The 56,299-nt window shown below is 59.0% G+C and carries 56 protein-coding genes and 2 pseudogenes (1 of these 58 cut by a window edge); 27 read left to right on the forward strand and 31 right to left on the reverse strand.

Annotated elements, in window-relative coordinates; genetic code table 11:
• Positions 1-374: DUF2784 domain-containing protein (locus HK44_RS00210; RefSeq protein WP_019689619.1), on the reverse strand; the 374-nt coding region annotated here is incomplete at its 3' end.
• A gap of 216 nt (positions 375-590) precedes the next feature.
• Between HK44_RS00210 and HK44_RS00215 the strand changes: the two genes are divergently transcribed.
• Positions 591-1,661 (forward strand): hypothetical protein, encoded by a 1,071-nt coding sequence (locus HK44_RS00215; protein ID WP_019689620.1) that lies wholly within the window; start codon positions 591-593, stop codon positions 1,659-1,661.
• 58 nt (positions 1,662-1,719) lie between these two features.
• On the opposite strand, the gene HK44_RS00220 is transcribed toward HK44_RS00215, so the two are convergent.
• The 6 genes from HK44_RS00220 to HK44_RS00245 all read right to left on the reverse strand — a co-directional run bounded on the left by HK44_RS00220 (position 1,720) and on the right by HK44_RS00245 (position 6,359).
• Positions 1,720-2,283: a PqiC family protein gene (locus HK44_RS00220; protein ID WP_019689621.1), complete on the reverse strand. Its 564-nt coding sequence runs from the start codon at positions 2,281-2,283 to the stop codon at positions 1,720-1,722.
• Between the two features lie 15 nt (positions 2,284-2,298).
• Positions 2,299-3,954, reverse strand: coding sequence for an intermembrane transport protein PqiB (locus HK44_RS00225; RefSeq protein ID WP_019689622.1), 1,656 nt, complete (start codon positions 3,952-3,954; stop codon positions 2,299-2,301).
• Entirely contained in the window at positions 3,935-4,579 is a 645-nt protein-coding gene (locus tag HK44_RS00230) for a paraquat-inducible protein A (RefSeq protein WP_024264643.1), read from the reverse strand. Before HK44_RS00230 ends, HK44_RS00225 begins: the two co-directional genes overlap by 20 nt.
• On the reverse strand, positions 4,576-5,172 hold the full coding sequence (locus HK44_RS00235) for a paraquat-inducible protein A (RefSeq protein WP_019689624.1): 597 nt from the start codon (positions 5,170-5,172) through the stop codon (positions 4,576-4,578). Before HK44_RS00235 ends, HK44_RS00230 begins: the two co-directional genes overlap by 4 nt.
• Before the next feature lie 203 nt (positions 5,173-5,375).
• On the reverse strand, positions 5,376-5,816 hold the full coding sequence (locus HK44_RS00240; protein ID WP_019689625.1) for a CBS domain-containing protein: 441 nt from the start codon (positions 5,814-5,816) through the stop codon (positions 5,376-5,378).
• 213 nt (positions 5,817-6,029) lie between these two features.
• Positions 6,030-6,359, reverse strand: coding sequence for a hypothetical protein (locus tag HK44_RS00245; protein WP_019689626.1), 330 nt, complete (start codon positions 6,357-6,359; stop codon positions 6,030-6,032).
• Positions 6,360-6,962: 603 nt separating this feature from the next.
• Here HK44_RS00245 and HK44_RS00250 point away from each other — a divergent pair.
• Positions 6,963-9,326: a DNA polymerase II gene (locus HK44_RS00250; RefSeq protein WP_031319259.1), complete on the forward strand. Its 2,364-nt coding sequence runs from the start codon at positions 6,963-6,965 to the stop codon at positions 9,324-9,326.
• A gap of 3 nt (positions 9,327-9,329) precedes the next feature.
• Here the strand turns inward: HK44_RS00250 and HK44_RS00255 are convergent, their stop codons facing one another.
• Positions 9,330-10,151: an aldo/keto reductase gene (locus tag HK44_RS00255; protein WP_019689628.1), complete on the reverse strand. Its 822-nt coding sequence runs from the start codon at positions 10,149-10,151 to the stop codon at positions 9,330-9,332.
• 205 nt (positions 10,152-10,356) lie between these two features.
• Here HK44_RS00255 and HK44_RS00260 point away from each other — a divergent pair, with 205 nt between their 5' ends.
• Entirely contained in the window at positions 10,357-10,572 is a 216-nt protein-coding gene (locus HK44_RS00260; protein ID WP_019689629.1) for a TOBE domain-containing protein, read from the forward strand.
• Between the two features lie 189 nt (positions 10,573-10,761).
• Here HK44_RS00260 and HK44_RS00265 read toward each other — a convergent pair whose 3' ends face one another.
• The 4 genes from HK44_RS00265 to HK44_RS00280 form a co-directional block, all read right to left on the reverse strand.
• On the reverse strand, positions 10,762-11,661 hold the full coding sequence (locus tag HK44_RS00265) for an ABC transporter permease subunit (RefSeq protein WP_019689630.1): 900 nt from the start codon (positions 11,659-11,661) through the stop codon (positions 10,762-10,764).
• Positions 11,658-12,539 carry an ABC transporter permease subunit gene (locus tag HK44_RS00270; protein ID WP_162174759.1) on the reverse strand — a complete coding sequence of 294 codons (882 nt, stop codon included), beginning with the start codon at positions 12,537-12,539 and terminating at the stop codon, positions 11,658-11,660. Before HK44_RS00270 ends, HK44_RS00265 begins: the two co-directional genes overlap by 4 nt.
• A gap of 29 nt (positions 12,540-12,568) precedes the next feature.
• The gene (gene potA / locus HK44_RS00275) at positions 12,569-13,711 is read right to left on the reverse strand and encodes a polyamine ABC transporter ATP-binding protein (RefSeq protein ID WP_019689632.1); all 1,143 of its coding nucleotides are present in this window, start codon (positions 13,709-13,711) and stop codon (positions 12,569-12,571) included.
• Between the two features lie 337 nt (positions 13,712-14,048).
• A complete protein-coding gene (locus HK44_RS00280; RefSeq protein ID WP_019689633.1) occupies positions 14,049-14,810 on the reverse strand; it encodes a gamma-glutamyl-gamma-aminobutyrate hydrolase family protein in 762 nt (253 codons plus the stop codon).
• Between the two features lie 281 nt (positions 14,811-15,091).
• Here HK44_RS00280 and HK44_RS00285 point away from each other — a divergent pair, with 281 nt between their 5' ends.
• The 5 genes from HK44_RS00285 to HK44_RS00305 all read left to right on the forward strand — a co-directional run bounded on the left by HK44_RS00285 (position 15,092) and on the right by HK44_RS00305 (position 20,874).
• On the forward strand, positions 15,092-16,468 hold the full coding sequence (locus tag HK44_RS00285) for a glutamine synthetase family protein (protein WP_019689634.1): 1,377 nt from the start codon (positions 15,092-15,094) through the stop codon (positions 16,466-16,468).
• Between the two features lie 206 nt (positions 16,469-16,674).
• Positions 16,675-18,165 (forward strand): aldehyde dehydrogenase, encoded by a 1,491-nt coding sequence (locus HK44_RS00290; RefSeq protein ID WP_019689635.1) that lies wholly within the window; start codon positions 16,675-16,677, stop codon positions 18,163-18,165.
• 55 nt (positions 18,166-18,220) lie between these two features.
• Positions 18,221-19,501, forward strand: a complete 1,281-nt coding sequence (locus HK44_RS00295) for an NAD(P)/FAD-dependent oxidoreductase (RefSeq protein WP_019689636.1) — start codon at positions 18,221-18,223, stop codon at positions 19,499-19,501.
• 299 nt (positions 19,502-19,800) lie between these two features.
• Positions 19,801-20,349 carry a cupin domain-containing protein gene (locus HK44_RS00300; protein WP_019689637.1) on the forward strand — a complete coding sequence of 183 codons (549 nt, stop codon included), beginning with the start codon at positions 19,801-19,803 and terminating at the stop codon, positions 20,347-20,349.
• Between the two features lie 78 nt (positions 20,350-20,427).
• Entirely contained in the window at positions 20,428-20,874 is a 447-nt protein-coding gene (locus HK44_RS00305; RefSeq protein ID WP_024264645.1) for an NUDIX hydrolase, read from the forward strand.
• 95 nt (positions 20,875-20,969) lie between these two features.
• Here the strand turns inward: HK44_RS00305 and HK44_RS00310 are convergent, their stop codons facing one another.
• A complete protein-coding gene (locus tag HK44_RS00310; RefSeq protein ID WP_019689639.1) occupies positions 20,970-21,878 on the reverse strand; it encodes an alpha/beta fold hydrolase in 909 nt (302 codons plus the stop codon).
• 385 nt (positions 21,879-22,263) lie between these two features.
• Positions 22,264-22,554, reverse strand: a complete 291-nt coding sequence (locus HK44_RS00315) for a hypothetical protein (RefSeq protein WP_019689640.1) — start codon at positions 22,552-22,554, stop codon at positions 22,264-22,266.
• A gap of 597 nt (positions 22,555-23,151) precedes the next feature.
• Here HK44_RS00315 and HK44_RS00320 point away from each other — a divergent pair.
• Positions 23,152-23,574 carry an HD domain-containing protein gene (locus HK44_RS00320; RefSeq protein WP_019689641.1) on the forward strand — a complete coding sequence of 141 codons (423 nt, stop codon included), beginning with the start codon at positions 23,152-23,154 and terminating at the stop codon, positions 23,572-23,574.
• A 34-nt stretch (positions 23,575-23,608) separates the two neighbouring features.
• Here the strand turns inward: HK44_RS00320 and HK44_RS00325 are convergent, their stop codons facing one another.
• The 3 genes from HK44_RS00325 to HK44_RS00335 all read right to left on the reverse strand — a co-directional run bounded on the left by HK44_RS00325 (position 23,609) and on the right by HK44_RS00335 (position 26,369).
• Complete coding sequence (locus HK44_RS00325) at positions 23,609-24,001, reverse strand: VOC family protein (RefSeq protein WP_019689642.1); 393 nt, start codon at positions 23,999-24,001, stop codon at positions 23,609-23,611.
• Between the two features lie 94 nt (positions 24,002-24,095).
• Positions 24,096-25,802, reverse strand: coding sequence for an amidase (locus HK44_RS00330; protein ID WP_019689643.1), 1,707 nt, complete (start codon positions 25,800-25,802; stop codon positions 24,096-24,098).
• Positions 25,803-26,024: 222 nt separating this feature from the next.
• On the reverse strand, positions 26,025-26,369 hold the full coding sequence (locus HK44_RS00335) for a hypothetical protein (protein ID WP_019689644.1): 345 nt from the start codon (positions 26,367-26,369) through the stop codon (positions 26,025-26,027).
• Positions 26,370-26,466: 97 nt separating this feature from the next.
• Between HK44_RS00335 and HK44_RS00340 the strand changes: the two genes are divergently transcribed.
• Both HK44_RS00340 and HK44_RS00345 read left to right on the forward strand, forming a co-directional pair.
• The gene (locus HK44_RS00340) at positions 26,467-26,994 is read left to right on the forward strand and encodes a DUF3087 domain-containing protein (RefSeq protein WP_019689645.1); all 528 of its coding nucleotides are present in this window, start codon (positions 26,467-26,469) and stop codon (positions 26,992-26,994) included.
• Positions 26,995-26,999: 5 nt separating this feature from the next.
• Positions 27,000-27,680, forward strand: coding sequence for a GNAT family N-acetyltransferase (locus HK44_RS00345; RefSeq protein WP_024264646.1), 681 nt, complete (start codon positions 27,000-27,002; stop codon positions 27,678-27,680).
• A 14-nt stretch (positions 27,681-27,694) separates the two neighbouring features.
• Here HK44_RS00345 and HK44_RS00350 read toward each other — a convergent pair whose 3' ends face one another.
• From HK44_RS00350 to HK44_RS00360, 3 genes are all read right to left on the reverse strand, one after another.
• Positions 27,695-28,009: a type II toxin-antitoxin system YafQ family toxin gene (locus HK44_RS00350; protein ID WP_024264647.1), complete on the reverse strand. Its 315-nt coding sequence runs from the start codon at positions 28,007-28,009 to the stop codon at positions 27,695-27,697.
• Positions 27,975-28,265, reverse strand: coding sequence for a type II toxin-antitoxin system RelB/DinJ family antitoxin (locus tag HK44_RS00355; protein ID WP_019689648.1), 291 nt, complete (start codon positions 28,263-28,265; stop codon positions 27,975-27,977). Before HK44_RS00355 ends, HK44_RS00350 begins: the two co-directional genes overlap by 35 nt.
• 249 nt (positions 28,266-28,514) lie before the next feature.
• The gene (locus tag HK44_RS00360; protein WP_019689649.1) at positions 28,515-29,402 is read right to left on the reverse strand and encodes a LysR substrate-binding domain-containing protein; all 888 of its coding nucleotides are present in this window, start codon (positions 29,400-29,402) and stop codon (positions 28,515-28,517) included.
• 154 nt (positions 29,403-29,556) lie between these two features.
• On the opposite strand from HK44_RS00360, the gene HK44_RS00365 reads away from it, so the two are divergent.
• Positions 29,557-30,861: an NAD(P)/FAD-dependent oxidoreductase gene (locus HK44_RS00365; protein WP_019689650.1), complete on the forward strand. Its 1,305-nt coding sequence runs from the start codon at positions 29,557-29,559 to the stop codon at positions 30,859-30,861.
• 97 nt (positions 30,862-30,958) lie between these two features.
• Positions 30,959-31,996, forward strand: a pseudogene (locus HK44_RS00370) (polyamine ABC transporter substrate-binding protein).
• Positions 31,997-32,012: 16 nt separating this feature from the next.
• Here HK44_RS00370 and HK44_RS00375 read toward each other — a convergent pair.
• A complete protein-coding gene (locus HK44_RS00375; RefSeq protein WP_019689651.1) occupies positions 32,013-32,966 on the reverse strand; it encodes a class I SAM-dependent methyltransferase in 954 nt (317 codons plus the stop codon).
• Between the two features lie 196 nt (positions 32,967-33,162).
• On the opposite strand from HK44_RS00375, the pseudogene HK44_RS00380 reads away from it, so the two are divergent.
• The 4 genes and pseudogenes from HK44_RS00380 to HK44_RS00395 all read left to right on the forward strand — a co-directional run bounded on the left by HK44_RS00380 (position 33,163) and on the right by HK44_RS00395 (position 36,584).
• A pseudogene (locus tag HK44_RS00380) lies at positions 33,163-33,722 on the forward strand (cytochrome b).
• Positions 33,723-33,747: 25 nt separating this feature from the next.
• Positions 33,748-34,320, forward strand: a complete 573-nt coding sequence (locus HK44_RS00385) for a YceI family protein (protein WP_019689652.1) — start codon at positions 33,748-33,750, stop codon at positions 34,318-34,320.
• A gap of 122 nt (positions 34,321-34,442) precedes the next feature.
• Positions 34,443-36,056 (forward strand): sensor domain-containing diguanylate cyclase, encoded by a 1,614-nt coding sequence (locus HK44_RS00390; RefSeq protein ID WP_024264648.1) that lies wholly within the window; start codon positions 34,443-34,445, stop codon positions 36,054-36,056.
• Between the two features lie 147 nt (positions 36,057-36,203).
• A complete protein-coding gene (locus HK44_RS00395; RefSeq protein ID WP_019689654.1) occupies positions 36,204-36,584 on the forward strand; it encodes a RidA family protein in 381 nt (126 codons plus the stop codon).
• A gap of 9 nt (positions 36,585-36,593) precedes the next feature.
• Here the strand turns inward: HK44_RS00395 and HK44_RS00400 are convergent, their stop codons facing one another.
• The gene (locus tag HK44_RS00400) at positions 36,594-37,307 is read right to left on the reverse strand and encodes a murein L,D-transpeptidase catalytic domain family protein (RefSeq protein WP_019689655.1); all 714 of its coding nucleotides are present in this window, start codon (positions 37,305-37,307) and stop codon (positions 36,594-36,596) included.
• 144 nt (positions 37,308-37,451) lie between these two features.
• Here HK44_RS00400 and HK44_RS00405 point away from each other — a divergent pair, with 144 nt between their 5' ends.
• Together HK44_RS00405 and thpR are read left to right on the forward strand one after the other, a co-directional pair.
• The gene (locus HK44_RS00405; protein WP_024264649.1) at positions 37,452-39,023 is read left to right on the forward strand and encodes a L,D-transpeptidase family protein; all 1,572 of its coding nucleotides are present in this window, start codon (positions 37,452-37,454) and stop codon (positions 39,021-39,023) included.
• Between the two features lie 34 nt (positions 39,024-39,057).
• The gene (gene thpR, locus HK44_RS00410; protein ID WP_019689657.1) at positions 39,058-39,603 is read left to right on the forward strand and encodes an RNA 2',3'-cyclic phosphodiesterase; all 546 of its coding nucleotides are present in this window, start codon (positions 39,058-39,060) and stop codon (positions 39,601-39,603) included.
• A 467-nt stretch (positions 39,604-40,070) separates the two neighbouring features.
• Here thpR and HK44_RS00415 read toward each other — a convergent pair whose 3' ends face one another.
• The 3 genes from HK44_RS00415 to HK44_RS00425 all read right to left on the reverse strand — a co-directional run bounded on the left by HK44_RS00415 (position 40,071) and on the right by HK44_RS00425 (position 43,905).
• Positions 40,071-40,925 carry a glycosyl transferase gene (locus tag HK44_RS00415; protein WP_019689658.1) on the reverse strand — a complete coding sequence of 285 codons (855 nt, stop codon included), beginning with the start codon at positions 40,923-40,925 and terminating at the stop codon, positions 40,071-40,073.
• Between the two features lie 233 nt (positions 40,926-41,158).
• Positions 41,159-42,508: a glucarate dehydratase gene (gudD, locus tag HK44_RS00420; protein WP_019689659.1), complete on the reverse strand. Its 1,350-nt coding sequence runs from the start codon at positions 42,506-42,508 to the stop codon at positions 41,159-41,161.
• Positions 42,509-42,546: 38 nt separating this feature from the next.
• Positions 42,547-43,905 (reverse strand): MFS transporter, encoded by a 1,359-nt coding sequence (locus HK44_RS00425; protein ID WP_019689660.1) that lies wholly within the window; start codon positions 43,903-43,905, stop codon positions 42,547-42,549.
• A gap of 367 nt (positions 43,906-44,272) precedes the next feature.
• Here HK44_RS00425 and HK44_RS00430 point away from each other — a divergent pair, with 367 nt between their 5' ends.
• A complete protein-coding gene (locus HK44_RS00430) occupies positions 44,273-44,983 on the forward strand; it encodes a FadR/GntR family transcriptional regulator (RefSeq protein WP_019689661.1) in 711 nt (236 codons plus the stop codon).
• A gap of 17 nt (positions 44,984-45,000) precedes the next feature.
• On the opposite strand, the gene HK44_RS00435 is transcribed toward HK44_RS00430, so the two are convergent.
• A complete protein-coding gene (locus tag HK44_RS00435; RefSeq protein WP_024264650.1) occupies positions 45,001-45,990 on the reverse strand; it encodes a LysR family transcriptional regulator in 990 nt (329 codons plus the stop codon).
• Between the two features lie 105 nt (positions 45,991-46,095).
• Here HK44_RS00435 and HK44_RS00440 point away from each other — a divergent pair, with 105 nt between their 5' ends.
• Together HK44_RS00440 and HK44_RS00445 are read left to right on the forward strand one after the other, a co-directional pair.
• The gene (locus HK44_RS00440; RefSeq protein WP_019689663.1) at positions 46,096-47,265 is read left to right on the forward strand and encodes a M20 aminoacylase family protein; all 1,170 of its coding nucleotides are present in this window, start codon (positions 46,096-46,098) and stop codon (positions 47,263-47,265) included.
• 96 nt (positions 47,266-47,361) lie between these two features.
• A complete protein-coding gene (locus HK44_RS00445) occupies positions 47,362-48,150 on the forward strand; it encodes an ABC transporter substrate-binding protein (RefSeq protein WP_019689664.1) in 789 nt (262 codons plus the stop codon).
• A gap of 110 nt (positions 48,151-48,260) precedes the next feature.
• On the opposite strand, the gene HK44_RS00450 is transcribed toward HK44_RS00445, so the two are convergent.
• Positions 48,261-48,539: a DUF3303 domain-containing protein gene (locus HK44_RS00450; protein ID WP_019689665.1), complete on the reverse strand. Its 279-nt coding sequence runs from the start codon at positions 48,537-48,539 to the stop codon at positions 48,261-48,263.
• Between the two features lie 261 nt (positions 48,540-48,800).
• Here HK44_RS00450 and HK44_RS00455 point away from each other — a divergent pair, with 261 nt between their 5' ends.
• Positions 48,801-49,142, forward strand: a complete 342-nt coding sequence (locus tag HK44_RS00455; RefSeq protein ID WP_019689666.1) for a DUF190 domain-containing protein — start codon at positions 48,801-48,803, stop codon at positions 49,140-49,142.
• 148 nt (positions 49,143-49,290) lie between these two features.
• Positions 49,291-50,202 (forward strand): pyridoxal-phosphate dependent enzyme, encoded by a 912-nt coding sequence (locus HK44_RS00460; RefSeq protein WP_019689667.1) that lies wholly within the window; start codon positions 49,291-49,293, stop codon positions 50,200-50,202.
• A 10-nt stretch (positions 50,203-50,212) separates the two neighbouring features.
• On the opposite strand, the gene HK44_RS00465 is transcribed toward HK44_RS00460, so the two are convergent.
• Positions 50,213-50,773, reverse strand: coding sequence for a histidine phosphatase family protein (locus tag HK44_RS00465; protein WP_019689668.1), 561 nt, complete (start codon positions 50,771-50,773; stop codon positions 50,213-50,215).
• 96 nt (positions 50,774-50,869) lie between these two features.
• The gene (ppnN, locus tag HK44_RS00470) at positions 50,870-52,243 is read right to left on the reverse strand and encodes a nucleotide 5'-monophosphate nucleosidase PpnN (RefSeq protein ID WP_019689669.1); all 1,374 of its coding nucleotides are present in this window, start codon (positions 52,241-52,243) and stop codon (positions 50,870-50,872) included.
• Positions 52,244-52,688: 445 nt separating this feature from the next.
• Here ppnN and HK44_RS00475 point away from each other — a divergent pair, with 445 nt between their 5' ends.
• The 3 genes from HK44_RS00475 (at position 52,689) to HK44_RS00485 (ending at position 54,427) form a co-directional block, all read left to right on the forward strand.
• A complete protein-coding gene (locus tag HK44_RS00475; protein ID WP_019689670.1) occupies positions 52,689-53,282 on the forward strand; it encodes a cytochrome b/b6 domain-containing protein in 594 nt (197 codons plus the stop codon).
• A gap of 30 nt (positions 53,283-53,312) precedes the next feature.
• Positions 53,313-54,059: a molybdopterin-dependent oxidoreductase gene (locus tag HK44_RS00480; RefSeq protein ID WP_019689671.1), complete on the forward strand. Its 747-nt coding sequence runs from the start codon at positions 53,313-53,315 to the stop codon at positions 54,057-54,059.
• A 68-nt stretch (positions 54,060-54,127) separates the two neighbouring features.
• Positions 54,128-54,427 carry a hypothetical protein gene (locus HK44_RS00485; RefSeq protein WP_019689672.1) on the forward strand — a complete coding sequence of 100 codons (300 nt, stop codon included), beginning with the start codon at positions 54,128-54,130 and terminating at the stop codon, positions 54,425-54,427.
• Positions 54,428-54,484: 57 nt separating this feature from the next.
• On the opposite strand, the gene HK44_RS00490 is transcribed toward HK44_RS00485, so the two are convergent.
• The gene (locus tag HK44_RS00490) at positions 54,485-55,618 is read right to left on the reverse strand and encodes a P1 family peptidase (RefSeq protein WP_019689673.1); all 1,134 of its coding nucleotides are present in this window, start codon (positions 55,616-55,618) and stop codon (positions 54,485-54,487) included.
• Between the two features lie 518 nt (positions 55,619-56,136).
• Positions 56,137-56,299: the end of a hypothetical protein gene (locus HK44_RS00495; RefSeq protein WP_019689674.1), read on the reverse strand. Its footprint extends 167 nt past the window's final position; only the last 163 of its 330 coding nucleotides appear in the window; the start codon falls outside the window, past its right edge; it ends in the stop codon at positions 56,137-56,139.

Here is a 56,299-nt window from a genome sequence, read left to right on the forward strand (position 1 = left end):
TAGGTTGCCCGCGACAGCTTCCGCTGCCTGGCCAGATGCACATAGACAATCACGTTGATGAGAAGCACCAGGCAGCCCAGCCCTAGCTGTATCGCCGGAGTCAGGCCGACCGGGTATATCAACGGCCACACATAGTGCTCGATGAAACTGTCACCGTAACCGCCCTGCCCGGCAGATTGGCGCCAGAGGTTTTCCCAGTGGGTCAGGGGGCAGGTCAACTGGAAGACTTCGACGACCACACCCCACACAACGGCAGGCAGGTGCAACCAGATCAAGTGCCGCCATTTGAGCGTCAACAAGCCGCCGAAAAGCACGAACAGAATGAACAATAGATGAAACAGTGCCAGTCCGTCGGCGGCTATTCGGTAAAGCATGGCGACTCCGTCCTCCGAGTGTTTTCCACAGCCGCGAATATGCGGTTTTGTTGAAGTAGGGCTGCTCGCCTTCACCAAAACCACACGTTCACGCGGTGATTTTTTGTCCTGTCTCTCGCCACCTATACTCAAAATACCATGGTTGGAAATGCTGCTCGTTCCGTTCGGACAGCGTAAAGGTTAGTGCTGCCGTGTCATTTCTAGGGGACTGCGATCTTGAATCTGCGTTTCCTGCTTGTTGTCTTGCTAGTAGTGTTGGCAGGTTGTGCCACGGTACATCGCGCCTCCGAGCCGACTGCGCCGGTTGTGATCCCGGAAGCAACCTGGCAGCAGATTGATCAAGACATAGACGCCGCTTCATTGTCCTCCAAAGAGATAGTCAAACGTTACACGCGCAGCGCCATGGAGCGCTGGAGAGAGATGGTCTACCAGCGCACCGAAACAGATTTCATCCCGTGGTTTACCAGCTATTGGACCCAGCAATGGCTGTCTGCGAAGGTGGGTTGGTACAAGATGAGCAGCGGGGGAGAGGTCGATCCTGTGGTAAACCGATTAACGGTCTACCTACAGGAGCAATACCATGAACGCGTGCTGGACCCTATCGCCAAGGTCACCGATCCCAACGTGATCATGGCCGACGCAATTACCCTCTATTTACAGACTCTGGACGCGCATCTTGTGGAGATCCAGCAGCACTACAGTGCACCTCAAGATCAATTCGACCGTCGACTCAACGATATTCCGGCAATCGCGCTGGCACCTCCCCCCGCACGCAACGCTTCGCTCTATCAAATTGCTCACGCCGAACCGGTTACCAATCTACCTTCCTATCAGGCCTTGATCCAACGAGTCCGCAGCGCTAACAGCGGTGCGGGTGCCGGGTTATCAGACGCCGGTATATCGTCGGTGGCCAAGCGAGCCGGTGAAAAGCTTGAGGGCGAGATCGCCACCCGTAGTGTCGCCGGCGCTGTTGCCGCGGCAGTGGGCCGAGTGGCGGGGGCCGTAATTTCTGTGGTGACAGAGAGTATTGGTGCCGTCTCGAACGAGAATGATCGAGCGGAGACCGAAGTACAGCTACGCAAAAGCCTGGGCGACGCGTTCGACAAAGCGTGGCTTGGGTTGATAGAGAACGAGGCCAATGGGGTAATGGCGGGGGTCTACTACATTTCGGGGCAGATAGAAGGCAGTCTCTCCAAAAACTTGCCGGTCGCGCCTGAACCTGCGCCGTTAGTGTCTCCTCTGCAAGGCGATCAGATTCCCATGCAAGGCGGTCAGGCTATTCAGTAAGAAAGAGGTGACTACAGCAGCCTGTTAGACGCTCGCCACGGGCATGAACACCTGTCCGCTACTCAGCAGGAGGACATCCGTTAAAGGGTGCGCTGGCCATTTTGCTGATGAGGCTGGCCAGTCGTTTGACGTTTTTCTGATGGGCCGCCACTAGATCATCAATGGTTGGGCCTGCCGACGTTTGCAACGTTGTGCGGCAGGTCAGCGGTGCGTTGCTTGCATCGGATCCTGCAGTTTTCAGGCGCCATTTCACATCGACGAGCGCGTATTGGCCGGGAATAGAATCAAAGCGCTGCACATCCACCCGCAGCGATACATTGCGCTGAGCCACCATGCCGGACAACTGATCGACCAAGGCACTTTTGAACTCATCGGACAGGCTGGCCCCCCACCATTCGGTTTCCAGAATTGCCAGGCCACTGTTGCCTTGGCGAATGACGATTTGCGGTCGGTCGACCTGGGGTGGCACGGTGACCCGCTCAATCTGGATATCGGTACTGCCACGCGAGCCTGTGGCCGGCTGGGCCGGCGGGGTCAGGGTGTGGTAATGAATCGGATCACTGCGGCATGCAGCGAGCAAAACGACCAGACTGAGCAACGAAACTTTCAGTGATAAAGACATCGGTTTGCTCCTGGCTCAGTTGCTCGAAGACGGTTGCAGGTCTTGTGCCTGGGCACCTTTAGGGCGCCCGCGTACCAGGGATTCCGGATGGCGGGTCAGGTAGTCTGACAATTCACGCAGCGAGCGTGATGCGCGCCCGAGTTCATCCAGGGTTTCACTCAATTGCTCACGCTGTGGCGAGCCTTCGGCGAGGGTCGAGCCGGCCGATTGCAGGGTTTTGCTCATGTCCTGCAAGGTGTTCTGTACACCAGGCAGTGTCTTGCTGTTGACCTGTTTGAGGCTTTTACGCAGTTCTGTCAGGTTGTCATCGAGGTTGTTGGCGATGTGCTCGATTGGCAGCTTGTTGATCTTGTCGACCATCGCCTGGAGCTGCTCTTGCAGCTGTTCGAGACTGGCGGGAACGGTAGGTATCCTGACCGGCCGGGCGTTGGGATCGAAGACAACTTTTTCGGCTTTGGGGAAGAAGTCCAGCGCAATGTACAACTGCCCGGTCAATAAGCTGCCACTGCGGGCCTGAGCGCGCAGGCCGTTTTCGACAAACGTGCCCATAAGCCGGATGCCGGCCTGTTCGTCGTCGGGGTTGTGGCTCAAGACCTTGAGCATCTTGGTATGGGCCTGCCCCAAGCGTTGAGGGTAGATCACGATGCCCACGTTGATGGGGAAACTGCGGGTCTTCTCGTCAAAGTCCAGATTGATCGCGACCACCTTGCCGATTTCCAGTCCCTGGAATTCCACAGGGGCATCCACCTTAAGCCCACGCAATTCCTGATTGAAACGCAACGAAAGGAATTGCGCCTTGCCGTTGGGCGGGGCAAGGGCGGTCTGCTGATCGTCGAACAGCTCGAAGTTCTTGTCTTCGGCCGCCGGTTGGTCGTTGGGGCTGTAGTCTGGAGTGCGAAAGGTGATTCCGCCCACCAGCATGGCTGACAGTGACTCGGTTTTGAACGCAAAGCCATTCGCGCCCACATCGATGGCGATACCACTGACGTTCCAGAAACGAGTGTTTTCGGTGACATGGACATCGTTCGGCGCCTTGACGAAGACCTGGATATCCACACCCTTGCCCTCCGCATCCAGGGTATAGGCGACCACTTGGCCCACCGGAATTTTGCGGAAATAAACAGGAGAGCCAATTTCCAGTGAGCCGAGATCCTGGGTGTGCAACATGAAATGCTTGCCCGGTTCACCAAAGGTGAGGGGCGGCGGGGCCTCAAGGCCGGTGAAGGTTTTGGCGCGTGCATCGGCGCGGCCGGCGTCGGCGCCGACAAAGGCACCCGAGAGCAAGGTGTCGATTCCAGACACGCCGCCTGCGCCAATACGTGGCCGCACGACCCAGAACTTAGAATCTTCGCGGGTGAAGGATTCAGCCTGCTTGACGAGTTTCACCGTGGCGTTGACGCTCTTCTGATCATCGCTCAATTCGACGTCTGAGACATGGCCGATCACCACGTTGCGGTATTTGACCTCGGTCTTGTTGGCGATGAGACCTTCGCCGGTCTTGAAGTTGAGAATGATGGTTGGCCCTTGTTGCAGTATGTTATGCACCACCAGGGACACCCCGACCAGCACCGCGACGATCGGCACGATCCATACCAGCGAAATACTCCAGCGACGAGTCTTGATGTTGGCGTGGCCGGGGACTGGCTGTTTCTCAGTGGCTTGCGACTCCATCCATGACCTCCTCCGATTTTCGTTTTTCCCAAATCAGGCGCGGGTCGAAACTCATCGCCGAGAGCATGGTGAACACCACCACCAGACCAAAGAACAGTATCCCCAGGCGGGGCTCGATATCGCCCAGCGCCTGGAATTTCACCAGCGCCGCCACCAATGCGACGACAATCACATCGAGCATCGACCAGTAGCCGATCAACTCGACGAAACGATAGAGTTTTGAACGCTCTTTGCGAGCCCAGAGGCTACCGCGTTGTACCGTGATCAGCAGCAGCGAGAGGGCCACGAACTTGATGCCCGGCACCGCGATACTGGCGATGAAAATGATCAGCGCAATGTCCCAGGCACCATGCTCCCAGAACTCCATCACGCCGCCGATGATGGTGCTTTCAGAGTCACTGCCAAACATGCTGGTGTTCATGACCGGCAACAGATTGGCCGGGATATAAAATACCATTGAGGCCAATAGGTAGGCCCAGGTCCGGGTCAATGAGTTGGCTTTGCGGGCATGCAAGGGTGCGCCACAGCGCTCGCACTCGTGTGGGTGGTCGGTCAAGTCGCAGGCATTGCCGCAGCTGTGGCACAGGCAAAGGTTGAGATCGCGGGCTTCAGGTGCCGTGTTCATAGGGTGTCCCACAGGTCGCGAACATCGCGGCCGGCAATCCGGATCAGCAGCAAGCTCAGCACCGAGAGGGCAAACAGGCCGACGCCGGGCAGCACATCAAGCAGGCCTGCAAGTTTGAACACCGAGACCATTGCCCCCAGCAGGCAAACCTCAAGCATGCTCCAGGGCCTTAGCGTTTCCAGCCAGCGCATGCACAGCCTGAATGCCGGTGAGCGCCTGGCCATGAGGGCGAAACTCAACACCCAGACCAGCAACAGCAGTTGAATGATGGGCGCGATGATCATGGCGATGGCTGCAACCATGGCCATGAAGGTGATCGGTCCCTGGCTGAGCGCCAGCACCGAGTCCCATAAGGTGGCGCTATTTTTCAGGCCTTTTAGGCTGATGCTCATCACCGGATAGAAGTTGGCGAAAATCCACAGGACGGCAGCCGTCAGGCTCAAGGCCAGGCGTTGCTCCACTGACAATCCGTTGTAGCGCTGAAGTACCCCGCCACAACGCGTGCACAGGGCGGTTTGATGTTTGGCGAGCGCAACTTTTTCATACACGCAATCGCAATGTTCACAGATGATCAAATGATCAGTCCTGGTCATGGTTCGCGCTCAGGGGAAGTCGGAAGCTACAGGCCGTTAAATGAATATAGAAGTCCCTCGCGATAGAGCAAATCCAAAGTGCGAGGCTTGAGACAAAACGGGAGGGCAAGCGGTGGTAGCTTGCGGCCTTCATCACCAACAACTGCGAGTTCTTGAGGATCGAGAGCGCGCAGTCAGTGGTCCGGGGTGATGGGCGAGGGGAGTTATTCGCCGCGAATGTACTGTTCCAGCTGCTGGATCAGTTCGGCCTGCTCGGCAATGGCTTCCTTGACGAGGTCGCCGATGGACAACAAGCCCAACAGTTGGCCATTTTCCACCACCGGCAAATGACGCAGGTGCTTGTCGGTCATGATATTCATGCAGGTTTGCACGGATTGATGGGAGTCCACCGTGATCACTGGCGAGTTCATGATGTCGCTGACGGGCGTACCGACCGAGGAGCGACCTTTGAGCACCAGTTTGCGCGCATAGTCGCGTTCACTGATCACGCCAACGATTCGACCGTTTTCGAGTACCGGCAATGCACCGACGTTTTTTGCGGCCATGACCATCAGGGCTTCGAGCACCATCTGATGCGAGTTGATGGTATGAACCTGCTGGTTCTGTTCGGCCTTTAACTTGAGCAGCTGCGCGACGGTCTTCATGAGGGCCTCTCCGGTGTTGTATTTATCAGGCGTCGCCAAGCGCGTTGACGCTTATACAGAATCATAGACGCAGGCCAACAGAGCAAGAGGGCAAAGCGGCGTTCAGGGGTTCTAAAAGCGTCATCGAAGGGTGTTTACTTTATCCGCAGTGTCGTTTCGCTCCTGGCAGTCGCTGATAACCCGGGCGGGCTATCAGCTTCCTGGCAGACTCGCTTAGCAGTAGCGGTCGATCACGTACACGTCAGACTGACCCTGCGCACTCTTCCACGCCTGATTCAGCGTCTCAAGAACGCGCCCGACATAGTCTTTGTCGGCGGCGGCTTTCTTGCCAACATAACCCTGGCCGCGACGGTACATCTTCAGGCGGGCACGCAAGTCACGTTTGTTCTTTTCGAACTCATCTTCATGGGCGTGGGGCGACAGGCAGTCGATATGCACCTGGCCAGACTCGGCAATCCACAGGATATGGCTGTCATGGCTGTCTTTTTGTGCTGCGAACATCCGAGCCAGTTCATCAATAGTCGGTTGATTGTTCAGATTCATTTGTAAGCCCCTTGACCAGTGTTTGATCTGTCTAGTTGGTTCGCTAATTCACTTCTCTGCATCGGTAAGTTGATATCTGGTACCGAAACCAGGGCGACAGTGGGTGTCTGCCGAATATCGGCAGGGCCTTGAGCAGGATGCATGTAGTCTTGCCGAGAAACTGCTACGCACGTGCGGCACAGCGGGGAGAAACAGCGATTACCTGGATGTTGCTACCGACATTATTCAGCTCGGGCACAAGCATCTTGAGGATTGATCGCCAGCGTTTCTCGTCCTTGTACTGGACGCTCATGCTGGGTCAGCTTCATCAATCTGCCTTGTGGGCAGTACACATCCGGTAGCAGCTCGGCGGTCAGTCGAGCTTTTTCACAACACTTTTGCCAATGCTCCCGATCGGGGAGACGTCCGCATCATGCAAGGGGAAAAACAACTCGTCAACGGTTTTGTAGTGAATATTTTAAATCACTACATAAAACGCGTTGGCGCCTGCAGGGTCGGCCTAGAGCCTTGTCCTACAATCACTTGCGGGACAAACGCAAAGGCAGCCTTGAGCATCGATGACGCGTAGAATCACCCAGTGAAATAGTCTTCGAGGTTGCAGTGGTGGATTTACAGCAGGGCTTCGTCTTGACCCGGCATTGGCGCGATACCCCGGCCGGCACGCAAGTCGAGTTCTGGTTGGCGACCGATCAAGGCCCAAGGCTTGTCCGGCTGCCGGTTCAGCCGTCGGTGGCGTTCATTCCCGAGCAACAGCGCGAGCAGGCCGAGTTGCTGTTGCGTGGCGAACAGGGTGTCGAGCTTCGCCCGCTGGGGTTGCAGGATTTTCAGCATCGGCCGGTGTTCGGGCTGTATTGCCAGCAGCACCGCCAGTTGATGCACCTCGACACGCTGTTGCGCAGGGCCGGTGTCGATGTCTTCGAGGCGGACATTCGTCCGCCGGAACGCTACCTGATGGAGCGTTTCATCACCGCACCCGTGTCGTTCACGGGAACGGCGGACGACTCCGGCACACTGCTCGACGCTCATCTCAAGCCTGCGCCGGACTATCGCCCGCGCCTGAAGCTGGTTTCGCTGGATATCGAAACCACCGAGCAGGGCGAGCTGTATTCGATTGCACTGCAAGGCTGTGGGCAGCGCCAGGTCTACATGCTCGGGGCACCAAATGGCGATGACGCGTTGGTGGACTTTGCGCTTGAGTACTGCGACTCCCGAACCCTGTTGCTGAAAAAACTCAACGAGTGGTTTGCGCTCCATGACCCCGACGCAATCATCGGCTGGAACCTTGTGCAATTCGACCTGCGCGTGCTGCACGAGCATGCCCGACGCCTGGCTGTGCCGTTGCGTTTGGGGCGTGGCGGCGAGGAGATGCAGTGGCGCGAACACGGCTCGGGCAACAATCACTTCTTTGCCGCCGCGGCTGGCCGGCTAATCATTGACGGCATCGAGTCGCTGCGCTCGGCGACCTGGAGCTTCCCTTCGTTCAGCCTGGAAAACGTCGCGCAGACGCTGCTGGGTGAAGGCAAGTCGATCGACAATCCGTACCAGCGCATGGACGAAATCAACCGCATGTTTGCCGAGGACAAGCCCGCACTGGCGCGCTATAACCTCAAAGACTGCGAACTGGTCACGCGGATCTTCCACAAGACCGAACTGCTGACCTTTTTGCTCGAGCGCGCCAGCGTCACCGGTTTACCGGCTGATCGCAGCGGCGGTTCGGTTGCGGCCTTCACTCACCTCTACATGCCGTTGATGCACCGTCAGGGCTTTGTCGCACCGAACCTTGGCGAACGTCCGCCGCAGGCCAGTCCCGGCGGGTTTGTCATGGATTCGCAGCCGGGGTTGTATGAGTCGGTGCTGGTGCTCGACTACAAGAGCCTGTACCCGTCGATCATCCGGACCTTTTTGATTGACCCGGTGGGGCTGGTGGAGGGCTTGCGCCACCCCGACGACAGCGAGTCGGTGCCGGGTTTTCGTGGTGCGCGTTTCTCGCGAACGCGGCACTGCCTGCCAGCGATTGTCGCCCGTGTATCGGAAGGCCGGGAAGTCGCCAAGCGCGAGCACAATGCGCCGCTTTCCCAGGCCCTGAAAATCATAATGAATGCGTTCTATGGCGTGCTCGGGTCCAGTGGCTGCCGGTTTTTCGATACGCGCCTGGCGTCATCGATCACCTTGCGCGGGCACGAGATCATGCTCAAGACTCGCCAGTTGATCGAGGCGCAAGGGCACGCGGTGATCTATGGCGACACCGACTCGACCTTCGTCTGGCTGCGGCGTGCGCATGGTCAGGAAGAAGCGGCGCAGATTGGCCGATCTCTGGTCGAACACGTCAACCAGTGGTGGCGCGATCACTTGCTGAAGGAGTTCGGGTTGCACAGCGTGCTCGAACTGCAATTCGAAACGCACTTTCGACGATTTCTGATGCCGACCATTCGAGGCGCAGAAGAGGGCAGCAAGAAGCGCTATGCCGGGCTGGTGACACGCGCCGACGGCACTGACGAAATGGTCTACAAAGGCCTGGAAGCCGTGCGCACCGACTGGTCGCCTCTGGCCCGGCAATTTCAGCAGGAGCTCTACCTGCGAATCTTTCACCGTCGGCCTTATCAGGATTACGTTCGCGAGTTTGTCCGTGCGACGTTGGCCGGTGAGCACGATGACCTGCTGATCTACCGCAAGCGCCTGCGCCGGCCATTGGACGACTATCAGCGCAACGTACCGCCTCATGTGCGGGCCGCCCGCCTGGCCGACGAATACAATGATCGGCAGGGCCGGCCACTGCAGTATCAACGCGGCGGCTGGATCAGTTACGTAATCACGGTGGCGGGACCTGAACCGCTGGAAACCCGCAGTGCGCCGATTGACTACGACCATTACGTCAGTCGCCAGTTGCAACCGGTGGCCGACGCGATTCTGCCATTTGTTGACGACGATTTCGGCACACTGATTGGCGGGCAATTGGGCTTGTTCTAAGCCTCAGACCATCGCCAGCCGATGCTTGCGGCTGGGGGCACGAAATGCTCGATCAAGCGCCTGAAGATCTTCCGCATCGAGCTTCAATTCGCCGGCGGCAGCGTTCAACTGCACGTGTTCGGGATGTACGGCTTTGGGGATGGCAATCACGCCGTCCTGACGCAGAATCCAGGCCAGTGACACTTGGGCCGCAGTGACGTTAAGGCGTGCGGCGATCTGCTTCAGTGTCGGTTCGAACAAGAGGCTCCCGGCCTGGGCAATCGGACAATAAGCCATCAACGGCATGCGCTGTTGCTGGCACCAGGGCAGCAGGTCGAATTCGATACCGCGCTCCTCAAGGTTGTAGAGCACCTGATTGGTGGCGCAGGCGTCCGAGCCCAATTCGTGCAAGTCCGCCACATCGAAATTGGACACGCCCCAACGGCCAATCTTGCCGTCGTCGCGCAGGCGTTCGAAAGCATCGACGGTCTCTGCGAGCGGAAACTGGCCGCGCCAGTGCAGCAGATACAGATCGATGTAGTCGGTTCCCAAACGGCGCAAGCTGCGTTCGCAGGCCAGGGGAATACCGCGTTGGCTGGCGTTGTGCGGGTAGACCTTGCTGACCAGAAACACCCGATCGCGAACACCGGCAATGGCTTCGCCAACCACTTCCTCTGCACCACCTTCGGCATACATTTCTGCGGTGTCGATCAGGGTCATTCCCAGATCGATGCCGGTGCGCAATGCGGCGATTTCACGGGTTCGTTGTCGTGGGTCTTCACCCATGCGCCAGGTGCCCTGACCAATGACAGGGACAGGCACGCCAGCCAGTTCGAGCGTTCGCATCACAACCTCCAGACGAGACTTGTTGAATAGAAATTGGGCCGCAGCGAAGCCAGGAGGTTCTATCGCACACTCGACGCCATCCATTGCATATATTTAAAAGGAATAAATATCTAGTTATTTATTCCTTTGTTCCGTATTCAATCAGGTGCATTTTAAGGCCATGCACAGCCGTGCTCATGTAGCCATTTCGACAGGAAGCCTAGTCATGACCATCAAAGCAATCAACGTCCGCAATCAGTTCAAAGGCATCGTCAAGGAAATCCTGGAAGGGCCGGTGGTCTCTGAAGTCGATGTGCAAACCGCCTCTGGTGTTGTCACTTCGGTGATTACCACGCGCTCGATTCGCGATCTCGAGTTGGTGGTGGGGAGCGAGGTCATCGCGTTCGTCAAATCCACCGAGGTATCGATCGCCAAGCTCTGACGATAGTGGGATAACTGCGAAAAGCAAAAAGGGCGCCCGAGGGCGCCCAAAATCACCTTAACCGAGGAGCCAGGTGAGGCCGTTCGTGTAACTGCGGCGGTGGTAAGGCGCTGCATGAACGGTATTGCGTGGCACACCCAAAGGCGCACCGTTATCTGTTCAGTGCTGTCGCGATGAAACGCGACGGTGTTAAGTCGTCGCACCGATCTGTTGGGTAACTGGTCGTTGTGAAGCCGGTTGCTTCCAGGATTCGCTCGCGGTCTGATCCATGGCTTCCTGGATCGCGCGCTTGCGAGTGGCTTCGGCCTTGCGACTGAAGTACCAGACCATGAAGGTCACGATCGATACCGCCAGCAGAATCAGGCTGGCCACGGCGTTGATCTCCGGTTTCACACCCAGACGCACGGCCGAGAACACTTCCATCGGCAAGGTCGTGGAGCCCGGTCCGGAGACGAAGCTCGCCAGCACCAGATCGTCCAGCGACAGGGCGAACGACATCATGCCGCCGGCGGCCAGCGAGGGCGCGATCATCGGAATGGTGATCAGGAAGAACACCTTCAAGGGCCGTGCACCGAGGTCCATGGCCGCCTCTTCGATGGACAGGTCCAGCTCACGCAAGCGCGCCGATACCACCACCGCCACATAGGCGGCGCAGAACGTGGTGTGGGCGATCCAGATGGTGACGATGCCACGTTCCTGCGGCCAGCCAATCATCTGCGCCATCGCCACGAACAGCAGCAACAGCGACAGACCGGTGATCACTTCCGGCATCACCAACGGCGCGGTGACCAGGCCGCCGAACAGCGTGCGGCCCTTGAAGCGGGTCACGCGGGTCAGCACGAAAGCGGCCAGCGTGCCCAGCGCTACGGCGGCAATCGCGGTGTAGCAGGCGATTTCCAGCGAGCGCACCACCGAGCCCATCAGTTGGGTGTTGTCCAGCAGGCCGACGTACCACTTCACCGACCAGCCGCCCCAGACCGTCACCAGTTTCGAGGCGTTGAACGAGTAGATCACCAGAATCAGCATCGGCATGTAGATGAACAACAGGCCGAGCACCAGCATCATTCTTGAAAATCCGAAACGGTTCATGCCCGTCCCTCCATCTCTTTGGCTTGGCTGCGGTTGAACAGGATGATCGGCACAATCAGGATCGCCAGCATCACCACCGCCAACGCGGACGCCACCGGCCAGTCACGGTTGTTGAAGAACTCCTGCCACAGCACGCGACCGATCATCAGGGTTTCCGGGCCACCGAGCAGTTCCGGAATCACGAACTCACCCACCACCGGAATGAACACCAGCATGCAGCCTGCGATGATGCCGTTCCTGGCCAGCGGGACAGTGATTTTCCAGAAGTTGTTGAAGTTGCTTGAACCCAGGTCCGATGCGGCCTCCAGCAGACTTCCGTCATGCTTGACGAGGTTGGCGTACAGCGGCAGCACCATGAACGGCAGGTACGCATACACCACGCCGATGTAGACCGCAGTGTTGGTGTTGAGGATTTCGATCGGCTCTGAAATCAGCCCGGTCCAGAGCAGGAATGCATTGAGCAAACCGTTGTTGCTGAGGATGCCCATCCACGCATACACGCGGATCAGGATCGCCGTCCAGGTCGGCATCATGATCAGCAGCAGCAAGACGTTCTGCGCTTCCTTGCTGGCCTTGGAAATCGCGTAGGCCATCGGGAAACCGATCACCAGGCACATCGCCGTGCTGAGGGCGGCCATTTTCAGGGAGCCCAGATAAGCCGAGATGTACAGCTCATCGTCGCCCAGCATGGCGTAGTTGCCGAGGTTCAACAGCAGCTGGAATTTCTGTTCAGCGAAGCTGTAGATCTCGGAGTAGGGTGGGATGGCCAGGGCTGCTTCGGAAAAACTGATCTTCATCACCAGGAAAAACGGCAGCATGAAGAACAGGCACAGCCACAGGAATGGAATACCGATCACGACTTTACGGCCGCTCGGCAAAAACCGCTGAAACTGCTGAGTGAGAGTGTTCATGCGCGCAGTACCACGCCGCTGTCGTCTTCCCACCAGACGTAGACCTGATCGTCCCACGTCGGGCGTGTGCCACGGCGTTCGGCGTTGGCCATGAACGACTGCACGATCTTGCCGCCAGGCAGCTCCACGTAAAACACCGAGTGCCCGCCGAGGTAAGCGATGTCATGCACCTTCCCCTGGGACCAGTTGTAACGGGTCTCGGGTTTGACGGTGCTGACCAGCATTTTTTCCGGGCGGATGGCGTAGGTGATCGACTTGTCCTGCACCGACGTGCTCACGCCGTGACCGACATAGATCTTCTGTTCCAGGTCCGGGCTGTGAATGATCGCGTGACCTTCCAGGTCTTCTACAACGGTGCCGTCGAAAGCGTTCACGTTGCCGATGAATTCGCAGACCATGCGGCTGACCGGCGCTTCATAGATGTCGACCGGGCTACCGATCTGGGCGATCCAGCCCAGGTGCATGATCGCGATGCGTTGGGCCATGGTCATGGCCTCTTCCTGGTCGTGGGTCACCATCACGCAGGTCACGCCGACGCGCTCGATGATTTCCACCAGTTCGAGTTGCATCTGCGAGCGCAGCTTTTTATCCAGTGCGCCCATCGGCTCATCGAGCAACAGCAGTTTTGGCCGTTTGGCCAGCGAGCGGGCCAGCGCCACACGCTGGCGCTGACCGCCGGAGAGCTGGTGCGGCTTGCGCTTGGCGTACTGGGTCATGTGCACCAGCCTGAGCATTTCTTCGACGCGGGCTTCGATTTCACTGGCGGGCAGACGGTCCTGCTTCAGGCCGAAGGCAATGTTCTGTGCCACGGTCATGTGCGGAAACAGCGCGTAGGACTGGAACATCATGTTGATCGGCCGCTCGTACGGCGGCATATCGGTGATGTCCACGCCATCGAGGTAGATCCGCCCTTCGGTCGGTCGCTCAAAGCCTGCCAGCATGCGCAGGAGTGTCGATTTGCCGGAACCCGAACCGCCCAGCATGGCGAAGATTTCGCCTTGGTGGATGTCCAGGGACACATCGTCTACGGCAATGGTTTCGTCAAATTTCTTGGTTACGCGGTCGACTCTCACCAGAACCTTTTTCGGTTGCTGATTACCTTCTAGAGCCTTCCTGTAAATGCTGGAGGCGTTTGCCATGTGAAACTCCCAACAGGTGTCAGTCGTCGGGCCAATACGGCCTGACTTAATAGTTGATTGCGAACCCGTACCGGATACGGTCCCACCTGTAGGAGCTGAGCTTGCTCGCGATGAGGCCCTGACAGTCGACATCAATGCTGACTGTCAGGCTGCCATCGCGAGCAAGCTCGGCTCCTACAGGGTTACCCGTACCGGCCTGGGCTAATTCGGCGCCGCCGTCCTGGCTGCCTGGTCGTACTTGTTGTTATTGCGGTGTGTCGTTTTCGTGAGTCACGGGTGCGCAAGGGCGCGCCCGCCCGACTCACGTGGGCAGTAAATGGATTAATCGAGTGTCAAGTCAGCGGGTATTACGCAGCGCGGCCCGTTGTCGGCACGCCTCGCCAAACGCCTGGAAAATACTCAAGTAGGGAGGGTTGGCCAGGACCTGCCATTCCGGGTGCCATTGCACGCCGAGGGCGAAGGCCTTGCTGTGCTCAACGGAGATCGCTTCGATCAAGCCGTCGGGAGCGATGGCTTCGGCGCGCAGGCCGGGGGCCAGTCGGTCGATGCCTTGGCTGTGAATCGAATTGACCTGGAACACCTGCGGCAATTCCAGCGCTTGGAACACACCGCCCGGTTGCACGTTGACCGCATGAGCCGGTGCGTACTGCACCGCCAGGTCCGGATGATCCGCTTCCCGGTGATCAAGCATGCCGGGCAATTCGTGGACCTTCTGATGCAAGCTGCCACCGAACGCCACGTTCATTTCCTGAAAGCCGCGACAAATACCGAGTACCGGAACACCGGCGGCAATCGCTGCACGCAATAAGGGAAGGGTGGTGCTGTCCCGGGCAGGATCGTGATCCGTGCCGGGTGCGCTGGCGGGGCCTTGATAGTGGAAGGGCTCCACATTCGACGGCGAACCGGTCAGCAACAAACCATCGAGATGCGCGAGCAGCTCATCAATCTCGGTTAGTTCGCCTAAGGAAGGAATGACCACCGGCAGCCCCAGAGCCGCGACGCTGACAGCACGCAAGTACTTGTCGCCGCTGACGTGGTAGGGGTGCAGGCCAATCTGTTTGACGCACGCAGTAACGCCGATCAATGGCTTGAGTGCCATTTTTATCACCTCGAAGTTTCACACTTGAACGAGCTTTTCCGGAGCTTAGCCTCGTTGATTTTAATTAACAACTCTCATGTAAAAAATTCTAAACGAAAAAGCGGCCGGGAATCCGGGCTGGCGTGGGTTTGAGGCAGTAAATGGGGCGATGAGTGGCTGAAGCGGCCAATAAATTCAACGTGAAAGGCGCTTTGTTCGCTATTGACTTCACTTTGCCTTTCGGATTGACTGGGCTCGTGAAAGGGCGGTGAACATAATAATTAACAGCTAATAGGTGCATCATGTCGGTCCCTCTGCGTGCCGTTCAACTCAACGAAGCAAACGCATTCCTTAAGAAATATCCTGAGGTTTTGTACGTCGACCTTCTGATTGCGGATATGAACGGTGTGGTGCGCGGCAAGCGCATCGAGCGCACCAGTCTTCATAAGGTTTACGAAAAAGGCATTAACCTGCCGGCGTCCCTGTTCGCTCTGGACATCAACGGTTCCACGGTGGAAAGCACCGGCCTGGGTCTGGACATCGGCGACTCCGACCGAATCTGCTACCCGATTCCCGGCACCCTGAGCATCGAGCCTTGGCAGAAGCGCCCCACCGCGCAACTGTTGATGACCATGCACGAACTCGAAGGCGAGCCGTTCTTTGCCGACCCGCGTGAAGTGCTGGCCAATGTGGTGCGCAAGTTCGACGACATGGGCCTGACCATCTGCGCCGCGTTCGAACTCGAGTTTTATCTGATCGACCAGGACAACGTGAACGGTCGTCCGCAATCGCCACGTTCGCCGGTCTCCGGTAAGCGTCCGATGTCGACCCAGGTGTACCTGATCGACGACCTCGACGAATACGTCGACTGCCTGCAAGACATCCTCGAAGGCGCGAAAGAGCAGGGCATCCCAGCCGACGCCATCGTCAAGGAAAGCGCCCCGGCGCAGTTCGAAGTGAACCTGCACCACGTCTCCGACCCGATCAAGGCCTGCGACTACGCGGTGCTGCTCAAGCGTCTGGTGAAGAACATCGCCTACGACCATGAAATGGACACCACCTTCATGGCCAAGCCGTATCCGGGCCAGGCGGGCAACGGTCTGCACGTGCACATTTCGATTCTCGACAAGGAAGGCAACAACATCTTTGCCAGCGAGGATCCCGAGCAGAACGCCGCACTGCGTCACGCGATCGGCGGTGTGCTCGAGACCCTGCCGGCGCAGATGGCCTTCCTCTGCCCGAACGTCAACTCGTACCGTCGTTTCGGCGCACAGTTCTACGTGCCGAACTCGCCAAGCTGGGGCATCGACAACCGCACCGTTGCAGTCCGCGTGCCGACCGGTTCTGCAGACGCCGTGCGTATCGAGCACCGCGTCGCTGGCGCCGATGCCAACCCGTACCTGCTGATGGCCTCGGTGCTGGCCGGTATTCACCACGGCCTGACCAACGAAATCGAACCCGGCCCACCGGTCGAAGGCAACAGCTACGAGCAAAACGAACAGAGCCTGCCGAACAACCTGCGCGATGCACTGCGCGAACTGGACGACAGCGAAGTCATGGCCAGGTACATCGACCCGCTGTACATCGACGTGTTCGTGGCGTGCAAGGAAAGCGAGCTGGCCGAGTTCGAGAACTCCATCTCGGACCTTGAGTACAACTGGTATCTGCACACGGTCTGACGGCCAAACACCCGTCGGCTAAGGATGAGGGGGTGTACACAAAACATGTGTGCACCGCGAATCCCCTGTAGGAGCTGAGCTTGCTCGCGATAGCGGTGGATCAGTCGCCATCAATATTGAATGTGATGGCCTCATCGCGAGCAAGCTTTGCTCCTACAAGGCAATCGGTCCGACGATCACCTATTCCTCTGCGTTGAGTCACTTCAATGGCAATTACTCGCAGCGACTGGGAGCAACGCTTCCAGTCCTTGACAATCGAAGGTCGGGCATTCATTGACGGCCACTACTGCTCGGCACTCAGCCGCGACACGTTTGAATGCGTGAGCCCGGTGGACGGCCGCTTTCTGGCGAATGTCGCCAGTACCGACGAAGCCGACGCGAATGTGGCGGTGCAGGTTGCGCGCCGGGCGTTCGAGTCCGGCGTCTGGGCCAAGCTGGCTCCGGCAGAGCGCAAGCGCATCCTGATTCGTTTCGCCGATCTGATTCTGGCGAACCAGGAAGAACTGGCGCTGCTCGAAACCCTCGACATGGGCAAGCCGATCGGCGACGCCATGAGCATCGACATTCCTGCGACCGCCAACGCGATCCGCTGGAGCGCCGAGGCGATCGACAAGATCTACGACGAAGTCGCGGCGACGCCGCACGACCAGTTGGGCTTGGTCACCCGTGAGCCGTCGGGCGTGGTCGCGGCCATCGTGCCGTGGAACTTCCCGTTGATCATGGCCAGCTGGAAGTTCGCACCGGCCCTGGCGGCGGGTAACTCGTTCATCCTCAAGCCTTCGGAAAAGTCACCACTGACGGCGATTCGCATCGCCCAACTGGCACTCGACGCCGGCATCCCGAAAGGCGTGTTCAACGTGCTGCCGGGGTTCGGCCACACCGTCGGCAAGGCGCTGGCGCTGCACATGGACGTCGACGTTCTGGCCTTCACCGGCTCGACGGCAATTGCCAAGCAACTGCTGATCTACGCCGGGCAAAGCAACATGAAACGCGTCTGGCTGGAAGCCGGTGGCAAAAGCCCGAACGTAGTATTTGCCGACGCCCCGGATTTGCGCGCGGCAGCTCAAGCTGCGGCCAGTGCGATCGCCTTCAACCAGGGCGAAGTCTGCACCGCCGGTTCGCGGTTGCTGGTGGAGCGCTCGATTCGCGAGCAGTTCATTCCGCTGCTGGTGGAAGCGCTGCAAGCCTGGAAACCGGGGCATGCCCTGGACCCGGCGACCACCGTCGGCGCAGTCGTCGACCAACGCCAACTGGACAACGTGCTGCGCTACATCAGCATCGGCAAAGAGCAGGGCGCCCAACTGATTGCGGGCGGCAATCGCACCCTTGAAGACACCGGCGGCCTGTACGTGGAACCGGCGATTTTCGACGGTGTGACCAATGCCATGACCATCGCCCGGGAAGAAATCTTCGGCCCGGTGCTGTCGCTGATCACCTTCGACACGGCTGAAGAAGCATTGGCGATTGCCAACGACAGCATCTTCGGTCTGGCGGCCGGGGTCTGGACCAGCAACCTGAGCAAGGCCCACACCTTCGCTCGCGGTTTGCGCGCCGGCAGCGTCTGGGTCAACCAGTACGACGGCGGCGACATGACCGCGCCGTTCGGCGGGTTCAAGCAGTCGGGTAACGGTCGGGACAAATCGCTGCATGCGTTCGATAAATACACCGAACTCAAAGCGACCTGGATCAAGCTCTAACACTTCTACAGCGGCGGTCGCAGGCATGTGCGTGCGACCGTTCGGGAACTCAATCATGCAAAAACATGTAAACAGCTACTACGCCGCAACCCGCAACGAGACCATCGATTTTCCGGTGCTCGAAGGACTGGTCGAGTGCGATGTCTGCGTCATTGGCGCGGGCTACACCGGTTTGTCGTCCGCCCTGTTCCTCAGTGAGGCGGGCTACAGCGTCACCGTGCTCGAAGCCGCCAAGGTCGGCTACGGCGCCAGCGGTCGCAACGGCGGTCAACTGGTCAATTCCTACAGCCGCGACGTCGATGTCATCGAAGAGCGTTACGGCGACAAGACTGCCGAAGTACTGGGCAGCATGATCTTTGAGGGCGCGGACATCATCCGTTCGCGCATCAAGCAGTACGACATCAAGTGCGACTACAAGCCCGGCGGTATTTTCGCGGCGCTGAACAAGAAGCAGCTCAAAGGCCTCGCCGAGCAGAAACGCAGCTGGGAGCGCTACGGCAACAAGAACCTGAGAATGCTCGACGCGGCCGAGATCAAGCGCGAAGTCGGTTGCGACAACTACGTCGGCGGCCTGCTGGACATGCAGGGCGGCCACATCCACCCGCTGAACCTGGCGCTCGGTGAAGCCTCGGCGATCATCGGCCTGGGCGGCAAGATCTACGAGCAATCGGCAGCGGTGGAAATCACCTACGGCGAACCGATCACCGTGCGCACCGCCAAAGGCGTGGTGCGGGCCAAATACCTGCTGATCGCCGGTAACGCCTATCTGCCTCAGGACCTCGACAACCGCGTCACTCGCAAGAGCATGCCCTGCGGTTCGCAGATCGTCGTCACCGAGCCCTTGTCGGCCAAAGTCGCGAAAAGCCTGATCACCCACAACTACTGCGTCGAAGACTGCAACTACCTGCTCGACTACTACCGCCTGACCGCTGACAACCGCTTGCTGTACGGCGGCGGTGTGGTCTACGGCGCGCGCGAACCGGACGACATCGAGCAACTGATCCGCCCGAAAATCCTCAAGACCTTCCCGCAACTGAAGGACGTGAAGATCGACTACCGCTGGACCGGCAACTTCCTGCTGACCATGTCACGCATGCCGCAATTCGGCCGCATCGAGAAAAACGCCTACTACATGCAGGGCTACAGCGGCCACGGCGTCACCTGCTCGCACCTGGCCGGCAAACTGATCTCGGAAATGATCCGCGGCGACGCCGAACGCTTCGACGCGTTCGCCTCCCTGCCGCACATGCCCATGTTCGGCGGCCGCACCTTCCAGGCCCCGCTCACCGCCATGGGCGCCGCGTATTACGCACTGCGTGACCGTTTCGGTATCTAAACGCCACAATCCCTGCGGGCTTGCTCGCGATGGTGGTGTGTCAGACAGCATTGATGCCGCCTGATACACCACTATCGCGAGCAGGCTCGCTTCCACAATTTGCGCATCTAAACTGAGTGGCATCAGGCTCAACAGCCTTTTTATCCAGCCGTTTATCGAACCTGCTGAGCAACACCAACAAACGTGATTTAATACCCGACTTTCACGGTTCAGGGACAGGGAAGCGGTGTTCTTCGCGGCCAAAAGTCGCCCGCCATCCACCCCCATTACCCCTTAAGTCGTTCTCACATAAGGCTGTCATGGACACGGGTTCTCGACTCAAATTAGTACGCGAAAGCTACAAACTGTCCCAGCGCGAGCTGGCCCGGCGTAGCGGCGTCACCAATGCCACCATCTCCCTGATCGAACAGAATCGAGTCAGTCCTTCTGTCAGTTCCCTGAAAAAGCTCCTCGAAAGCATTCCCATGTCTTTGGCGGACTTCTTCACCTTCGATCAGCCGCCCCAAGAGCACAAATACGTCTTCCGCGCCAACGAGCAGCCCGACCTGGGCCGTGATGGCCTGCGTCTTTTGCTGATCGGCGCGTCGGTGCCGAGTCGGCAGATGCGGCTGTTGCGCGAGCAATATGCGCCTGGGGCCAGTTCGGGCGAAGAGCCGATTGTGCATGCGGAAGGGGAGGAGTGTGGGCTCGTAACCCGTGGCACCGTTGAGCTGACCGTGGATGGGCAGATTAGTGTGTTGAATGCCGGGGATGGGTATTACTTTCCGACGACGTTGCCGCACAGGTTTCGGAATATTGGGGCGGATGAGGCTGAAATCATCAGCGCCAACACCCCGGCAAACTTCTGATCTCTAAAATGGACGCTGACCTGTAGCAGCCTTTGGCAGTTGCTACAGACATTCTTCAATGTAAATGGACTTTACTGCATGACCGCACTACGTATCCGCCCCCTCGCACTCTGCGTTTTCCATCACGATGGAAATATTCTGGTCAACGAAGCTTACGACCCCATTAAAAAACAGGCGTTCTTCCGCCCGATCGGCGGTGGCATCGAGTTCGGCGAAACCAGTGCCCACGCCGTTGTGCGAGAAGTACAAGAAGAGCTCGGTCTACCTATCACGGATATTCACTTGCTCGGCACTCTTGAAAGCATCTTCACGTACAACGGCACTCCAGGGCACGAAATCGTGCAGGTGTACGATGCGAAGTTTGTGGATTCAGCTGTCTACGAATTGCCGCACTTGAACGCTCAAGAGAGCGATGGCGCTGCCTTCATAGCGAAGTGGCATTCTTGCGCAAGCTTCACTGATGAATCGCCCTTGGTTCCGAATGGGCTTTACGAACTGCTGAATAAAGTCGCATTGCTAGACTGACGTCTGGAATCAGAAAATAAATTTTAGAAACATCTAGCCCCTTAAATAACCTCAAGGCAGGGCCCTTCAAAAATCTCCTCCGAGACCTCGACCCATCACTGCGCGATAAAGTCGCGAACCGCCCGAATAGTCTGCGTCGGCGCCTCTTCCATCAGCCAATGTCCTGCCCCCGGCACCACCACTTCCGTGACCTTGTCCGTTACGTTACGCATCACGATTGCTTCATTACCTCCGAAAGACTTTTCACCCCCGATGGCCAGCACCGGCATGGTCAGTCGCGTCGCCATCGACGCTTTGTTGTCCACCTCATCCTGACGAATGCTGCGGAACTGGGCGAAGGCTGCGTGCATAGCGCCGGGGCGGGCATAGAGTTTGGCGTAATGCTGACGGGTCGCTTCATCGACCTTGGTGGGGTTGCCCGCGAACTCGTTCCAGAACCGGTCCAGGTAGATGCGCTCACGACCGGCCACCAGGCGTTCAGCATCCGGGCCGCCGAAGTCGAAGTGCCAAAGCATCGGTGAGCGGACAATGTCGTTCCAGGGCGGAATACCCGGCACGGGCGCATCCATCACCACCAAGCGATCGGTACGCTGCGGATACCGCGCGGCGTAGGCGTACGCGACCATGGTGCCGATGTCGTGGCCGATGACCGCCGAGTGTTCGATACCCAGCGACGCCAGCACCGCGCGGATGCCGCCCGCCTGGGTCTTCTTGTCGTAGCCGCTGTCCGGGATCGACGACAAGCCCATGCCGCAAAGGTCCGGCACCACGACTGTGTGATCCCGGGCCAGATCGGCAGCCAGTGGCGCCCACATATCGCCGGTATCGCCAAAGCCATGCAACAGCACCACGGCCGGCCCCTTGCCGCCGACGCGCACATGGAGTGTGACGCCTTCTACAGGGATGTCCTGAATACGAAAGGAGGCAGGAAATGGCGTCACCTGAGCATGTGCCGGGAGGCTTAGAGCAAGCAGCATGAAAGCGGTCAACAGGGCGCGAATCATGGTGGTGTCTCCGGACGTGCGCGTGGAAGGTGTCCCGAGCGAATGTGCGTGTCGCTTGGGCGGCGGAGTTGACCGCGTAACGTGATGCACAGAATCGACATGTGCCATTCAGCAGCAAGCCGATACGACCAGAATGGCGAGTTTTCTGAAGCGCGATAAGGTCTCGTTCGGATGAGCTTAGACTGTTTGGTTGTGGATGCTGTTCGTCATCCAGACCCGGTGTGGCGGCGTCGCCGATGCCACCAAAGCTGCCGTGGGCCAAAGGCAGAATCGGCCGGAATCGGTCAGTCGTAATCGACTAACCGCTGCTCGCAAAATAAAAACGGAATGTAAGCAGGTAACAAAAACCGCAGCAATGCGGTTTTTTGCGACTAAATGCGGGTCACTAACCCTCAGGTGTATCAAACCCCCGCTGCTCAATCACCCCAAACACATCCGCAACATCCTGGACCATGATCCGAGCGATGTTGGTGACGGTGTTGATGTCGTTCTCGGCGTAGTCGGGGAGGCTGGTGCAGGCCATCAGGTTCAGGTATTTGAGGACGGCGTTGAGGTGTTCGCTGACGCAGTTGTGGAGTTCGCGTAGCGGGACGTCTCTGTCGATGTGCAGGACTGGGCAGTCGGTGGCGAATTGGGACATGGGGGTGAAGCGGTGGGGCGGGTGTTGAGTCGTCATGGTGTTAATCCTCACAAAAGAAGAATTGCCACCTTGTCTGCTGCGAAACAAATTGGGTGGCAGCTGTACGTGGGTTCGCAGACCGGAGGATTAACACCATGACCCGGCAGACCCGAAGGTCTCCCACGCACAACCGCCATAAAACGATACGCAGCCGGGAACCGGCCGAGCCTGACGGAACAAGGTGTCAATCTTAAGGGCTGCGAAACCCTATCGCCAACGAATGTCAGCGACAGACCAACTTTAGGTGTCGATTTTGGGGACTGCAACCGGGGTGTAGGACGCTGCGCGGCCATTGTGGCGATGTGGTTTGTCCATGTTCGGCGGTGTATTTGCCGTAAACCGGGCTCTGCGGAGTGTCTGAGGAGATTGGTTGCAGGATTTGGGGCTGCTTCGCAACCCAGCGGGAGCAAGCTCCCTCGCCACGGTGGGTGGATTCCTACGAGAGTTTCGGAGCTGAAAATCAAAAGATCGTCCGAACGCGGCCCGAGCCTTCGGCAGCTCCGAGCGTGGGGGAGTGGAAGTCCGTCGTGGGTTGGCTCAAGCTCGGCATCTATGTGAGCAACCGCTACGGCTTTGTAGCCAAGGAAAACCGAGATGACTCAAACACTGGAACGTGCCATCGCCATTGCTGCTGCCGCTCACGAAGGGCAGGTCGACAAGGGCGGTGCGCCGTACATCCTGCACCCGCTGAAAGTGATGCTGAGGGTCAGCACCCTGGAAGAGCGGATCGTGGCGGTTCTGCATGACGTGGTCGAGGACTCTGGCATCAGCCTTGATGATCTGCGTCAAGAAGGCTTCAGCGAAACGGTACTGGCGGCCATTGAGTCTGTCACCAAGCTGCCGGGAGAGTCCTACGAACTGTTCGTCGAACGAGCGGCGCAGAACCCGATAGGCCGTGTGGTCAAGCTGGCTGACCTTGAAGAGAACAGCGACGTGTCCCGAATCGCACAGCCGTCCTGGGAAGATCTGGAGCGAATTGAAAAGTATCGGCGGGCGATTGGCAGACTGCGTTCGTAGCGAGCCAACTCGGTAGTTAGGCCTCAGCTATCGCTCACACCTGCACTGGCGTGCAAAGCTCCACCAATGTCCCGTCCGGGCAACGAACGTAGGAAACCGTTTGCCCCCAGGGTTTGATGAGGGGGGCGGCTATTTCAGTGGCGCCTGCGTGTAGCGCTTTGGCATGGGCGGCGGGTACGTCGTCGGTCACCAGGCCCACTTCGATGCCCAGTGGTTTGGGAGAGGCGTGGGCCGAGATGTGGCCGGTGCTGAAGTTCATCGCCGCAAGTTCGTCGGCGGCGAATGCCAGGGTGGTTTCGCCGGTTTCGAGTTCGCCGTAGGTGGCGGGTTCGTGGAGGAAGCGGGTGGCAATCCCGAAGGCGGATGAGAAGAACTGGAGTGAGGCTGCAACGTCCGGGACGTAGATGATCATGTAGCCGAATTTCATGCGCGTACATTCCTTGTCGTGCTGTTGGGGTGGCAAATCTAGCAGAAGGCGGACGCGACATCGCATCCGCCTGTCATCCCACTACATAGCCACTTTACGTGCGCAACGCCGGAGTCCTTGGCGGAATCATCCGCTTCGTCCCCGTCGCCTCAAACGCCGAAGCCAACCGCAGCAACGTTGAATCATCATACGCACGCCCCGCAAAAGTCAGCCCAACCGGCATGCCGATGTCCGGCATCACGCCCATCGGCACGGTGACCGTCGGCACACCCAAATGCCGGATGGCGAGGTTGCCGTTGGCGACCCAGATGCCGTTGCTCCAGGCGATATCGGCCGACGTCGGGTCGACATCGGCATTCGCCGGGCCGACGTCGGCGACGGTCGGGAACAGCACGGCATCGAGGCCGAGTTGGTCCATCCAGTCTTCAAGGTCGATTTTGCGGGTCTGTTCAAGCCCCTGCAGTCCGTCGGGCACGGTGGCGATCTGGTCCCATGGCGTCAGGCCGCGCTCGGCCATCCGCACGTATTCGTCCATGCCGGCGGCAAGGTCGCCTTCGCGGTTGGGCAGGGTGCCGGGGTCGTGGGGGAAGATCAGCGGTCCGTTGACGTCGACCAGGCGATTCAATTTTGGATCGCCGTTGGCTTGCAGGAAGTCATCGAACGCCCACGCGGTCAGGTCCCACAGTTCATGGTGGAGGAACTCTTTGGAGACGATGCCGCGATTGAACACGGTCGGGGCACCGGGGCGATCGCCTTCGCAGTTGGAGACCAGCGGGAAGTCGACGTCGATCACTTCGGCGCCAGCCGCTTCAAGTGCCTGGCGAGCCTGTTCCCAGAGCCCGACGACCGAGGCGCGGGTGTTGATTCGCTGCCCGGTCGGGCCACCGATGCCGGGTGCTTCAGAGGTGCCGGCTTCGGGATCGGCGTTGATGTACATCCGCGGAATGCCGAAGCGTTTTCCGGCGAGTGCATCGGGATTGGCGGCAAGCGCCACATAGGAGATGGGGCGCACCGAAGCGACGCTCGGGATCGGCACCCAGGGTTGCATCCGCCACAGGTCGCCGCGTGTGTCGGGGTCTTCTGCCACGACCACGTCGAGCACTTCGAGCAGGTCGGCCATGGTTCTGGCAAACGGCACGACCACGTCCATCGTCGGCGTTAACGGCCAGTTGCCGCGAACCGAGATCACCCCGCGCGATGGCGTGTAGGCGCACAGGCCATTGTTCGAGGCCGGGCCGCGTCCGCTCGACCAGGTTTCTTCCGCGAGGCCGAAGGCTGCGAAGCTGGCGGCGGTGGCAGTACCGGCGCCGTTCGATGAGCCGGAGGCGAAAGGGGCGGTGAGGTAGTCAGCGTTGTACGGGCTTTCTGCACGGCCGTAGACTCCGCGCTGCATGCCGCCGTTGGCCATGGGCGGCATGTTGGTCTTGCCCAGGCAGATGGCGCCGGCAGCGCGCAGCCGTTCGATGGTGAACGCATCGCGATAGGCAATCAGGTTGGCGAAGGCGGGGCTTCCGGAAGCGGCGGTCAGCCCCTTCACCAGATAACTGTCCTTGGCGGTGTAGGGAATGCCATCGAGCGGGCCCAGTGTTTCGCCTTTGGCGCGGCGGGCATCGGAGGCCTGCGCCTCGTTCAGCGCCTCGGGGTTGCGCACCACCAGCGCGTTAAGGGCGGTGGGCGTGTCGGGGCCGTCGTAGGCATCGATTCGGGCGAGGTAGGCCTGCACCAGTTCAACCGCGGTGGTCTGGCCCGATTCGAGCGCAGCCCGTAGTTGGGCAATGGGAACCTCGGTGACCTCGATCATGCTGCTCTCTCAAAATGGGTGTTCATAGGGGGGCGTGGCACTGTAGTACGCGACAGTGTCTGGGCTTTCAACCTGAACATTCTATTAAACACCCAGCAAAAAAGAGCAGAAAAAAACCCGCAACACCGTGTAATGCCAGTCAGTTAAGCCAGTACGCAATCCGTAGCAGCCTTCGCCAGCTGCTATGGACCGTGTTACGGCTTAGGGTGTGTTTCTGTTAATTCAGGTCACCCTGAAGTTCCAGACAATCTCGACAACCCTGAACGCCATCACTACATAGACCAGGCAAAGCACTATTTGCAGGCTCAGGTGGTAGCGGGTTTTGGCAAGTTTGCGCAGGCCATCGCACATGTTCAGCAGCATCAGCAGCGCTGCCAGTCCGATCAGGCCCCAGCCCGCGATCCAGTAGCCAAACAGGCCGAGAAACAGCGGCGACACTGAGTGAAGGGCGTCGCTACCCGCTGCCAGCAGCAGGGCGCACATCAGCAGGTTTCTGAGGTTGTCGAAGACTTCCTTGCTGAAACCCTGATCCAGTAAACGGCCGAACGTCGTCAGTAGCGCGCGCATGGTGAGGCGTCCTGTTGATTAAGCGTGTCTGTAGCGGGCTCTACGGGCGATAATGCCGCGCATCCTGTATTCAACTTAGCAAAAGAGCCCTGCCGTGATGTTCGAGATCAAGCCGTGGAACCCCGAAACCTATCGACAGCAGACGCGCCGCAGCACCGTGATCATCGCCGTGACCTTCATTCTGCTGGCGATGACGCTGTCCGGCCTGGCCGTCATGCTATTCGGCGAACCTGGCGGCGACAACTTCCGCTTCAACCTGGGCGGCGTCATTGCCGCCGTCATCGTTAGCGCCGCGCTGATGAAAGCCAAAGGCTGGTCGCAGCCGTGGATGGCGGCGGCGGTGTACGGCTGGCAACTCAAGCGCAGCCTGATGAGCGTCACCAACGTCATGCATAAGGTCACCGATGCGGTGCAGGCCGGTAACCCGAGCGCGATGAAGCTGTTGCGCTTTTATCACCTGGGGCTCACGCAAATGCACCAACTGGACGGCAACACCAGCAGCCTCAGCCAAATGACTCGCGAGATCGATCAGCACAAGGCGAGCATGGAAGCGCTGGGGATCGAGACTGAGCAGAACCGCTTGAATCCTGAATGGCTGGCGGCAGTGAAGGCGAAGGAGGCATGAGTTCGATGTTCACGATCACTCATTTTGAAACCCCGTGCTCCGAGCCCATCAATGACCAGATTCTGCAGATGGTCGTCGACTATCTGACCGATATCAGCACGGTGGCGATTGCGCCGAGCAACCTCCTGTTCAACGTGTATCAATATGCGATCGGCTACGAGGTTCATCTCTATCTGCAAGCGCTCGGCGGGTCGAAAGGGATTGCCGTCGAATTGATCGTCGCGATGGACGAAGAGGCCCCTTCGAAGGTCATCGGCTTTTTGCTGTATCTGCCGGTCAAGGACGATCCCGAGGCGTGCGGCGTGGCCTATATGGCGGTGCAAGCCAGTCATCGGCGCCAGGGCGTCGCGCGGGCAATGGTCCAGGAAATGGTCAATCGCTACCCGCATGCCGAGCTGACGTGTGCGGTCGGCAAGGTTGCCTTGTTCGAATCGATGGGCTTTCAGGTGCTGGGCGCGCGCGGGCCGCAGGTGCTGATGAATACTCGCGATCACAGCACGGGCGGCTTGATGGGGGTGCTGGATACCGCACCGATCTACAGCTCGACAGAAGTGCGGCAGATCCATACGTATCTGCTGCAACGACACGGGAAGCGGGCGATGCTCGATGCTGAAAAACAGCGCGACCGGCATCTCGACCAGATGACGGCCAAAGCCAGGGCTTTTGTGCGCGAGCGTCTTGGGTAGGAGGCCGTGCAACACTACTTGAATAGTTCAGAATGACTTCCGAGATCAACAAATGTAATCAAGTCGGAACGTGAGTGCTCGTAGATCATCAAGAAGTCACCACCGATATGACACTCCCGAAAACCACTCCAATCACCCGTTAAAGCATGATCCAAGTACTCGGCCGGCAGTTGCTCCCCCAGAAATAACATGACCATGATCTGACGAATTTCATTCATATCACGACGTCCGGCCCGCTTGTAACGTTCCCAGGACTTCTTGAATTCCGACGTTTGAGCACACTGCTTTGGCAGTTCAGCGCGTTTTTGCTTTTTCTCCGGTTTCGCCATCAGTGTCCCTCAGCATGTCGTCTATCGAGTCGAACTGTTGGCGAATGCCTCGTGCTTCCATCATGGCGCGGGCAGTTTTTTCCGAAGGGACGCGTACCTCAAACGGGAGCCCCTGAGTCGCAACGACCTGACGGAGAAAAAGACGCATGGCATCACTGATGCTCAGCCCGCAAGCGTTCAAGACTTCAGTGGCACGTATCTTCAGATCCTCATCAATGCGGCAACGCACGTCGGTGGTTTTCAGCAATGCACCCATGGGAATGACCTCATCGTTAGTTTGTAGCTACATTGGCGCTACCTCCAGCATTGTGGTTGAGCGTAGTCCTTTCGGTCAACGTCGCCTTGATGAGCGGTTTCAAGGTCTATGGCGTTGCCCGAACATCGACAGGAGTTCTTGCCCGGCATTTCACTCGTTTAAGCACACGATGAATATCAGCCGGGTCCGCTTTGCGTTTGAGAACCGTCCGAGCCCAATGCAGGAAGTTGCTGATGGTGCTGTGTGCCGTCAGGAAGCCGACTGCTGGGCAAACCATTCCAATACGGCTTGTCGGGCCGGGTGCAAGGCGCTGGTGGGTTGTAGCCACAAGGTATAGGCGCCCGAGGTTTTCAGTGCGGGGCCGAATGGAATGATCAACTCCCCGCGGTTTATCAACTCTTGCGCGAGCGTTCGGTCAGTCATGGCAATGCCCAGGCCGCGGGCGGCGGCATCGAGGGCCAGTTCGTCCAGATTGAAGGTGGTGTGTTTGCAGTCTCTGGACTGCCCCCCGTCATAAGCTTTCAACCAGGCTGCCCACTCCTGTTGACCCGTTGAACCATGGATCAGCGGGTAGTTGGAGAGCTCGTTCACTGAAGCGAGTGGTGTTTTTCCGTTGACTGACACAGGCGCGCAGACCGGCACCAGAAACTCTTCGAACAGAACGTGGTACGCCTGATCGGCCGGCGGCGTTTGCAGGTAGAGGATGCAGGCATCGCACTCGCCTGAGGGGTCGACCCGTTCGGTCGCCACGGTTTCGATCGACAGGGCCAAGTCGGGGTTGCGGGCATAGAAGTCGGTCAGTCGAGGCAGCAACCAGCGCACGGCAAGCGATACGTGAATGCGAATGCGAAAGGGCGTGTCCCTGGGTGCCAGGCGTTTTTCCAGGGTCTGTAATTCGCCGATCACCTTGAGCGCGGTTTCCAGGACTGCCTTGCCCTCGGCGGTCAGTGTGACGCTTCGGCTGTTGCGAATCAGCAGCGCTACGCCGTAGTGACTCTCCAGTTGCTGAATCTTCCGGCTGACCGCGCTCTGGGTCAGGCACAGCGTTGCTGCCGCTTCGGTGAAGTTGCTTGAGGCTGCCACTTCGGCAAAGGCTTGAAGGGCCTGCAAGGAGGGCACGCGAAAGATTTTATCCATGCAAAAACCGAATGGATGAATGCGTTAATAGCGTTGGATTGCGCATCGATATCCCCATAGATTCTGTTCATGGCCGTCGGACTGAACGCATTTAACCATGCTAATTGTTCATGACGACAGCGTTCAACAGATCCGTGCTGGGTGAGGTGAGTAGATGACTGAAAATAGCTGTGGCTGGATCGTCCAGGCGGGAGAGTCTGCGCTACAACCCTGCTTGCAGGGTTCGCAGAAAGCCGACTGGCTGATCATTGGTGGCGGATTCACTGGGCTGTCGGCCGCGCATACTTTGGCCGAACTGCATCCTGAAGCGCGGATCGTCATCGTTGATCGTCAACGTACCGCACAGGGCGCATCGGCGAGAAACTCCGGCTTCGTGGTCGCCCATGAAAACCCTGTCGGTGACGAACTGCTCGGTCGGCCGGGCAACGCCTATTACCAGCGCAGTACCGAGATCAGCCGCGCCGCCAACGCAGAAGTGCGGCAGCGCGTGAGCCGCCTGGGTATTGAGTGTGACTGGCATGAGCAGGGTTATTTCTTCGCGGTACACGACCCGGACAAACTCGAAGACGCAGCGCTGAAAGTGCAGACCTTGCGTGAAGTGGGGGCCGATGCGCAGTTTCTGCAGGGGCAAGACTTGAGCCGGAACCTGGGAACGGACTTTTATCGTGCGGGGATTTGGTGTCGGGGTGGTAACGCCCTGCTGCAACCGGCGAAATACGCCAAGGGCTTGCGTGACACCCTGGCGGGTAATGTCGCTGTGTACGAGCACACCGACATCACCGGGCTGGAGCGTTTGGCCAATGGCAATGTCCGCGCCTCATCAATCCAAGGCAGTGTTGAAGCCCCGCAGGTACTGATCTGCGTCGGGCCGTTTCTGCCGCGTGTCGGTTTGCCTGATCGGGCCGTGTTCCCCCTTGAACTCAGTGCGTCGTTAAGCCGCCCGCTGACCGACGACGAGTACCGTCAGATGGGCCGCCCGGACCAGTGGGGTGTGCTGTCGACCCGGCCGGCCGGTGCGACGTTGCGCCTGACCGCCGATCGCCGGTTGCTCATTCGCAATACCGTGGAGTACCGCTTTCGCGACCTTGCCGGTTCAGCGCTCAGTGCGCGTCGGTTAACCCATTTGCGTGGCTTGCAACGTCGATTTCCGTGGATCACCGAGCAACACCTTGAGTTCACCTGGACCGGGCATTTGAGCGCAACCCGCTCTGGTGAACCGCGCTTTGCCAGAGTCGAGCGGGGCATTTATACCGTGGCCGGCTGCAACGGCTCTGGCGTTGCACGCGGCACATTGTGGGGGCGTCTGCTGGCAGAGATGGCCTCGGGTAGTGAGTCGCCATTGCTCAGCAGCGTGCTCAGTCAGGCCAATCCGGGCTGGCTGCCGCCGACACCCTTTTTCGATATCGGTGCCTCGGTGCGCCTGCGGTACGAGGCCTGTCGCGCTCAATCGGAATCCTGACCTGTAAGGTTTTGTTAACGTCGTTTTCTCATCAGGAATAACAATAATGAACACACTGAAAAACTTCGTACTTGCACTCTGCGCAGCGTCGAGCGGGATGGCTGCGGCGTCAGATACCGTGCGTATCTCCAACTGGAGCAGCTACATCGCCAATGACACCTTGAGTAACTTCACCCAGCAGACGGGGATCAAGACGACTTACGACCTGATCGACAGCAACGAGATGCTGGAGGCCAAGTTGATCACCGGCAGCAGCGGTTACGACGTGGTCAGCCCGTCAAACCACTTCCTGGCTCAGTTGATCAAGGCGGGCGCGCTGCAGAAACTGGACAAAAGCAAGTTACCGAACTAGAAGAACCTCGACCCACAATTGATGAAAACCCTGGAGGTCAACGACCCCGGCAATCAATACGCGTTCCCCTACATGTGGGTCACGGTCGGGATCGGCTACAACGTCGAGAAAATCAAGGCGATCTTCGGCAACACCGATGTCACCAAAAGCTGGAGCCTGCTGTTCGATCCGAAAAACATCGAGAAGCTCAGCCAATGCGGTGTAGCGTTCCTCGATAACTCGACGCAGATGTTGCCGATTACCCTCAACTACCTGGGGTTGAAGCACGACAGCGAAGACCCGGCGGATTACCTCAAAGCTGAAGCAGCCCTGCTGAACATCAAGCCGTACATTCAGTACTTCCATCAGTCCAAGTACGTCAGTGACCTGGCCAACGGCAACATTTGCGTGGCCATTGGTTTCAGTGGCGACATCGCGCAAGCGACCTCCACGGCGCATGAAGCGAAGAACGGCATCGAGCTGGGGTACACGATTCCGAAGGAAGGCTCGACCCTGGCTGTCGACATGGTGGTCATGCCGAGGAACGCGCCCAATCCGGATAACGGCTATGCCTACATGAATTACCTGATGGAGCCCAACGTCATCGCCGACATCAGCAATGCGATTCACTACCCGAACGGCAACAGTGCCGCAACGCCGTTGATTGAGCCCGGCTTGCGTAACGATCCGGCGATCTATCCGACAGCGCAAACCATGAGTACTTTGTTCCCCTTGAAGGCCATGCCGCCCAAGGTCATGCGCCAGGCCACCCGCTTATGGACAAAAGTCATCAGCGGGCTCTGAGTCGGGTTGCTCAAGTTCAGGCAAGCGCCTCGGCGTGTTGCCTGAACACCAGCGCCTTCAAGCCGCTTTCAGCATCGATATCGGGAAATTCCGGTGGGTTTTCCAGGCGTTGTTCAAAGTGCAGGCTAGGGGCTTCGCGGGTGACGCCATCGATGAGAAAGTCCGGGCCGAAGGCCGGGTCATTCATGCAGGCCAGTACCACGCCCTCGCTGCTGAGCAATTCCGGCAGGCGACGTAACACGCGATGGTAGTCCTTGGTCAGCAGGAAGCTGCCTTTCTGGAACGACGGCGGGTCGATGATGACCAGGTCGTAGGGGCCGCTGTTGATGACCTTGCCCCAGGACTTGAACAGGTCATGGCCGAGAAAGCTGACCTTGCTCAAGTCGTGTCCATTCAGTCGATGATTGTCGCGTCCGCGGCTCAGGGCCCCGCGGGACATGTCCAGGTTGACCACATGCTCCGCGCCGCCCTCGATGGCGGCCACCGAAAACCCGCAGGTGTAGGCGAACAGGTTCAAGACGCGTTTGCCATGGGCATTGGCGCGCACCCAATTGCGGCCGTAGCGCATGTCGAGAAACAGGCCGCTGTTCTGTTTTTTGCCCAGGTCGATGCGATAACGCAGGCCGCCCTCGGTGATCGTCCATTCCTCGACCATTTCCCCCAGCAACCATTCGGTGGTGCTTTGCGGCAGGTAGCGGTGTTGCAGCGCCAGCGTATGCGCGCCGGATTTTTCCCATGCAGGCGAGTGCGCGATCTCCATCAGCAGCTGCTTTAATGCCTCCAGTTGCGCCGGGTCAGGCTCCTTGAACAGCGAGACCAGCACCACGCCCTGCATCCAGTCGACGGTCAGTTGTTCCAGCCCCGGCCAGCATCGGCCCCGGCCATGGAACACACGGCGGGTTTCTTCGGGGAAAGCGGTCAGAGCCGTCAGCAAATGGTGGCGGAGGGTGGCGAGGGCGTCAGGGTTCATCGGGCAGGGCCGGCAATGTGAAGGGGCGGCATTTTAACCACAATTGTGGCGCCAGGGGTTCTGCGAGGCAAAAGGCGATTGCGCAGGCGAGCCGCCGTCAAAGCATTTGCACAAGCACCGGTCCAGATCAACAATGTACCGGCCGTCAGGCAGCGAGGTTTCACCCGGTCATGTCGTCAGTCGACACGGAGTGCTCATGAACGATCGTTACACCCGCACGGCGGTTTACCTGCACTGGCTGATAGCCCTCGGGCTGATCGGCACCTTCGCGCTCGGCTACTATATGCCTGAGCTTGTGCTTTCGCCGACCAAACTGAAGCTGTACTCATGGCACAAGTGGGCCGGGGTAACCTTGTTTTTCTGGTGCTGCTACGGCTCGGCTGGCGCCTGGGCCATCCTGTCCCGCCGTTGCCGACGACCGTGTCGGCCGTGATGAGATTTGCGTCCCATGTTTCGCATGGGGTGATGTACGCGCTGATGCTCGCGATTCCGCTCAGCGGCTGGCTGATGAGTTCGGCAAAAGGCTTCCAGACGTCGTGGTTTGGTGTCTTGCCGCTGCCGGATCTGCTGCCCAAGGACGCCGCGCTCGGCGACCGCCTCAGTGATGTTCACAAGGTGCTCAACTACACATTGCTGGTGCTGGTGATCGTCCATACATGCGCGGCGCTCAAGCACCACTTCATTGATCGCGACGACGTGCTGACGCGCATACTGCCGTCAAAGCGCCAGCCTGACCCACGGCATCTCAAGCCATGAAGCAGGCCACTGACCGGATAATCCCATGACCCATCGATTTCCACGCTCCGTCATCCTGGCTGCAGCCCTTGTATTCGGTACCACGACGGGCGCCCAGGCCGTCGAGTACAAGCGCGTGAACGCGAGCGCCAGCCGGATCAGCTTCACCTATAACCAGATGGGGGCGAGGGTGTATGGCACGTTCGGCAAATTCGAGGCTACCCTCGATTTCAACTCGGCGAACCCCTCGGCGGCCCACGCCACACTGATCATCCAGCTCGACAGCATCGATGCCGGGAACAGCGATGCCAACAGCGAGTTGAAAAAGCCCGCCTGGTTCAATACGGCGGCCTATCCGGAGGCGAAGTTTGTATCGAGCAGCGTGACCGCGCTCGGCGACAATCGCTACGAGGTCACTGGCAAACTCACGCTCAAGGGCATTACCCGTGAGGTCGGTGCACAAATCACCTTGAAACCGCAAAGCGCCATCGGCGTATTCGATGGCGAGTTCATTCTCAAACGTGGCGACTTCAAGATCGGTGAGGGCGAATGGGCCGATTACGGGGTTATCTCCAACGAGATCAATATCAAGTTTCGGGTGGTCGCTCCCGAGCAGTAGCCTGTGGTCGAAGCATCTGCAGAGTCTGGATGACCGCCGATGGGTTTGCCACGCCGTGAAGGGAAAACACCCAAAAGCGCTACGCCCTCGGCTACACTCCGACCATGCCAAATAACTATCATATGCCCTTGAATTTCACCCGAATCTTCAACAGCGTTGTCACCCGGCTGTTGGTATTGGCGCTGTGCATTGTCGTGTTTGGGGCGGTCGTGCGCTATTACGTGCTAACCAACTTTCTGCGTGAGGATTTGAGCGCGGTCGTGGAAGGCCAGCAATTAGCGTTGGCGACTTATGTCGCTCACGATGTCGACGACAAAATCATTCAACGCCAGCGTTTGCTTGAGTTCCTTGCCGCCTCCGTTCCTGTTGATTTCCTCAAGCAACCCGAGCGGCTGCGTGCCTGGCTGAAAGAACATTACGCCTACCAGACGTTGTTCTCGACAGACGTGTTCATTGTGAATGCCAATGGGGATTTACTCGCGAACTATCCCGACCTGACGCCGCCGCCCAATACCCGTTACGCGGAGCGTGATGACATTCAAGCCGGATGGGCAGGACATTCATTTGTCGGGCGCCCTGCGGTGGATCAAGCAACCCAAAAACCGCTGCTGCCGATGTCCGTGCCCATCAGGGATGAACACGGCAGGGTGCAAGCCGTTCTTGTGGGCGTCACGGCACTCGCAGCGCCAGGATTTCTGGATTCCTTGCTCCAGAGCCGCATGGGGGAGACAGCGGGTGGATTCCAGCTGGTTTTTCCGGAAAGTCGATTGTTTGTCGAATCCTCGACGCTTGATATGACGCTCAAGCCAACGCCGCCTCCCGGCGCCAATGCGCTTCATGATCGGGCCATGGCCGGATTTCGCGGTGCGGGGGTCGCGCTCAACGCCGATGGGGTTGAGGAAGTCTCTGCAATGGTGTCGGTTCCAAGTACTGGCTGGTTCGTCGTTGCCCGTTTGCCGAGCAGAGAGGCTTTTGCAACCGTAGATCGAACACAGCATTTTTTGATCAGGGGGGCGTTTATATCCATTTTGATTTTCGCCGTGTTCTCGTCCGTTGGCCTGTACTTTGTCTTTCGTCATCTGTTTCATGCCGCCGCGCAGGCTGACCGCATGACGCGCGATGAGCGGCCACTGGCTCCCTTGCCAGTCACTCGCAATGATGAAGTCGGTCACTTGATCTCGGCCTTCAATCGTTTGTTGATCAAGCTGGATGAAAAACAGGCCCAGCTTAAAAAAATTGCTCATCACGATATGTTGACGGGTTTACCCAATAGACATTATCTCTCTGGCCAGCTTCGCCACGTGTTGGCACTGGCACAACGCAAAGAGACGAGTGTGGGCTTGTTGTTCATGGACCTCGACGGCTTCAAGCATATCAATGACACCCTTGGCCACGAGGCGGGTGACGAGGTGTTGCGGCAGGTGGCGAGGCGCTTTCGCCGGGTTGTCCGGGAGACCGATACCCTGGCGCGCATCGGTGGTGATGAGTTTGTCGTTCTGCTGAGTGATCTTGGGGACGATGCCGAAGAGATCGTGAGCACCGTCGCGACTAAATGTATTGATGCACTGGGAGCGCCGTTCTTTATTTCCGGTACGGTCTGCATCGTGGGAGTTTCGATTGGTATTGCACTGGGAAATGGGGAAAGCTCTGCGGATATGCTCCTGCTGGCCGCCGATCGCGTCATGTATCAAGCCAAGAAAACCGGGCGCGGCCGGTATGTGACCTACAAGCTGTAGGCAGCAGTGCCCGATAGCCCACCTGGCCGTCGAAGCCGTCGCCGAGAAGCCAGGGGGGCGTCCATTGATTGCTCCCGGACGATGGGGCTGTAAACTGGCCGCGGCTTACACGATTACCCCTTTATCACCTCAAGCAAGAGATCCCCCATGGCAAACCACGACCTGACCTTTATCCCCGACCCGGACCCGGAATCCATCTCCTCCGACGTCGCCGGTTTTGGCGGCCTGCTGGTCTCGACTCAGATCCCCACTCGCGCTGACGGCAGCCTGGAGTTGGGGGGCATCACCGAGCAGAGCGAATGCACGCTGCAGGCGCTCAAGGTAGCCCTGGAACGGGCCGGCAGCTCCATGGACCGGGTCATGCACCTGACCATCTACCTCACCGACATGGCCGACCGCGCCGCCTTCAACGAGGTATATCAGCGCTTTTTCGCCAAGCCCTGGCCGGTGCGCGCCGCCGTTGGCGTAGCTGCCCTGGCGGTCGAAGGCATGCGCGTGGAAGTCACCGCGATGGCGGCCAAGGGCTGAGTCCGCGAGTCAGTCATTGTGCGCAGTGAGGATGTCGGTCCCCTGGTGTGGCCGACAGTTAAGGTAGGCCGAGGCTTTCAGCCAATGCTGGTCGGGATACCAGGAAAACATGAACTGGCCGTCCTTGAGTTTATCGATCACCTGGCGCGCCACTTGCGGACGGACTGCCGGGCAACCCTGGCTGCGGCCGATGCGGCCCTGGCGCTCGCTCCATAAGGGATTCACGTAGTCGGCCGCGTGAATCACGATGTCGCGATCACGTGCGCGGTCATTGAAGCCCGGTTCCAGGCCGTCCATGCGCAGCGAGTAGCCGTGGCTGCCCTGATAGCTTTCCTGGGTGCGAAACAGCCCCAGGCTGGACTGATAGCTGCCGACGCGATTGGAGAACTGCGTGGCGAAATTTTCTCCGGACTGTTGCCCATGGGCGACCAGATCGCGTAGCACCAGGGACTTTTTGCGCAGATCGAAGATCCAAAGACGACGAGCCGTGGACGGTTGCGAATAGTCGATCACGGCCAGCCGCTCGGCCTGCTTCGCGCCATTGTTGACGGCGCATTGAATGGCGTTCAGGGCACTGTGCAGTGCTTGGGGATTGAGTTCCGGAGCGGCGTGCGCGAGGCTGTTATATAACGTTTGATTGTGGGTGTCGGCGGCGTAGGCCGGACTGCACATCGCGCCCAGCGTCATAGCTGCCAGACAGAGTCGGTGCACAAAGGTCAGCATGCGTAGAGAGTCCTGTTGTTATTGTTGGCTCCCGACGTCCTGTCGTTCCCTCGGCAGACCTGTTCACACGCTGGCCTTGGTGCTTGTCGCACCTGCAGCAGAGGTTGACCGTCTATCTGACGGCCATGGAGTGGAGTGAAGCAGTTGATCAAAAAGTACGCATGTTACTTGAGCCTTTTCCTGCTCGCTGCGCCATTGGTCGCGACTGCCCAGAACGAACTGGCTGATCACGACAGCCCATTGAAACTGGCGCTCACTCAATTGCCGGTCGATTGTCCGCGTCTGGCCGCGCACCTGAGTGCGCCAGCGCAAACGCTGTTGCAGGCTTTTTATCAGCAACAGAACTACGTCCTGATCTGGACGGCCAACGGACGCTTGTCGGCCTTGCAGGCACAGTTGCAGCAGTTGGCCGATGACGGCCTGGACCCCAACCGTTACCGCCTGCCCACGGGCGGGACTGAGGGGGATGCGTTGTGTGCCGACATCGGCATCAGTCAGCGTTACCTGCAAGCCTTGCAGGACCTGCGTTACGGCCGTTTGCTGCAATCTCGTTTCGAACCGTTGTGGCATGCGCAGGCGTTGCCGCACGATCGACCCGCCGAGGTCCTGGCCATTGCCGGGCCGGGTCTGCAAGACATGGCAACGGCTTTTCAGCTGGCCCGTCCAAGCCTTGAGCAATACCAGAGCTTGCGCCGTGTCTATGCCCGGCAGCGTCGGCAGCCGTTGCCCCATTGGCAGACGCTCGCCAGTGGGCCTTTGTTACAACCCGGCGCACAGGATGCGCGAGTTCCCGAGCTTGCGAAGCGACTGTTCAGCGAGGGTTATCTGGCCAGCGTTTCCGCGGGTGTCGGCACGGTCTACAACAAGGAGCTGGTGAGCGCGCTGAAAAACTTCCAGCTGAGCCATTCGCTGCAAGCGGATGGCGTGCTGGGGGAGGGCACCTTGACCGAGTTGAACGTCAGCCCGGCAGTGCGGCGCGAGCAGTTGCGGATCAACCTCGAACGTTTTCGCTGGCTGGCGCAGGATCTGGAACCCAATGGTCTGCTGGTCAATGTGGCTGCAGCAACGTTGACCGTCTATCAGGACGGTAGGCCGGTCTGGCAGACGCGCACTCAGGTAGGGCGTGCCGAGCGGCCAACTCCGCTGCTGAAGTCGTCGGTCACGCGCCTGACCCTGAACCCGACCTGGACAGTGCCACCGACCATCATGCGTGAAGACAAGTTGCCGGAAATTCGCCGGGATCAGGCGTTCCTCGGTAAACAAAACCTGCAGGTGCTGGACAGCGACGGCCATCCGTTGGCGGTGGACGAGATCGACTGGGATAACCCCGGCAACATCCTCCTGCGCCAGGACGCGGGACCGAAAAATCCGCTGGGACAAATGGCGATCCGCTTCCCCAACCCGTTCGCCGTGTACCTGCACGACACTCCCAGCCAGGCGCTTTTCCAAAAGGCACCGCGGGCGTTCAGTTCAGGCTGTGTGCGGGTCGAGCAAGCGATGCAGTTGCGCGATTTGTTGTTGAGTCCGGCTGAGCGTCTGCGGACCAATGAGTTGCTGGCGACAGGCCTGACCCACGAATTCAGGCTCGCTACGCCGGTGCCGATCCTGCTCAGTTACTGGACCGTACAAGCCGACAGGCAAGGCCAGTTGCTGTATGCCCCGGATATTTATGGGCGTGATGCCGCATTGTCGGCCGCGCTGGGCGGCAAGTCCTGAGCGTTACTCGCACTCCACTTCGGAGGTACAAGGCATGAACACTGGACCGCGTGAGCAGGGCGAGCCGTTCAAGCGGTTGTTTTTCGCGCTGCCCTGCGCCACCGCACAACGCCGAGCGATCGCCCAATGGCGGAACGCTTTGCGGCTTACTAGCGGACGCCCGGTGCCAGCGGAAAACTTTCATCTGACGCTGATGTTTCTGGGGGCTGTGGCCGTGACGCAGATTCCGGATATCTGCGCGGCTGCCGCGCACGTCCGAACGCCAGGCGAGCGCTTGACGGTCGCTCTCGACCACCTGGATGCATGGCGCCGCGCCGGTGTTTTGTTACTCACGCCAACGCAGACATCGCTGCCGTTGCGTCAGTTGGTGTATGCCTTGCAACAGGCGATGCTGGGGCTTGGGTTTGCCGACGCGCCTCGGGAATATCGTCCTCATTTGACCTTGATGCGCGACTTTCGAGAGCCTGTCCCGGAATCTGATACGCCCCCCGATTTTCATCTGAGTGCCGGGCATTTTGCGCTGTTCGAATCGCATAAAGGCCGCTATCGGGCGCTGGCCGAATGGCCTTTGGTCCCGTAGGTGCAGGATCTTTTGACCTTGGCGGCCTGATAGCCGACCCATCTCTTGCAGGTGTACAGATCCATTCCTGCGGTAACGGCCGCTTAGGGTTTCGCCCTGACGGCGAGTCCCTTTTCAAACGCCAAAAAGGAACCAAAAGGCTTCGCCCCAAGCGTACGGCACCTCGCTTAGGCTCGGCGTACCCTCGCTCCGGTGTCCATCAGGGGGCATCGCCTACGGTCTGCTTCGCGACGACCTCCTCTCGATGTGTCCGGCTGCGCCGTACGGCGCTGCGCGCCCACCCCCTGATGAACACCTCCACTCGGCCTCCCGATAGGGGCGGGTGGATCAAGATCAAGGGCGGCAGGCGAGCTAACGCTCGGCCTATTGAGTGGTGGGGCGGGCGTATCACTTCGTTGTGGTGGGTGATATCCGTAGGAGCTGCCGAAGGCTCGGGTCGCGTTCGGACGATCTTTTGGAAGCAGGCATCAAACAACAGCGGGAGACCGCGCTTGCTTAAACGATCCCACGTAGCCATTTGTCTGCAATGCATCAGCCTTGAATGCTCGCTGTCCGGTCAATTGGTTGTACACCTTGACCCTGCGGTGGCTATTCGCATAACCGCCCATCGCTGACACCGTCCCGCTTTGAATATGGTCCAGGTAGCGGAATATCGTGCGTGGCGAAATGAAGCCGATCTTGTAGTTCAGCGCAGCCATTCGATCTTGCAGTTCGTAACCGGGATTGCGCCCATCCATTTGAAAGCGCAGGCCGTGTTGTTTAACCAGGCGCACGTTCCACAGGGTGCAGAAGCTTTTCAAGTGAACTTCCCTGAACGGTTTCGGTGCCTTGGCATTCAATCCCAGGGCCAGCAAGCTGCGCCGGGTGTAGTGCTTGAAAAACCGTGATGTCAGGCGCCAGGCCGTTCGGGCCACACCTCGGTTCAGCTGTTCCAGGCAGCCGACCGCCGCCACTTCCTGCGGGCCAGCGCACTGGCTGAGCATCAGGCTGAACACGGCCGGGTCGTAAATGAACGTGTCGGTGTGCAACAAGAACAGGTACTCGGTTTCAACCTGCTCCAGGGCAACATCCAGGGCCCGGCCGTGAGCCATATTCCCGGCTTCAGGGCCGTTGCTTTTACGCTCGATCAGGTTGATCCAGTCCAGCGTGCGCAGGTATTCGCTGCTCGCATCGTTCGAATAGTTGTCCACCACAAACACCGGCACGCCCGCCTGCTGCACATGCTCGCGCAGCAGTTCCAGGCAGGTTCTGGTCAGTTCAAGCGATTTGTAGTTGACCAACACAATGCTGTAGTTGGCCTTGGTCGAATGTGGGCGTGTCATAGGTTATTCAGCCTCGAATGCTGCCTGAACTTCAGGCGTGCGCTCATCCTAGAGAGGTCAATCTTTCGGCCTGTTCTCGGCTGGATAAATTTTTTGACAGGGTTGTTTCTGATCCCGATGAGCGGGGGAGCGAGGGGATAGATCTATTGGAGAGAGGACGAGGACAGGTGCTGACAGGGTAATGAACCTGTCCTCGTTTGCTTCAAGGCATCACGTTGCGTAGCCGCCGAAACTCAGCGCACCAGGCAGGGCTTTTTGTTATCGAACATCCAGCCGGGAATCATAAACTGCATCGCCACGCTGTCGTCGCGCGCACCGAGGCCCATACCTTTGTAGAGTTCGTGGGCCTTGGCGACCGCGTCCATATCGACGTCGACGCCCAGGCCGGGCCTGGCTGGAACCTTGATGTGACCGTCGACGATTTGCAGCGGTTCCTTGGTCAGGCGTTGCCCGTCCTGCCAGATCCAGTGGGTGTCGATTGCAGTGATATCGCCGGGTGCAGCCGCCGCGACCTGGGTGAACATCGCCAGTGAAATGTCGAAGTGGTTGTTGGAATGAGAACCCCAGGTCAGCCCCCACTCATGGCACATTTGCGCCACGCGTACCGAGCCTTGCATGGTCCAGAAGTGCGGATCGGCCAGTGGGATGTCCACCGATTGCAGCTGGATGGCGTGGCCCAGTTCGCGCCAGTCGGTGGCGATCATGTTGGTCGCCGTCGGCAGGCCGGTGGCTCGACGAAATTCGGCCATCACCTCGCGGCCGGAATAACCGTTTTCAGCGCCACACGGATCTTCGGCATAGGCCAGCACATGATGCTGGTCGCGGCACAGTGCAATGGCTTCCTTCAACGACCAGGCGCCGTTCGGGTCTAGGGTGATGCGCGCATCCGGGAAGCGCTCGGCCAAAGCAGTAACGGCTTCAATTTCTTCCTCGCCGCGCAGCACGCCGCCTTTGAGCTTGAAGTCGTTGAAACCGTATTTGGCCTTGGCGGCCTCGGCCAGGCGCACGATGGCTTCAGGCGTCATCGCCTGTTCGTGACGCAAGCGGAACCAGTCATCCGCGTCGGGTTCGCTGCGGTACGCCAGATCGGTCTGGTGACGGTCGCCAATGTAGAACAGATAGCCGAGCATCTTCACCGCATCGCGTTGCTGGCCTTCACCGAGCAAGGCCGCTACCGGGACTTCGAGGAACTGACCGAGCAAATCCAGCAGGGCCGCCTCCATGGCGGTCACGGCATGAATGGTGATGCGCAAGTCAAAGGTTTGCAGGCCACGGCCGGCAGCATCGCGGGCCGCGAAAGCGCTGCGCATGGCGTTGAGGATGCTTTGGTAGTTGCCGATCGGTTGCCCGACCACCAGGCTGCGGGCGTCTTCCAGCGTTTCACGAATGCGCTCGCCGCCAGGGACTTCGCCGACGCCGACGTTGCCGGCGCTGTCCTTGAGAATGACGATATTGCGGGTGAAAAACGGGCCGTGGGCGCCGCTGAGGTTCATCAGCATGCTGTCATGGCCGGCAACCGGGATGACCTGAAGGCTGGTGATCAGCGGGGCTTTGCCGGTGTGGTGCTGGTGTTCAGTGTTCATGTTCAGTTCCTGTCTTGTCAGTTCGAGCCAATCGCCGGTCAGAGCGATTTACCGAGCACGGGTTGGTGAATGTCCGTGTTGGCGGTGTCCGTTACCGTGGGTTTGGTCTTGGCGAAAAACACCAGCAGCGCGGCAATGATCGAGGTGCCCGCCAGGCCATACAGCCCGCCCTGAATGGAGCCGGTGGTTTGTTCCAGAAAGCCGAAGGTGGTGGGGGCGACGAACCCGCCGAGATTGCCGATGGAGTTGATCAGGGCGATAACCGCAGCAGCGATTCGGGCATCGAGGTAGCCCTGGGGAATCGGCCAGAACAGCGAAGAGGCTGACTTGAAGCCGATTGCCGCAAAGCAGATGGCGATAAATGCGAAGATCGGTCCGCCCGTGGTGGACAGGAACATGCCCGTGGCAGCGATCAATAGCGCAGCAGCAACCCAGGCCTGCTGGAACTTGAACTTGCCCGACAGTGCGGCGAAGGCATACATGGCGACAATCGAAATCAGCCAGGGAATCGAGTTGTAGAAACCCACCTGAATGTCGCTCAGGTCGCCCATCTTTTTGATGATGCTGGGCAGCCAGAAAGTGGCGGCGTAGATCGTCAGCTGAATGCAGAAGTACAGGGCGCAGAACAGCATGATCTGACGGTCCTTGAGCAACTTGCCCAAGGTCGGCTTGATCGTGTGGGCGGCGTCGCGCTCACGTTGTTCGCGATCGATTTCGCCCACCAGAGCATCCTGCTCTTCACGGCTCAGCCACTTGGCGTCATGCGGTTTGGAGTCCAGCCAGAACCAGACAAAGAAGCACAGGAACACCGACGCCATACCTTCGATGATGTACATCCACTGCCAGCCATGCATGCCCCAACCGTTGATTTGCAGCAGCATGCCGGACAGCGGGCCCGAGAGCAGCGAGGCGAATGCCGAGCCGCTGAGGAAGATCGCGATGGCTTTACCGCGCTCGACGCCGGGCAACCAGCGAGTGAAGTAGTAGATGACGCCGGGGAAGAAACCGGCTTCAGCCACGCCCAGCAGAAATCGCAAAATGTAGAAGTGGGTTTCGTTCTGGATGAAGGCCATCAGCGTGGCGGTAATGCCCCAGGTGAACATGATCCGGGTCAGCCAGAAACGCGCGCCGACTTTTTGCAGCAGTATGTTGGAGGGCACTTCGAACAGCGCATAACCAATGAAGAACAAACCTGCCCCGAACCCGTACGCGGCAGCGCCGATGCCCAGATCGTGTTCCATGTGAGTGCGGACGAAACCGATGTTGACGCGGTCGATGTAATTGACGATGAACATGATGACGAAGAGCGGGAGCACATGGCTCTTCACTTTCGAAATGGCGCGCGCCAGGACAGGATTGTCCGGCGAGACGGCAGGTGCGGTGCTTGAGTTGCTCACGGTTCATGACTCCCACTGATTATTGTTATGCGGGTGTGGTGTTGCAGTGTTGTTTTGCGACTTAAGTTGCCAGTCATCATACAAGTGAGATTTTTGAGTCGCAATACGAGCTTTGCAACCAAATGGCTATAAGAAACGGTTATTTAAGATTTAAATGTGCATTTTTGATGCGCTTTCAGCGGTTTTAGCTCGATTTTGACTCGAGGTTTCAGTTTTTAAGGTGAGTACTTCGGTCGTCATACAGATGGGGTAGTCGAATAAAACTGCTGAAGCAGCTATGTTGTCTGACGTGTTGGGGCGCTAAATCAGCACAATGGTTAACGCCGGTAGTAGTATTCTGGAGCCTCATTTGAACGGGTCGGACCACATGCAAAACGAATCCAGCGGTTCAGGCCGCAAGCGTACGCCTGGCCTGGCGCACGATATTGTTGCCGAGCTGACTCAACGCATTCTGCTTGGACAGATCGCGCCCGGTGAAAAACTGCCCTCCGAATCCACGATTGTTCGCGAGCACGGCGTCAGTCGTACGGTGGTTCGCGAGGCCATCTCCAAGTTGCAGGCGTCCGGTCTGGTTGAAACCCGGCATGGCGTGGGAACGTTCGCCCTGGAGCGTGACTCGCATCAGGGTTTTCGCCTGAGCAGCGACACCGCCATCAGCGTACGGGGGATTCTTGAACTTCGCATGGGGCTGGAGACGCAAGCCGCGGCCCTGGCGGCGAAGCGTCGAACGCAAGAGCAGCTTGCCCGGATGCGCCAGGCGCTGGACGACTATCAGAATTCACTGGCCAATAACGACAGCAGCGTTGAGCCCGACATGCGTTTTCATCGGCTGATTGCCGAAGCCACCGGGAATACGTACTTCACTGACATCATCTATCACCTCGGTAACTCGGTCATACCGCGCACCCGGATCAACGCGCAGGAGCGTGGCGCCACCGATTTGATGAAGCTGGGCCAACAGGCCAGTCTGGAGCACGAAGCAATCTTCAATGCGATTCGCCGGCAGGACCCCGACGCGGCCAGAGCGGCCATGCTGCTGCATTTGAGCAACAGCCTGGAGCGTATGGCGGTTGAGTGACGCGGCGCTGCGTCACCTCACACTAACAACCGCAGCGTATCAAACAGCTGCCGGTCTTCCTTCTTCGCCGAACGCGCATGGCGCCGAATCACCTGTAGCAGGCAATCGGTAAAACACAGCGCCGGATTGCTCAGCGAGCCGTTGCGGCGGGTGACGATGCTCAGCTGTCTCGGTTCGAACTGCTCGATCAGGTTCACGGACACCAATCGGCCGAGGAAGGGCGATGCGGTGCTGAGGATGGTCGGACCCCAGGTACACATGTCGGCCCGTTCCAGCATCATTTGCAGAATCGCCAGTGAATGGGCGCGCACGATGCGTTGTTCATCGATCTGTGCGTTGTGCCTCCAGAACAGCTCCTGCATCAGCGCATCATGGCCATCTGGCGCGTAGTTCAGGGTCCAGTCCTGATCCAGCAGTTCGTGAATCGACCGTGCATTCTGTCGCGGATGACCTTGGCGAACCAGCACCGACGTCTGGTATTCGAGCAGGGTTTCACAGGCAAATTCCGCAGTCGCTTGTGCCGGGTGAAGCTGACCGATGGCGAAATCCATGCTGCCGTCGCGCAGCAGTGGTTGGGCAACTGCCATCAGGCTTTCGAACAGCTCCAGATGAATGTCCGGCATGCGTGCCCGAAAAGCCAAGACCACTTCGGGCAGGAAGGTTAACGCGACCCAGGGCGTGACCCCGACGCAGAGCCGCCCTTGGGCCTTGCCGCGCAGGTGATCGAGTTCGGTCTGCGCATGTTCCAGTTGCTTGAGCACCAGCCGGGCGTGCGTCAGCAGCACCTTGCCGAATTCAGTAAAGTTCAGGCCGCTGGGGGTTCTGACGAACAGCGGTAACCGTTGTTCGGTTTCCAGCTCGCGCAGGGCTTTGGTCACCGCGGCCTGGGAGATGTCCAGCGAGCGCGCGGCGGCGCGGATGCTGCCGGTCTCGGCGCTGGCAATCAGGGCTTGTAATTGATGCAGTTTCATCTGCTCACCTGGGCGACAACTAATGGTTGTCATCATAACCAAACTGAGCCTCCCCAGCCTACGGCCCATTCCCTAAGATCGACCCAACAGCGCCTGGGTTGAATCGCGGGTAGCTGAATATTCTTATCGAGGAGCACACCCATGAATGCTGACCACGTCCTGCCGGGAATCGCGGCGCTGCAGGATGAAATGATCGCCCTGCGTCAGCGTATTCACGCCCACCCCGAGCTTGGGTTTGAAGAGTTCACCACCAGCGAACTGGTGGCTGAATGTTTGACGCAGTGGGGGTATGAGGTCAGCACCGGCGTGGGCAAGACCGGCGTGGTCGGGACCCTGAAAAATGGCGAGGGCCGCTCCCTCGGGCTGCGCGCAGACATGGATGCGCTGCCGATTCAGGAAGCCACCGGGTTGTCTTATGCCAGCCGGATCGACGGCGTGATGCATGCCTGCGGCCACGACGGTCATACGGCAACCTTGCTGGCGGCGGCCAAATACCTGGCGCAAACGCGGGATTTCAACGGCACGCTGAACCTGGTGTTCCAGCCGGCCGAAGAAGGGCTGGGCGGTGCGAAGAAGATGCTTGAGGACGGGCTGTTCGAACGTTTCCCGTGTGATGCGATTTTTGCCATGCACAACATCCCGGGCTATCCCACCGGGCAGTTGGGGTTTTACAGCGGGCCGTTCATGGCCTCTGCCGATACCGTCACAATCAAAATCATCGGCACCGGTGGCCATGGTGCGGTGCCGCACAAGGCGGTCGACCCGGTGGTGGTCTGCGCATCGATCGTGATCGCCCTGCAAAGCATTGTCTCGCGTAACGTCAATCCGCAGGAAACGGCGATCATCACGGTCGGTTCGATTCATGCCGGGAACGTTTCGAATGTGATTCCCGCGTCCGCCGAAATGATCCTGAGCGTGCGAGCGTTGACGCCTGAGGTCCGCCAATTGCTCGAACGCAGAATTACCGATCTGGTCAACGGCCAGGCGGCGAGTTTCGGCGCGCAGGCCGAGATCGATTATTACCGCTGCCATCCGGTGCTGATCAACGATCCGGAGCAAACCGCGTTCGCCCGTCAGGTCGCACGGGAATGGTTGGGAGAAGGGCAACTGATCGAAGACCTGCGGCCTTTCACCGCCAGCGAGGATTTCGCGTTCATCCTGGAACAATGCCCCGGCAGCTACCTGGTGATCGGCAATGGCCAGGGCGATGGCAGCTGTTTGCTGCACAATCCCGGTTACGACTTCAATGATGCCTGCCTGCCAATCGGCGCGAGCTATTGGGTGAAGTTGGCCGAGGGTTTTCTGCGTTGAGGCGCACGGTTTTTGAACATCAATGTTTTTGAGCATCACGGTTATACAAAAAACGGTCGGTAACCCGACTCGGCGAACCCCTGGAGGACAATAACAATGAATAAGATGATCGCGGCGGTTTCACTGGTTTTCATGACGGCATCCGGCCTGGCCGGCGCGGCCGACTGGTCCGGCAAAGTGTTGAGGCTGGGGATTGACCCGACGTACCCACCGCTGGAATACAAAAACCAGGATGGCACGCTGACCGGTTTTGGCGTCGACATCGCCGACGCGCTGTGTGCAGAGTTGCACGCTAAATGCGTCTGGGTTGAAAGCAGCTGGGACGGGATGATTCCAGGGCTGCTGGCGCGCAAGTTCGACGCTATCGCGTCGTCGATGACCGTCACCCCCAAGCGTCAGGAGCAGATTGCGTTTAGCGACAAGGTATCGAACGCGCCGGCACGCTTGGTGATCAAGCGCGGATCGGACCTGCAGCCGACCGTCGAGTCGCTCAAAGGCAAACGCATCGGTGTGGAGCAGGGCTCGACCCAGGAGGCTTTTGCAAAAGCGGTCTGGGGCAAGCAGGGGGTAGAGATTCTTTCCTATCAGAATCAGGACCAGGTCTACGCCGACCTTGTGGTCGGGCGCCTCGATGCATCGTTGCAGGGCTCGATTCAGGCCAGCTACGGGTTTCTGAATAAACCGGTGGGCAAGGACTACGAGTTTGCCGGCGGCACCCTGGACAACCCGGAATTCTTCGGCGTCGGTGACGGTATTGGTGTGCGCAAGAGTGATGTTGAACTGCGCGAAGATTTGAACAAGGCCCTGGCGACGATTCTTGCTAATGGCACGTACGCGAAGATCAACAAAAAGTACTTCGACTTCGATATCTACGGCGCGAAGTAACCCCCCCTCGCCACAAGTTGTCAGTTTGTTCGGGGGCAGACCAACAGCTTATTGATCGTTCCCATGCGTGGGAACGATCAATGGATCTGCGTCTTTGCAGGCGCCGGTTGTTACTTGCCAAGCGCCGCCGCCAGCAACGGCGCGGCCTGTTCATCCGTCAATGCAGGGTGAATCTCCATGGCCAGCAGGTCGCTCCATTCGAGCACCCATTTCTGTATCAGTGTGACATCACTGGCCTCTGCAACACCAAAACCGGTCATGCGTCCTACGGCATGCCAGCGTCCCAGCATGGTGACGCCTGCGGGTGGGGCTCCGCCTGTTTTGAGAAAACGTTCGATCGCGCTATTACGGCGTTCCGGAGTGATTGACCAACTGACGATGTAGAGCATCTGCCACCTCCTGTCAGGGGCTGGCACCGGTTTTTCTTTGCGCGCACAAGGTAGGTGCCGCGACCCTGGCCACGCATCTGTTTTCAGCGCCTCCCTCGGCTGACTTGATCGACAGCTCCCATGAGAAGGCATAGCAGCCTGCTGAATGAGGCGTATGACCGCTGATCTTCTTTACCGCCTCTGCAACACATCCCGGGCACTTCAATATTCGGCAAGGCAGGTTTATGTTGAGTCATTGAGGTCATTGAAGAGGAGATCGTCATGCAAGGTTTTCTGGTGATTTTCTTTACTCAGCAAAACCGGCGTCATCACGGAAAAATGCTCGGTGACTGGCTTATTGATCTGGCGAAAGAAATGGGCCTGCACGGGGCCACTCTGGCAACCGGTATCGAAGGCTTCGGGCATTCCGGGAAACTGCATTCCGCGCACTTTTTCGAGATGGCCGATCAGCCGGCCGAGATCCGTCTGGCGATTACCGAAGAAGAGTGCACTCGGCTGTTTGCGCGACTCGAGGCCGAAGACATCGCCTTGTTTTACATCAAGGCGCCGGTCGAATTCGGCACCGTGGGTAAAAGGGCCGAGCCGTTCGGTCACCAGGTGTGACAGTGCTGGCCGAGCCAGGAAGGCGGCGACGTCTAAACTCAGCGGTATAGCCCGGTCCTGGGGGCATTCGTCGAATCTGCCTTTGCCCGTTCGAGTCAGCACCCTACCGGCTGCCCATTTATCCGTTTTTTTGATCAGGATGCCCGCGATGCTGCATATCAGAACACCCTTGGTACTCCATCCGGGGCTCTCGACGCCAGACAGGCGCATCTGGCTCAAGCTGGAAAACCTGCAACCCAGCGGTTCATTCAAGCTGCGCGGCATGGGCCTGCTCTGTACCCGCGCGGCCGAGCAGGGGATGAAGAAAGTGGTCTGTCCGTCCGGCGGCAATGCCGGCTATGCGACGGCAGTGGCCGCCGCAGCATTGGGGTTGCAAGCGAGCATCATCGTGCCGCACACCACCCCGCAAAGCACCCGGGCGCGAATCGCCAAAACCGGGGCACATGTGATCGTGCACGGTCAGGTGTGGGACGAGGCCAACCAGTTGGCGCTGGAACTCGCCAAGGCGCCTGATACCGAATACGTGCCGGCGTTCGACCACCCGACGCTGTGGGAAGGACACAGCACGATGATCGATGAAATTCTGCAGGACTGCCCTCAGGTCGACGCGATAGTGGCGTCGGTGGGCGGGGGTGGTTTGCTGGCCGGGATCCTGACCGGCCTGGAACGCCACGCCCGGCTGGATTGTCGGATCATTGCCTGCGAAACCGAGGGCGCAGCGTCATTCGCCGCCGCGGTCAAGGCCGGGCATCCGGTCAAACTCTCCGAAATCAACACCGTCGCCAGCTCACTCGGGGCGCTGCAAGTTGCGCAATGGCCGGTTGAGCACATCCAGCATTTCCAGCACACGTGTGTCGTCCTGACGGATGCCGAGGCCATCATGGGCGTCGTCCGCTATGCCGATGACATGCGTCAACTGGTGGAGCCGGCGTGCGGTGTCTCGCTGGCCGTCGCGTATCTGGATCACCCGGCGATTGCCGGAGCCCATGATGTGGTGATCGTCGTGTGTGGCGGGATCAGCATCAGTGCGCAGAAGGTTGCCGGCTGGCAGAACCTTTGACGTCGTGAGGTCAGGCTGGCGTCAGGCGCAGTCGCCAGCGGCCGTTGTAGCGTAATTCGACGGCGGCCAGAGGCTCGACGTCAATCGTGTTGAACAGCGCGAGTGGGCATTGCATCACGTGCATCAGCGCGGCACGAATCACGAACGGGTGAGTGACGGCAAGGAGGTGCCCGGGCTGGCTGCCCAGGGTCTCCAGCCACGCTGCGATCCGCTCGCAGAGTTGGGCCACTGATTCACCGCCATGCGCAGCACGGGTGCTGTCGCTCAACCAGGCGTGCAGCAACTCGGGCTCGTTTTGTTGCAGGTCATTGATCCGCAGCCCCTTCCAGCGACCCATATCGCAATCGCGCAGGGCCGGGACAATTTCCATGTCCGCGCCAAACAGCGCGGCGGTCTCTCGGGCCCGGGCTTCCGGTGCGCTGAGCAGGCGTGGCGCTCGTTTGAAACGCTTGGCCAATGAACCTTTTTCGTTCTGCCAGTCCATTTCCACTGATTCATCCTCGGCAAAGCGCGCCAGTTTCTGGGCCGCTGTCCGGGCGTGACAGATCAGGGTCAAACGGGTGGTCTGCACGGGAATCACTCAGGCTGTGTTGGGGGGAGCGTATCGCAAAGAGAGAAGACCGGCCCGGAACCGCACGGTTCCGAGCCGGTCCACGCGAGGGTGTTTTTAGCTGATGACCTGATAGCAGGGCACATACTCTGCGCCACCGGGCAGTTTCATACGGTGTTGCGCGACAAACGCTTTCAGCAGTTTGTCCAGTGGCTGCATGACCGCTGCGTCGCCGTGGATCTTGTAAGGACCGTGTTTCTCGATCAGGCGGATGCCCTTGTCCTTGACGTTACCGGCAACGATGCCGGAAAACGCACGGCGCAGGTTTGCCGCCAGTTCGTGCGGCGGCAGGTCGTGGCGCAGTTGCAAGCTGGCCATGTTTTCGTGGGTTGGGTCGAACGGGCGCTGGAAGCCTTCGTCGATCTTCAGCAGCCAGTTGAAATGGAACGCATCGTTGCGCTCGCGGCGGAACTGCTTGACGTCCTTGAGCCCTTTAGTCATTTGCCGGGCCACCTGGGCCGGGTCGTCGATGATGATCTCGTAGTGACTCTGCGCTTCTTCGCCCAGTGTGGCGCCGACGAACGCGTGCAGTTGCTGCAAGTACGGCTCCGCGCTCTTAGGTCCTGTCAGGATCACCGGGAAGGGCAGGTCGCGGTTGTCCGGGTGCATCAGGATACCCAGCAGGTAGAGGAATTCTTCGGCAGTACCGGCGCCACCCGGGAAAATGATGATGCCGTGGCCGACGCGGACGAAGGCTTCCAGGCGCTTCTCGATGTCCGGCAGGATCACCAGTTCATTGACGATCGGGTTCGGCGCTTCGGCTGCAATAATCCCGGGCTCCGTCAGCCCCAGGTAGCGCCCGTGGGTGATCCGTTGCTTGGCGTGGGAAATGGTCGCGCCCTTCATTGGGCCTTTCATCACCCCAGGCCCGCAGCCGGTGCACACATCCAGACTGCGCAGGCCGAGTTCGTGGCCGACTTTTTTGGTGTATTGATATTCCTCAGAGCTGATCGAGTGACCGCCCCAGCACACGACGATTTTCGGCTCCACGCCGGCACGCAGGGTACGGGCGTTGCGCAGCAGGTGGAAGACGTAGTCGCTGATGCCTTGGGACGAGCTCAGGTCGATGCGCTGGCTGTCCAGCTCGTTCTCGGTATAAACGATGTCGCGCAGGGCGCTGAACAGCATCTCGCGGGTGCTGGCGATCATTTCGCCATCGACGAAGGCGTCTGCGGGCGCGTTGAGCAATTCAAGGCGGACACCGCGATCTTGCTGATGAATGCGAATCTCGAAGTCCCGATAGGCTTCCAGAATGGTCTTGGCGTTGTCGACATGGGCGCCGGTATTGAGGATGGCCAGGGCGCACTGGCGGAAGAGAGAGTAGATGCTGCCTGATCCTGCGGCGCTCAGTTGCTGAACTTCGCGTTGGGACAGCGTCTCCAGGCTGCCTTTTGGGCTCACCGAAGCATTGATAACTTGTCTTGCGGTCATTCGATATTCCCTGAGAACGATGTTATCGAGCCCGACAGGCTCAGTAGCATCAGGATAGTCAGTGCCAGAGCGATCGTGCTGCTTTCATCTTCTCCGGCGACCGGGCATGAATGCAAACATCATGGCCGATGCGCGCCGGATGGTTCGTTTGATGATGAACCGGACGACCATGAAACAGGATTCCTGGCGGGCGGGCAATTGCGTTTTTTCCTGTGGGTGTCTGGACTTGGTGTAGAGCGGGGCGTTTTTGCGAAGGGCACACAGTGCCAGGACGAATAATCTAAAACGGCGTCTGTAAGTCGCTGCTAGTCTTGATAGATGCGTCGCCAGGGCGGCGTTGTTTGCGACTCCATTGGAGTTGCCGGTTAACCATGGGGGATTGAGCCAACACACGTCGTGGTGGTCGGGGGGATTTTACCGGCGCGTTGCCGGCAGGACAGGAACCATGAGTAGTTCGCAAACTATTCACCCGATCTGGCTACGGTTGACCCACTGGATCAACGTCATCGCCGTGGTCATCCTGGTGATGAGCGGCTGGCGCATCTATAACGCCGCGCCGATTTTTTCCTTTCAGATTCCCGCCAGTATCACCCTCGGCGGTTGGTTGGCAGGTGCGCTGCTGTGGCACTTTGCGGCGATGTGGGTACTGTTCATCAACGGCATTGTCTACCTGCTGCTGAATATTTTTTCCGGGCGCATCGTCCACAAGTTCTTCCCCATACCTCCCCGCGAAGTCCTGCATGATTTTTTCGCCGCTCTCAGAGGCAAGCTCGCCCATGCGGACTTGCGGCACTACAACACCCTGCAAAAGCTCGCCTACCTGTTTGCCGTGCTCGATCTCATTGTGCTGGTGCTGTCGGGCCTGGTGATCTGGAAGTCAGTGCAGTTTCCGTTACTGAGGGAGCTGATGGGCGGTTATGACTCGGCGCGCATCGTGCATTTTGTCTGCATGGCGTTGCTGGTCGCTTTTACCGTGGTGCATCTGGTGATGGTGGCCCTTGTGCCACGCACCCTGATTGCCATGCTGCGTGGGCGCTAACTCATGAACAGAACGACTGGTAAAGACCGGATGGATGACCCCGCCATCATCAAATCGGTGGCGCAGGAACTTGATTTACCCGCACGCAGGCAATTTCTTCGGCATGCCTGGACGCTGGGTGGGATTGCCTTGCTGACAGGTTGTCGGCTGGACGACAGCCACTCAGTGGAGTCCATGCTGAAAAGGGTCTCGCGCTTCAATGACAAGGTTCAGGCGGCGCTGTTTGATCCGGGCAGACTGGCACCGACCTACCCCGAGTCGATGATGACGCGCCCGTTTCCGTTCAATGCCTATTACGACCGCAACGGCATTCCGGACATCGAGGAAGATGAGTTCACCCTCACGGTTGGCGGCCTGGTCCAGGACAAACACAGCTGGACCCTGGCCGAATTGAACCAGTTGCCGCGCACCACTCAGGTCACACGGCTGATTTGCGTGGAGGGCTGGAGCGCCATCGGCAAATGGGGTGGGGTGACCTTTTCGACTTTTCTGCAACGGGTGGGCGCCGATACCGGTGCCAAATATGTCGGGCTCAAATGCGCTGATGACTATTACACCAGCATCGACATGCCTACGGCTTTGCATGCGCAAACGCTGCTGACCCTGAGCTATGACGATCAGGTATTGCCGCCGGAATACGGTTACCCCCTGCGACTGCGCATGCCGACAAAGCTGGGCTTCAAGAACCCGAAACATGTGGTGGAGATTTTCGTGACCAACGATTACCCCGGTGGTTATTGGGAAGATCAGGGTTACAACTGGTTCAGTGGCAGTTGAGCAATCGGCTGTTCTGAAACGCGGCGCATTGCCGCTGTCCTTAACGCGAACTGCACAGGAGTAGTGACATGAAGAAGCTGATTGCTGCGGCGATTGCTGCCGTAGTTCTGGTGGTGGCCGCCCCGTTGTTTGCGGCTGAAGCGAATACGAATGACATGTCCAAGGATCAGATGGACAAGGGCACGATGAAAAACGACGAAATGAAAAGTAATGCCACGAAGACCACCAAGCACCACTACAAGACCAAGGGCGAGAAGACCAAGAGTGCCACCATGAAGAAAGACAGCATGGAGAAAGGTGGCGCGATGAAGAGCGAGGGCATGGAGAAAAAGGATGAAATGGGCACTGACACGATGAAAAAATATTAAGGCGCCCGCACCCAACCGGCGGAATGTGCGCTCCGCCGGTGACGTGTCGCGTGTGTGCTAGAGCGCAGTGTTTTGCTCAGCCCCTGGCCAACCGGCCTGGCGCAAGGCATGCAGCAACGTGGCGGCATCCAGCCCCGGCACCGCATGCCCATTGCCCTCGGTAGTCTCGGAGGCCAGCAAGGCATTGATGATGGCTTCTTCTACCGCTTCGGTGGCGGCCAGGAACAACTCACTGATGTGATCGTTGTTGACCATGCGCAGGTGGTCGCAGGTCGGCGCCCCTTTGCCCTGGTAGGCGGCTGGCGGCACGTGTGGATTGCCGGTGGCGAAGGCCACGAAAATGTCACCGCTGTGGTCCTCGTTGCCGCCGCCAGTGCGGGCAAGGCCGAGGCTGGCACGCTGGGCGAGGCGTGTGCACTGGTGCGGCAGCAACGGCGCATCGGTGGCCAGACAAACAACGATCGAGCCCATGCCCGGATAGGGCAGGGACGCTTTGAGGAAGGGCGAGTCAGCCTGTTCCATATAACGCCCGACCGGGTAACCGTCGACGCGCAATTCATTGCGGATGCCGTGGTTGGCCTGGACGATGGCGCCGACGGTCCAGCCACCCTGCGCGCTGCTCAGACGACGCGAAGCGGTGCCAATGCCGCCCTTGAATTCATGACAGATCATGCCGCTGCCGCCGCCGATGGCGCCTTCGGTGACGGGGCCGCCAACGGCTGCGCGCAGGGCCTGGGCCACGTGTTCGGTCTTCACATGGAAACCATTGATATCGCTGAGCAAGCCGTCGAAGGTCTCCAGCACCACCGGCATGTTCCAGTACAGTCGCCCGTCATCGGGTTGACTCTGGCGATCCAGTTCAATCAGCGCATCACGGACCACGCCCAGGCTGTGGGTGTTGGTGAAGGCGATCGGGCTGGTCAGCAGACCGGCCTCGCGAATCCACTCAAGCCCCGTTGCGTCACCATTGCCGTTGAGCACATGGACACCGGCAAAGCACGGCTGTTGATTAGTGGAACCGGCCCTCGGTTCGATCACGGTGACGCCGGTATGAATGTCGCGGCCATCAGCTGTTCGTCCACGCACATTGCTGTGGCCGACCCGTACGCCGGGCACATCGGTGATGGCGTTGAGGGGGCCGGGTTGCAGCTGGCCGAATTGAATGTTCAGGTCGCGGGCACGTGGTTTCATCTGAAACTCTCAGTCAAGTTAGACAGTAAAGGCGCACATTGCTCAGGGCATACGCCGGGGGGACGTCGGCTCGGTTGCCGTTCTTGATGTTGCTCCAGCGCCGCGTGCAGACACGCTTGTTCGCATGGGACGGTGGACAGGTTAGTGACGCAGGCCGCAGGTGCCTATTACCCTGGTGGGGTACTCGCAAGGGGGTAGAGACTGAGTGTCGGCGGGTTGAGCTGATCCGTATTTTCCTTTGCTATCTGCATCTGTAATGAACTGGGCCCCAGCCTCACAATGACGCTGCAACCACAGACGGGTAATTTTGGAGGCCTAATGCTGAAGATGGCGATTTTTCTGGGTGGATTTCTGGCATTGACCATCGTGATCGGTGCGCTTGCCACCATCTCTCCGATGTAACCAAAAGAAGAGAGCGCCGCGTTTTTCCGGATCCTCCCGACCTTGTGTACGTGGCGCTTTTCGAACGTTGCCGGCACAGCCTTTGTTGCGACTTCTAGTGCCCGGTTACGGGCCTGTCAGGTGACGGTGGGGATGTAGTCGATATACGCCAATCGCTCACCATTTTGGTAAATGTCAACGGCGGTGTAATGGGGCGCGCTGGGGGGCATTACCCGGTCGTACCTGGCCTGCGTACAGGACAGCATTTGTGCCCAGTTTCCAGGCCGTTGGATCAAGTGC

It is taken from the genome of Pseudomonas fluorescens HK44 (assembly GCF_000217955.3).
GTDB lineage: Bacteria > Pseudomonadota > Gammaproteobacteria > Pseudomonadales > Pseudomonadaceae > Aquipseudomonas > Aquipseudomonas fluorescens_AQ.

Coding starts and splice junctions, on each gene's coding strand:
- HK44_RS00360 (WP_019689649.1), bottom strand. CDS start 29,402: ATGGATAAAATCTTTCGCGTGCCCTCCTTGCAGGCCCTTCAAGCCTTT.
- HK44_RS00295 (WP_019689636.1), top strand. CDS start 18,221: ATGCAAAAACATGTAAACAGCTACTACGCCGCAACCCGCAACGAGACC.
- HK44_RS00315 (WP_019689640.1), bottom strand. CDS start 22,554: ATGACGACTCAACACCCGCCCCACCGCTTCACCCCCATGTCCCAATTC.
- HK44_RS00450 (WP_019689665.1), bottom strand. CDS start 48,539: ATGCTCTACATCGTCAGTTGGTCAATCACTCCGGAACGCCGTAATAGC.
- HK44_RS00305 (WP_024264645.1), top strand. CDS start 20,428: ATGACCGCACTACGTATCCGCCCCCTCGCACTCTGCGTTTTCCATCAC.
- HK44_RS00300 (WP_019689637.1), top strand. CDS start 19,801: ATGGACACGGGTTCTCGACTCAAATTAGTACGCGAAAGCTACAAACTG.
- HK44_RS00335 (WP_019689644.1), bottom strand. CDS start 26,369: ATGCGCGCGCTACTGACGACGTTCGGCCGTTTACTGGATCAGGGTTTC.
- HK44_RS00365 (WP_019689650.1), top strand. CDS start 29,557: ATGACTGAAAATAGCTGTGGCTGGATCGTCCAGGCGGGAGAGTCTGCG.
- HK44_RS00355 (WP_019689648.1), bottom strand. CDS start 28,265: ATGGGTGCATTGCTGAAAACCACCGACGTGCGTTGCCGCATTGATGAG.
- HK44_RS00290 (WP_019689635.1), top strand. CDS start 16,675: ATGGCAATTACTCGCAGCGACTGGGAGCAACGCTTCCAGTCCTTGACA.
- HK44_RS00345 (WP_024264646.1), top strand. CDS start 27,000: ATGTTCACGATCACTCATTTTGAAACCCCGTGCTCCGAGCCCATCAAT.
- gudD (WP_019689659.1), bottom strand. CDS start 42,508: ATGAACACTGAACACCAGCACCACACCGGCAAAGCCCCGCTGATCACC.
- HK44_RS00255 (WP_019689628.1), bottom strand. CDS start 10,151: ATGCGAACGCTCGAACTGGCTGGCGTGCCTGTCCCTGTCATTGGTCAG.
- HK44_RS00385 (WP_019689652.1), top strand. CDS start 33,748: ATGACCCATCGATTTCCACGCTCCGTCATCCTGGCTGCAGCCCTTGTA.
- HK44_RS00390 (WP_024264648.1), top strand. CDS start 34,443: ATGCCCTTGAATTTCACCCGAATCTTCAACAGCGTTGTCACCCGGCTG.
- HK44_RS00350 (WP_024264647.1), bottom strand. CDS start 28,009: ATGGCGAAACCGGAGAAAAAGCAAAAACGCGCTGAACTGCCAAAGCAG.
- HK44_RS00260 (WP_019689629.1), top strand. CDS start 10,357: ATGACCATCAAAGCAATCAACGTCCGCAATCAGTTCAAAGGCATCGTC.
- HK44_RS00480 (WP_019689671.1), top strand. CDS start 53,313: ATGGATGACCCCGCCATCATCAAATCGGTGGCGCAGGAACTTGATTTA.
- HK44_RS00280 (WP_019689633.1), bottom strand. CDS start 14,810: ATGGCACTCAAGCCATTGATCGGCGTTACTGCGTGCGTCAAACAGATT.
- HK44_RS00235 (WP_019689624.1), bottom strand. CDS start 5,172: ATGACCAGGACTGATCATTTGATCATCTGTGAACATTGCGATTGCGTG.
- HK44_RS00455 (WP_019689666.1), top strand. CDS start 48,801: ATGCAAGGTTTTCTGGTGATTTTCTTTACTCAGCAAAACCGGCGTCAT.
- HK44_RS00245 (WP_019689626.1), bottom strand. CDS start 6,359: ATGAATCTGAACAATCAACCGACTATTGATGAACTGGCTCGGATGTTC.
- HK44_RS00320 (WP_019689641.1), top strand. CDS start 23,152: ATGACTCAAACACTGGAACGTGCCATCGCCATTGCTGCTGCCGCTCAC.
- HK44_RS00460 (WP_019689667.1), top strand. CDS start 49,291: ATGCTGCATATCAGAACACCCTTGGTACTCCATCCGGGGCTCTCGACG.
- HK44_RS00395 (WP_019689654.1), top strand. CDS start 36,204: ATGGCAAACCACGACCTGACCTTTATCCCCGACCCGGACCCGGAATCC.
- HK44_RS00340 (WP_019689645.1), top strand. CDS start 26,467: ATGTTCGAGATCAAGCCGTGGAACCCCGAAACCTATCGACAGCAGACG.
- HK44_RS00430 (WP_019689661.1), top strand. CDS start 44,273: ATGCAAAACGAATCCAGCGGTTCAGGCCGCAAGCGTACGCCTGGCCTG.
- HK44_RS00325 (WP_019689642.1), bottom strand. CDS start 24,001: ATGAAATTCGGCTACATGATCATCTACGTCCCGGACGTTGCAGCCTCA.
- HK44_RS00485 (WP_019689672.1), top strand. CDS start 54,128: ATGAAGAAGCTGATTGCTGCGGCGATTGCTGCCGTAGTTCTGGTGGTG.
- HK44_RS00285 (WP_019689634.1), top strand. CDS start 15,092: ATGTCGGTCCCTCTGCGTGCCGTTCAACTCAACGAAGCAAACGCATTC.
- HK44_RS00310 (WP_019689639.1), bottom strand. CDS start 21,878: ATGATTCGCGCCCTGTTGACCGCTTTCATGCTGCTTGCTCTAAGCCTC.
- HK44_RS00220 (WP_019689621.1), bottom strand. CDS start 2,283: ATGTCTTTATCACTGAAAGTTTCGTTGCTCAGTCTGGTCGTTTTGCTC.
- HK44_RS00435 (WP_024264650.1), bottom strand. CDS start 45,990: ATGATGACAACCATTAGTTGTCGCCCAGGTGAGCAGATGAAACTGCAT.
- HK44_RS00415 (WP_019689658.1), bottom strand. CDS start 40,925: ATGACACGCCCACATTCGACCAAGGCCAACTACAGCATTGTGTTGGTC.
- HK44_RS00400 (WP_019689655.1), bottom strand. CDS start 37,307: ATGCTGACCTTTGTGCACCGACTCTGTCTGGCAGCTATGACGCTGGGC.
- potA (WP_019689632.1), bottom strand. CDS start 13,711: ATGGCAAACGCCTCCAGCATTTACAGGAAGGCTCTAGAAGGTAATCAG.
- HK44_RS00230 (WP_024264643.1), bottom strand. CDS start 4,579: ATGAACACGGCACCTGAAGCCCGCGATCTCAACCTTTGCCTGTGCCAC.
- thpR (WP_019689657.1), top strand. CDS start 39,058: ATGAACACTGGACCGCGTGAGCAGGGCGAGCCGTTCAAGCGGTTGTTT.
- HK44_RS00475 (WP_019689670.1), top strand. CDS start 52,689: ATGAGTAGTTCGCAAACTATTCACCCGATCTGGCTACGGTTGACCCAC.
- HK44_RS00330 (WP_019689643.1), bottom strand. CDS start 25,802: ATGATCGAGGTCACCGAGGTTCCCATTGCCCAACTACGGGCTGCGCTC.
- HK44_RS00265 (WP_019689630.1), bottom strand. CDS start 11,661: ATGAACCGTTTCGGATTTTCAAGAATGATGCTGGTGCTCGGCCTGTTG.
- ppnN (WP_019689669.1), bottom strand. CDS start 52,243: ATGACCGCAAGACAAGTTATCAATGCTTCGGTGAGCCCAAAAGGCAGC.
- HK44_RS00375 (WP_019689651.1), bottom strand. CDS start 32,966: ATGAACCCTGACGCCCTCGCCACCCTCCGCCACCATTTGCTGACGGCT.
- HK44_RS00240 (WP_019689625.1), bottom strand. CDS start 5,816: ATGAAGACCGTCGCGCAGCTGCTCAAGTTAAAGGCCGAACAGAACCAG.
- HK44_RS00225 (WP_019689622.1), bottom strand. CDS start 3,954: ATGGAGTCGCAAGCCACTGAGAAACAGCCAGTCCCCGGCCACGCCAAC.
- HK44_RS00440 (WP_019689663.1), top strand. CDS start 46,096: ATGAATGCTGACCACGTCCTGCCGGGAATCGCGGCGCTGCAGGATGAA.
- HK44_RS00490 (WP_019689673.1), bottom strand. CDS start 55,618: ATGAAACCACGTGCCCGCGACCTGAACATTCAATTCGGCCAGCTGCAA.
- HK44_RS00445 (WP_019689664.1), top strand. CDS start 47,362: ATGAATAAGATGATCGCGGCGGTTTCACTGGTTTTCATGACGGCATCC.